At 58.8% G+C, this 42,435-nt stretch carries 31 protein-coding genes (1 of these 31 cut by a window edge); 22 read left to right on the forward strand and 9 right to left on the reverse strand.

Going from position 1 to position 42,435, the window contains the following annotated elements; translation table 11 throughout:
* The 4 genes from VB144_08520 to VB144_08535 all read right to left on the reverse strand — a co-directional run.
* Positions 1-1,313, reverse strand: the 5' portion of a protein-coding gene (locus VB144_08520) for an ASKHA domain-containing protein (GenBank protein MEA4883684.1). Its footprint begins 673 nt before the window's first position; only the first 1,313 of its 1,986 coding nucleotides appear in the window; its start codon is at positions 1,311-1,313; its stop codon lies beyond the left edge, outside the window.
* The gene (locus tag VB144_08525) at positions 1,310-2,287 is read right to left on the reverse strand and encodes a uroporphyrinogen decarboxylase family protein (GenBank protein ID MEA4883685.1); all 978 of its coding nucleotides are present in this window, start codon (positions 2,285-2,287) and stop codon (positions 1,310-1,312) included. Before VB144_08525 ends, VB144_08520 begins: the two co-directional genes overlap by 4 nt.
* Positions 2,288-2,309: 22 nt before the next feature.
* Positions 2,310-2,927, reverse strand: a complete 618-nt coding sequence (locus VB144_08530; GenBank protein ID MEA4883686.1) for a corrinoid protein — start codon at positions 2,925-2,927, stop codon at positions 2,310-2,312.
* A 127-nt stretch (positions 2,928-3,054) separates the two neighbouring features.
* Positions 3,055-4,437, reverse strand: coding sequence for a PocR ligand-binding domain-containing protein (locus VB144_08535; GenBank protein MEA4883687.1), 1,383 nt, complete (start codon positions 4,435-4,437; stop codon positions 3,055-3,057).
* Positions 4,438-4,585: 148 nt separating this feature from the next.
* Here VB144_08535 and VB144_08540 point away from each other — a divergent pair, with 148 nt between their 5' ends.
* A complete protein-coding gene (locus VB144_08540; protein MEA4883688.1) occupies positions 4,586-5,440 on the forward strand; it encodes a helix-turn-helix domain-containing protein in 855 nt (284 codons plus the stop codon).
* A gap of 283 nt (positions 5,441-5,723) precedes the next feature.
* Complete coding sequence (locus VB144_08545; GenBank protein ID MEA4883689.1) at positions 5,724-9,146, forward strand: glycosyl hydrolase family 65 protein; 3,423 nt, start codon at positions 5,724-5,726, stop codon at positions 9,144-9,146.
* On the opposite strand, the gene VB144_08550 is transcribed toward VB144_08545, so the two are convergent.
* The 4 genes from VB144_08550 to VB144_08565 all read right to left on the reverse strand — a co-directional run bounded on the left by VB144_08550 (position 9,063) and on the right by VB144_08565 (position 14,138).
* A complete protein-coding gene (locus tag VB144_08550; GenBank protein ID MEA4883690.1) occupies positions 9,063-10,448 on the reverse strand; it encodes a carbohydrate ABC transporter permease in 1,386 nt (461 codons plus the stop codon). The genes VB144_08545 and VB144_08550 overlap by 84 nt on opposite strands.
* Before the next feature lie 84 nt (positions 10,449-10,532).
* Positions 10,533-11,645 carry a sugar ABC transporter permease gene (locus VB144_08555; protein ID MEA4883691.1) on the reverse strand — a complete coding sequence of 371 codons (1,113 nt, stop codon included), beginning with the start codon at positions 11,643-11,645 and terminating at the stop codon, positions 10,533-10,535.
* A gap of 145 nt (positions 11,646-11,790) precedes the next feature.
* Positions 11,791-13,035 carry an ABC transporter substrate-binding protein gene (locus VB144_08560; protein MEA4883692.1) on the reverse strand — a complete coding sequence of 415 codons (1,245 nt, stop codon included), beginning with the start codon at positions 13,033-13,035 and terminating at the stop codon, positions 11,791-11,793.
* A gap of 68 nt (positions 13,036-13,103) precedes the next feature.
* Complete coding sequence (locus tag VB144_08565; protein MEA4883693.1) at positions 13,104-14,138, reverse strand: LacI family DNA-binding transcriptional regulator; 1,035 nt, start codon at positions 14,136-14,138, stop codon at positions 13,104-13,106.
* Between the two features lie 353 nt (positions 14,139-14,491).
* Here VB144_08565 and VB144_08570 point away from each other — a divergent pair, with 353 nt between their 5' ends.
* The 15 genes from VB144_08570 to VB144_08640 all read left to right on the forward strand — a co-directional run bounded on the left by VB144_08570 (position 14,492) and on the right by VB144_08640 (position 33,362).
* Positions 14,492-15,526 carry a LacI family DNA-binding transcriptional regulator gene (locus tag VB144_08570; protein MEA4883694.1) on the forward strand — a complete coding sequence of 345 codons (1,035 nt, stop codon included), beginning with the start codon at positions 14,492-14,494 and terminating at the stop codon, positions 15,524-15,526.
* A gap of 144 nt (positions 15,527-15,670) precedes the next feature.
* The gene (locus VB144_08575) at positions 15,671-16,858 is read left to right on the forward strand and encodes an ABC transporter substrate-binding protein (GenBank protein ID MEA4883695.1); all 1,188 of its coding nucleotides are present in this window, start codon (positions 15,671-15,673) and stop codon (positions 16,856-16,858) included.
* A gap of 107 nt (positions 16,859-16,965) precedes the next feature.
* The gene (locus VB144_08580) at positions 16,966-17,838 is read left to right on the forward strand and encodes a sugar ABC transporter permease (protein MEA4883696.1); all 873 of its coding nucleotides are present in this window, start codon (positions 16,966-16,968) and stop codon (positions 17,836-17,838) included.
* Positions 17,838-18,680, forward strand: coding sequence for a carbohydrate ABC transporter permease (locus tag VB144_08585; protein MEA4883697.1), 843 nt, complete (start codon positions 17,838-17,840; stop codon positions 18,678-18,680). The genes VB144_08580 and VB144_08585 overlap by 1 nt, the downstream gene beginning before the upstream one ends.
* Positions 18,681-18,697: 17 nt before the next feature.
* Positions 18,698-19,960, forward strand: coding sequence for a glycosyltransferase (locus tag VB144_08590; protein MEA4883698.1), 1,263 nt, complete (start codon positions 18,698-18,700; stop codon positions 19,958-19,960).
* Between the two features lie 196 nt (positions 19,961-20,156).
* Positions 20,157-21,044: a glycosidase gene (locus VB144_08595; GenBank protein MEA4883699.1), complete on the forward strand. Its 888-nt coding sequence runs from the start codon at positions 20,157-20,159 to the stop codon at positions 21,042-21,044.
* A gap of 51 nt (positions 21,045-21,095) precedes the next feature.
* On the forward strand, positions 21,096-22,142 hold the full coding sequence (locus VB144_08600; GenBank protein MEA4883700.1) for a LacI family DNA-binding transcriptional regulator: 1,047 nt from the start codon (positions 21,096-21,098) through the stop codon (positions 22,140-22,142).
* A gap of 25 nt (positions 22,143-22,167) precedes the next feature.
* On the forward strand, positions 22,168-23,118 hold the full coding sequence (locus VB144_08605; protein MEA4883701.1) for a sugar ABC transporter permease: 951 nt from the start codon (positions 22,168-22,170) through the stop codon (positions 23,116-23,118).
* 22 nt (positions 23,119-23,140) lie between these two features.
* Positions 23,141-23,962, forward strand: a complete 822-nt coding sequence (locus VB144_08610) for a carbohydrate ABC transporter permease (protein ID MEA4883702.1) — start codon at positions 23,141-23,143, stop codon at positions 23,960-23,962.
* A 126-nt stretch (positions 23,963-24,088) separates the two neighbouring features.
* A complete protein-coding gene (locus VB144_08615; protein MEA4883703.1) occupies positions 24,089-25,381 on the forward strand; it encodes an extracellular solute-binding protein in 1,293 nt (430 codons plus the stop codon).
* Between the two features lie 5 nt (positions 25,382-25,386).
* Positions 25,387-26,697, forward strand: coding sequence for a sugar ABC transporter substrate-binding protein (locus VB144_08620; protein ID MEA4883704.1), 1,311 nt, complete (start codon positions 25,387-25,389; stop codon positions 26,695-26,697).
* A gap of 27 nt (positions 26,698-26,724) precedes the next feature.
* Positions 26,725-28,953, forward strand: a complete 2,229-nt coding sequence (locus tag VB144_08625; GenBank protein MEA4883705.1) for a hypothetical protein — start codon at positions 26,725-26,727, stop codon at positions 28,951-28,953.
* A 38-nt stretch (positions 28,954-28,991) separates the two neighbouring features.
* Positions 28,992-30,365, forward strand: coding sequence for a hypothetical protein (locus VB144_08630; protein ID MEA4883706.1), 1,374 nt, complete (start codon positions 28,992-28,994; stop codon positions 30,363-30,365).
* An 83-nt stretch (positions 30,366-30,448) separates the two neighbouring features.
* Positions 30,449-31,327, forward strand: a complete 879-nt coding sequence (locus VB144_08635) for a hypothetical protein (protein MEA4883707.1) — start codon at positions 30,449-30,451, stop codon at positions 31,325-31,327.
* A 40-nt stretch (positions 31,328-31,367) separates the two neighbouring features.
* Entirely contained in the window at positions 31,368-33,362 is a 1,995-nt protein-coding gene (locus tag VB144_08640) for a cellulase family glycosylhydrolase (GenBank protein MEA4883708.1), read from the forward strand.
* An 833-nt stretch (positions 33,363-34,195) separates the two neighbouring features.
* Here the strand turns inward: VB144_08640 and VB144_08645 are convergent.
* Positions 34,196-34,573 (reverse strand): nucleotidyltransferase domain-containing protein, encoded by a 378-nt coding sequence (locus VB144_08645; protein MEA4883709.1) that lies wholly within the window; start codon positions 34,571-34,573, stop codon positions 34,196-34,198.
* 948 nt (positions 34,574-35,521) lie between these two features.
* Here VB144_08645 and galT point away from each other — a divergent pair.
* The 5 genes from galT to VB144_08670 form a co-directional block, all read left to right on the forward strand.
* Complete coding sequence (gene galT / locus VB144_08650; protein ID MEA4883710.1) at positions 35,522-36,610, forward strand: galactose-1-phosphate uridylyltransferase; 1,089 nt, start codon at positions 35,522-35,524, stop codon at positions 36,608-36,610.
* Entirely contained in the window at positions 36,594-37,913 is a 1,320-nt protein-coding gene (gene galK / locus VB144_08655; protein ID MEA4883711.1) for a galactokinase, read from the forward strand. The genes galT and galK overlap by 17 nt, the downstream gene beginning before the upstream one ends.
* A 283-nt stretch (positions 37,914-38,196) precedes the next feature.
* On the forward strand, positions 38,197-39,492 hold the full coding sequence (locus VB144_08660; protein MEA4883712.1) for a sugar ABC transporter substrate-binding protein: 1,296 nt from the start codon (positions 38,197-38,199) through the stop codon (positions 39,490-39,492).
* 107 nt (positions 39,493-39,599) lie between these two features.
* Positions 39,600-42,023 carry a sugar ABC transporter permease gene (locus tag VB144_08665; protein MEA4883713.1) on the forward strand — a complete coding sequence of 808 codons (2,424 nt, stop codon included), beginning with the start codon at positions 39,600-39,602 and terminating at the stop codon, positions 42,021-42,023.
* 14 nt (positions 42,024-42,037) lie between these two features.
* A partial coding sequence (locus VB144_08670) for a carbohydrate ABC transporter permease (protein MEA4883714.1) occupies positions 42,038-42,435 on the forward strand: 398 nt, incomplete at its 3' end.

The raw sequence follows: 42,435 nt of genomic DNA on the forward strand, positions 1-42,435 counted from the left end.
GCGATCATCCCGCACGAGATGCTTACCCCCTCAAAGGCCGGCCCGGCTGCAGTGGAGCAGGCAAGCACTCGTCCATTCGCCGCGAGCAGTATCTCACCATTAGTGCCGATGTCGATAAGGAGCATGGGGCGTGAGTGCTCGTGGACGCCCGCTGCTACTGCTGCGGCAAGTGCGTCGGAGCCGACGAATCCGGCTATGTTCGGGAGAAAGAAGAAACGTCCAAGGGGGTTCACCGAGTGAACACCCACATCAAGCGGTGACATGAGTCCACAGTCAATCGCCGCCGGAGCGTATGGAAGCCTTGCTAGCCTGCCGGGTGCGATGCCTAGGAACAGATGGTGCATGCAGGTGTTCCCAACGGCTCCCGTGAGGTAGATCTGCTTACTGCTCACCCCTGCTTGTGAGGCGAGCCTGGCTATGAGGCTGTCGATTGCGTCAACTGCCTCCGAACGCAACTCAGCGAGGCCGCCGGGGCTCTCGGAGTAGGCGATGCGCGAGATGAGGTCAGCGCCATGCCTGGATTGCGGATTCAGCGTTCCCGTTGCGCCCACAATGTGGCCAGAGGACAGATCGATGAGATACGCCACGAGGGTGGTAGTGCCGATATCAAGTGCGATCCCATAGGCGGAGGCGCGTACAGCGGACGTGCAGGCGGATGTGCAGGCGGCGGATGTGCAAGCGGCGCCCGCGGCTGCTGTCTCCGCCACATCGATCAGCTGGCCATCTACGGATACTCCGTGCAGCCGCAGGGCGCCCGTGCTTCCCGTGCCTGAGAAGGCCTGAGCCGCTCGCCTGATGAGGGGCAATACGCCCTGGCCGGCGTTGAACGCCGACGCGACGCGTTCCCAGTCGGAGGCGGCTGGCTTCTCCAGGTCGATCAGGACATCGCGCATCGTCACCCGAGGTTCGAATGCCGTTCGGGCGTCAGCAGACGGAGCGGCATTCGCTCCGCCCTCTGCCAGGGCCGGGTCTCCGTGCAGAAGCACGAAGGCAGAACGCTCAATATCTGGGCCGGCGGCGCCTATGATCACTTCGGAGTCGCCCGCGATTGCTGCCTGGCACGCGAGACGCACGCCGCCGGCGAGTTCAGCCTCGGTGAGCAATTCTCGCTCAGCGTCGGTCGGAGCCGAGAGTCCGCCAGTCGCTGATACCTTGCATCTACCGCACACTCCTCGACCGGCGCACGGGGCATACACGCCCACACCCGCACGCCTCAATATGTCGAGCAGCAAGGCGCCTGGTTCTGCAATTGCGCAGATCTCGGTATGTGCGCTTGGCTGCGCGGCGCGTCCTACGATTCGAACAGAGGTCAATGCCGTCCCTCCATCATGAATGCGTCGATGTTCTCGTGCGGGGTCTCATAGGGGAGGTCGCAACCGGTGCTGAGTATGAAGTTATCACGTTCCGCCATGGAGTCAAGCAATGCGCGCACTGCCCGAGCCACGTTCTCCGGGTCCTGCTGCACCATGACGCCGACTGGATCGACGTTGCCGATCAGCACGACCTCTGGGTCAACCACCCTGGCCGCTGCCGGGAAGTCCACCGGGGAATCGAGGGATAGCCCCTGTGCACCTGTTGAACACATCTCGCGCAGGAGGTGCGTGGTGTCGCCGCATATGTGTAAGACCATAATGTCGGCCATTCCGGGAGAGGCGATGAGTTCCTTGACGTACGTTCCACAGAATTCATGGAAAGATCTGGGGGATAGGAACGTGGCTGTGGGTTCGAGGATTGCGACCATGTCGGCTCCGGCGTCAGCCAGGGCCCGGGCATACCTGATGCACAGGTTCTGGCAGAATCTCACTGTACCATGAACGAGCTCGGGATCGGTGATGGTGGCGACCGCAAGCTCCGAGGCGCCCATGAGCAGACCGGCCAGGGTGAACGGTCCAGTTATGTATCCGGCTTTCGGGATCGAGATGCTGCGGCTCATCAGTTCCATCGTCTTGACATATGCTGCTATCCTGGCATCGTCCATAGGATCGAGAGCATTCAGAAGGGCAAGATCGGTCACCTGGGTCACTGGGTGCTCTTCCACCGTTGGCGATTCGAACGGAGGGTATCTCACAGGAAGGCCGAGGGCCCCCGCTTCTAGGGAAAGATCCATCATAAAGAAGATCGCATCGGGAGAGAACCGCTCTGCAGCCCGGGCCACGGTCCTGGCGTGCAGACCGGGGTTGAACTCGTTCTGCTTGAGAGAGGAGCCGGTGAGGCGTGCCCCAGGGTAGCCCAGCAGGGGCACGACAAGTCGCCGCTCTGATGATCGCACCAGATCAATGAGCCTCATTGAGCTGCCTCCTTTCCGCGCGTCACGCGTGAACGAGCAGTCGCGCCAGGTCAACTGCCGAGCTTGCATCTGGAGAGTAGCCGTCCGCACCGATCTCCTTGGAGTAGCGGTCTGTAACTGGTGCGCCGCCTATGATCACCTTGACCTGGTCCCTCAGGCCTGCAACCTTCAGGGATTCAATGGTAGCTTTCATGGCGGGCATTGTCGTTGTGAGAAGGGCGGACATCCCCAGAATGTCGGGCCTCTCGTTCTTCACGGCATCAACGAACTTGCCAGGCGGCACATCAGTGCCCAGGTCAATCACTTCGAACCCAGCGCCTTCGAACATCATCTTAACAAGGTTCTTGCCGATGTCGTGAAGATCGCCCTTGACAGTGCCGATTACGAGCTTGCCGGCAAATGAAGCTCCCGTCTTCGCCAGGATCGGCCTGATTAGGTTCAGCCCCGCATACATCGCCCGTGCGGCCACCATCACCTCAGGGACGTAGATCTCGTTCCTCTTGAACTTGGCGCCAACGACCAACATCGGAGCAATCAGGCCTTCATTCAGAATCTCCTGAACATCAACGCCATCTGCGAGCGCCTTCTCGGTGATCTCCTTCACCTTCGGCGCGTTTCCCGCATCAAGCGCCGCGCACATTTCGCTGTAGTCGAACAACAGAACAACCTCCCGTCAATGGTCAGTGATCTTTGCCAACTCGAGTGTCCAATGCTAGCTTAGAGCATTACAGTGACTGTTTCCATGGACACATCTGTGGTTTCATGCACTATCCTGCTGAAATCATCCGTTTGCGGTAGTCTCGCGGAGACAGCCCTTCCGCCCGTTTGAAACACCTGCTGAAGTGGGCAGGGTCCTGAAAGCCAGTCCTCTCCGCTACTTCTGCAATTCCACATCCTGCCACGGTCAGCAGATGCTTCGCCTCTTCAATGCGCATCGCTGTGAGGTAATCCATGACGGATGTGCCCGTTTCCTGCTTGAACAGGTGGCTGAGATGGGATGGGCTGAGGCAGACGTAGGAGGCTACGTCGGCCACCGAGAGTTTGTTGGAGAAGTTGCGGCGCATGAAGGCGGCACACTCTCGGATTACACCCTTGCTTACGTGTGCGCACCCGGCGTCAGTATTGTTGTGGCGGTTGTGTCCTGTTCCAACCGCCGCCCTCGTTTCCGATTCGCGCCCGCCACGGGTGCTGTCGGCTGCATCTGGGACTGCAGTGAGGAACTCGTCGAGCACGCGAACGATCCAGGCACACAATTCCTCGAACACCGCACAGCGCGAAAGCAGTCCTACTGACTCGTAGTTGAGCCCTAGGATGCGCTCTGGGTCTGCTCCTGCCTCCACAGCCGCTCTGGCCAGGAATACGGCGAGTTCCAAGAGTCGTGCTTTGATGATATCGATTCGGGTGGGCTCAGTGAGGAAGATGTCGGCGAGCATGGTATTGAGGATTCGCTTCGCTTCTGAACGCTGCCTTGCGCGGACTGCGCGCATCAGATCGCGCTCTCTGCGAGGGGAGTACATTCCCCAGGTGCAGCAGGCCTTCTCAAGCCGTTTGCGCTCCTGTATCTCCTCTCCCAGCAGCCGTTGCTGCCTGTAGATCTCGTTTCTCTGACGCAGTGCGAGGTCGTTCGACTGAACAACGTGGGAAGCTGCCGCGAACAGCAGTTCCGCAGCTGCCTGCACTCTTACAGTGGAAACGTGCTCGATTTCGCCTACTGCTTCCGCTAGGCGGATTCTGTCGATGCAGAGGTCGGCCGTGCGGGCGGACACGTCCTGAACGAAGTAGTCGTCAGGCTCCCACATGATGACCTGTCCGCATACGATGGACCCAAGCAGGCCGCCGCCAAGGGCGGTTTCGTCTGCCACGAGAGGCGCCGCCCAACACACCAGCCCAGCATGGCATTGGAACACGTAGAGGTCTCCGAGGTTCTCGGCCTCCCGGCCCGCGCGAGCATACGAACGGGAGCATCTGTCCCGGCCCTCCTGCGAGGATCGCACTAGTCTGCAGAGGGAACAATGCTCCCAGTCGCGCGGCGCCATCACCGGTTCGCCTGAAGCGCCGATTACCCTGGCGACCATCCCCGTCGCCTCAGTGAAGGAACGGAGGATGCGCTCCAGAGTCGGCTCTTCCAGAACATCGCTCAGATTCGTCAGACCTCTCCACCTCCCTTGGCTGCCTCATCGAAGCTGCCTTTCCGAGTGTGGTGTCGCGCGTGCCGTTGACACCGGCACGACAGTACCAATAGAATAGTAGTGATCAATATTACTACTACCCTATTTGGGGTTCGGAGGCAAGAGCCACGTGATTGGATTGGTCGATGCTCTACAGGGAATGGGCCTTTCGCTGAATGAGGCCAAGGCATACTACGCCCTTGTACGCGAAGGGCCAGCGAACGGCTATGAGATAAGCAAGAGGTCTGGGATTACCAGATCGGTGGTGTATGGTGTCCTCGACAGGCTCGTGGAAAAGGGATACCTCCTCCCGGTCGATTCCGACCCGGTGATGTATGCCCCGCTGCCTCCGTCGCAGCTTGTAAAGGGATTTCGTGAGACTTACGAATCGAATCTAGGCAATCTGGAACGCGGCCTCAGCAAGCTCGCCGCCGGAGTGAACGAGGAGGCGTACATTCTGGGAGTGTCGGGCTATGATGACACGATCCGGAAGGCGCGGGATCTTATCCGCAACGCAATGGTGGAAGTTGTGGTGTCCGCCTGGGGAAGCGACTGTGCGCCTATTCGGCAGGATCTGGAGGATGCGCACCGAGCCGGCAAGCATGTAATCATCTTCTGCCATACCAAGGTGCCTTTCAACGTGGGGAGCATCCACGAGTATGGGCTCGACGAGAGTATCATAAGGCACAAGTGGCCCAACAGGCGGATTGTCGTTGCGGCCGATTGCCGAACGGTGCTCTTGGGCGACATCAGAAATGGCTCCGATTTGGGGATAGTGACATCCAATCCGATCATCGTTCAGATGACTGTTGAGCATGTCATACTCGACATACTGCATCTTGCGCAGTTGAAGTCGGGTATAGGCGACCTAGCGGAGCATATACACTCGGGCGACGACTATATGCGGGTAATCGAGGATCAACACAGGAAGCTATCCCTTGGACAGCTGGACCTGCCTACGCCTGTCCCCATGGATGGACGATAGTGAAGACGGGGGAACGCGCAGCAGCTTCCCTGTCGACGATTCCCAGCCTCTCGTGATCGTTCCATGTGTGCTCACGGCGGGCGCACCGCGCGTAGCTGGATATTGAGGAATGGCGGCGCCCCATTCGCCCGTACGATCGGTGGTGGGCTGCAACGCTACTTAAACGTTGCAGCGATTTACGTCGAGATGGCAGGATACGGACGGACCGGTGACGAATCCATGAGAAATGATTGCAGGCAATATGGCTCACTTTTACGATTAAGCAAAGATGAGGGGGACGCCGATGAACGCGCTCTCTAGTCTTCTGGGCCGCCGTTTCCGAATGATCGTATTCGACTGGGACGGCACGGCGGTTGCGTCAAGGCATGATCCCGTCGACCACCTGCTCTGGAGAGCGGAGGCGCTTCTGGGGCGGGGGGTGTGGCTTGTCGTCATAACAGGCACGAACTTCGACAATCTGAACCGTCAGTTCTTCTCCAAGGTCAGCCCGAGCCTGAAGACGCAGTTGCTTGGCTGTGTAAACCGGGGCTCGGAGGTGTACGGCTTCACCGAGAACGGCGCTCCCGTACGGCGCCACGCCAGAATCGCAACTGGTCTCGAGAACCGGCTGATGGACCAGGTGGGCGAGATGGTGCGCCGCCATCTCATGGAGGAATACGGCCTGGAAACGCGGATCATCGCGGACCGGATGAACAGGCGAAAGCTGGATATCATCCCGATGCCAGGGTGGCAAGATCCGAGAAAGGAGGACATCGGTGAGCTGCTTGCCGCAGTCGACACGCGCCTGCGTGATGCCGGAGTGCCCGGAATTCGCCATGTGCTCGGCCTTGTTCAGCGATACTGCTGCGATGTTGGCCTCGATGCCCGGATTACCACCGATGTGAAGCACATAGAGTACGGGCTGACCGACAAGTCGGATTCGGCGGGGTACATCCTGGATCAGATAAGGCCTGCCCAGGGAATGGTCAACGATGATGTTCTCTTCATCGGCGACGAGTTCGGACCTGTTGGGGGTTTCGAGGGAAGTGACCACAGGATGCTTGTAGGCCAGGCCAGCGGAGCATCGTTTGTGAGTGTCGGCCGCGAACCCAGCGGTGTTCCCGAGGGCGTGCGCCACATCGGCGGCGGAGTTCCGTCATTTGTCAGCATCCTCGATGAACAGAGGAGGCTCTGGAGGCCAAGGCCTATCAGGCAGTCCGCGGATGATCTTGTCTCTCCAGGCGATAAGGCCTGGTCCGCCTGGGAATGTGCATGCAATGCGCGAAACGCTGCAGCCTATGAAACCATGTTCACTGTGGCAAACGGATACATGGGGACGCGCGGCGCCCACGAAGACGGGCTGTACCGCGGGGTTCCCGTCACGTTCGTGGCTGGGCTCTTCGATCAGGCGCCGGGCGATCTGACCGAGCTGGTCGTCATCCCGGACTGGCTTCCCGTTCGCCTTCGGCTCGATGGCAGAGATGTGATCCCGCACATGGTTGGAAAGCCGCAGTCTGGGGGACCCGACCGCGAGGGGCTGGCTTCTGCAGACGGCGGCGAGGTTTTCGACTATTCCCGCGCTCTTGACGTGGCTCGCGGCGTGCTCAGGCGGACATACAAGTACAGATCCGCCGACGGGCGGGTGCTTAGGGTCGAGAGTGAGCGTTTCGCGTCCATCGCCTCGCCCCACATGATGCACATGAGCTACCAGGCAACGATGGAGAAGGGGACGGGGATGGTGACTCTGAGTTCCATCTTGGATGGCGACGTTGCCAACTCCGGCGCTGCGCACCTGGCCATCGACGTGGTTGACGCGGATTCCCATGGCGACTCCCTCATCTGCGGAACGACGCTGCAGTCAGGGATTCCAATCGTTATGGCGTGCTCTGCGCGTGCCTACGTGACTACGCCTGAGGCTGCACGGGCCGCAGCCCTAGCCACAGCGCCAGCCGCCGATCGAGCCGCCGAACACGATTTCCAGGTTCTCCTCTCTGAGGGCAGCTCGATTGTCCTGGAGAAGCATGTCGCCGTGTACACCGGCCGCGACGCCGACAGGCCTGCGCACTCCATGGCCTCGGTCGGTCCGTGTGATTCCATGCATGCCTCTGCCCCAGGCGGTTCATTTCGGGGTGATCTGATTCGAGCTGCCAGGCTGGCGTCCTCCAGTGCAGCAGAAGCCGGTTTCCACCACGTGTTGACTCAGCATGCGGCCATGTGGGCCGGTAGGTGGGCGAAATGCGATGTGCAGGTCGATGGGCCTGAGCGTGACCAATTGGGAATCAGATTCGCGATGCACCACCTCATGGCGTGTGCCTCCGACACTGATGAGACTGTGAGCATACCAGCAAAGGGTCTGCATGGTGAAGGGTATAGGGGGCACATCTTCTGGGATACGGAGATCTTCGCGTTCCCGTTCTTCGCAGCATCCTTCCCCAAGATCGCCAGGAACCTCCTGATGTACCGATATGGCACTCTTCCCGGCGCTAGGAGGAAGGCTCGGGAGAACGGGTACAGGGGCGCGATGTTCGCGTGGGAGAGCGCCGACACAGGTGACGAGACGACCCCGAAATGGTCGAAGCCGCATCCTGCCACGGGGGAGCGAACCCGCATATGGTGTGGCGATACCGAGGATCACGTGACAGCCGATGTGGCGTACGCGGTTACGCGCTACTGGCGCTGGACTGGCGACAACGTGTTCATGCGCGAGCACGGTGCGGAGATGGTCATTGAGGCTGCTCGATTCTGGGCGGCGCGCGCCAGCTGGAGCGCGGAGAAGGGACGCTATGAATACCTCAGAGTGATCGGTCCTGATGAGTACCACGAGAATGTGAACAACAACGCTTTCACCAACTACATGGCGCATTGGACGATCCGCGCAGGGCTTGCTGCATGTTCCTGGCTGCGGAGGGAATGCACTCCGCATTGGGAGGCGCTTGCGCGGCGCATCGGCCTGGAGGAAGCGGAACTAGAGGAGATGCAACAGGTTGGGAACCTCATCCACCTGCCTGAGCCGGATCCATTCACGCGCCTTATCGAGCAGTTTGAAGGGTACTGCAAATGCGACCATATCGACCTGACGAATCTGAATACAGGGGGGAGGCCTGTGGAGTCGGTGCTTGGGCATGACGCCGTGGCGAAAAGCGATCTGGTCAAGCAGGCTGATCTACTCATGCTTGCTCGCCTTCTGCCAGGTCTGTTTGACCATGAGGTGTGGCAGGCCAACTGGGATTTCTACGAACCCCGCACCGCCCACGGGTCATCGTTGAGCCCGTCGCTTCACGCTGCTCTCGCCTGCAAACTCGGCAGTTCTGAGGACGCATACAGGTATCTTCAGCACGCTATCTCCCTAGACCTTTCTGATCACATGGGCAATCTGAATGACGGAATACACTGTGCCAACCTCGGCGGGATCTGGCAGGCCGCGGTGTTTGGCTTCGCTGGAATAGAGGTAGAGGCTGCCGGCGAATGCGGACCGACAACACTTCGGATATCGCCCCGACTCCCGGATGAGTGGGATCGCATCGAGGCTTCCATTGAACTCAGAGGGCGCCAGATGAGAGTTGCAGTCACGCGAGGGCGAGTTGAACTTGCCCTCGAGGCATCGGCAGGCCATGGGCGTGGACATGTGCCAGCTCCCTTGCTGCTAACCCTTAATCCCGGTGAAGCTTATCCCCTCGACGAAATACCGCTGGAACACGATGAAGAGCACGGCGATGGGCAGCGCTGAGATTACGGTTCCGGCCAGCATGGGGCCCCAGTCGAAGGCCACTGCGTAAGTGCTTCTGAAGTTCAGTAGTCCGATGGTGAGGGGGTACTTGTCAGGTGGAGACGTAATGACCACCAGAGGCCAGAAGAACTCGTTCCAAGTTCCCTGGAAGGTCAATATCGCGAGGGCGGCAAGCGAAGGCCTCGCCAGCGGAACCATGATCCTGAGGAACGTCTGGATCGTGCTTGCGCCGTCTATCCGGGCCGACTCCTCTAGGTCGTGAGGAAGGGACTCGAAGAACTGCTTCATGATGAAGACAGCGCTTCCCGCGACCATGGTGGATGCGATGTACCCGGTCCAGGTATTCACCAGAGAGCCCCCGCCGAATAGGCGCGAAAGCCCGAAGATCCCATCGCGCAGGACAAGGTAGTTGGAGATGAAGGTTACCTGCCCCGGGATCATCATGGAGAACAGCGTGAGCAGGAAAAGACCATGCCTACCACGGAAGTTCAGGCGCGCCAGGGCGTACCCTGCCATCGAGGCGATGATCACCGTTGTAATCACGCGACAGGCACTGAGCAAGAATGAATTCCTGATCCAGGTCGCAAACAGGCTCTTCCCTGTTGTGCGGCTGTAGTTCTCGCGGAACACCCGGTTGTAGTTGTAGAACACATATGGCATCACTCCGCCGGTGATGTTGTTCCAGCTCTGAACTCGCCCCAGCCTTTCGAGGCGGTTGGGAGCGAGTGTCGCGGACACAAACTTCTGGTAGAGTGGAACCTCCACATCGAGAGGGAGCTTCTCGTAGGTCAGGGTCCCCGTGTGGGTGATCTCGAACTCGTAGGTCGCTCTCACCATTCCTGACTCAGTAGTCTCCCGTTTCGTCTCGTGCACCTCGCTGACTTGAGCGTCGTCCGAGGCAAACGGATCAAGCCGAACTGCACCGACTCCCGCCCCTGGAACTCTCCTGGGCACTTTCACTATGGGGACTGCTGGAGCGGAGTCCGGCGCTGCCTCATACGTCACGCTGAATCCCACCCGGGCGCCAGGTGAAAACGCGCCAAACCATCCCCCTCCTCCGCCCTCGCGGCCGAGCCTCCAGGCGGCGCCCCAGTTTGTGGGGGATAGCTGGGGCGCGGATAGGCGGGGAGGCCACTCCGTGGGGTTATCCTTGAGGCTTGATAGAGTCGCGAAAAGGAACGGCCCTGTAAAAAGCATTGAAAGCGCCAGCAGTATCACATAGACGGATGCCGCTCGCGCCCACCTGCGGCGCGTGGTATCGGCAGGTCTCGGTGTGCGGATGTTCAGGTTCTCATCAGCCATGGCGGCCATTCGCCTCCTCACGCTTCTCGCCTGAGGTCCTTGCCTCAGCATCAGTTTCAGCACCAGGCTCGGCGTCGGGCTTGATCATGCCTTGGTGAACTTCTTCTGCAGCAGTACCAGGAGGAGCGTGAATGCGGCAAGAAACACGGCTGCCGCGGACGCCGCTCCTATCCGGGGCACTGCCGATGGTGGGAAGGCATTGCGATAAACGAAGTATGCGAGAGTGATTACTGATTCTAACGGCGCTTGGTCCCCAACGATCGCCGCCTGGTCGAACATCTGCAGAGTTCCAATCAGGCCCATGGTCACAACGAGGAAGGTGACATGCCTGAGCCCTGGGATAGTGATATGCGCAAACGCCGCGAACCCGGTGGCCCCGTCCACTGCCGCTGCTTCGTACAGTTCCTTCGGAATGTCCTGAAGGCCGGCAAGGAACAGCAGCATCATGGTTGGCGCTGTCGTCCACGTGTTGAGCATCATGATGGTGCCCAGGGGTCGTGGAAGTCCGAACGGCCCCGCCCATTGGGGGATGGTCTGGCCAGTGTTCAGCCAGATGGTCCTCACCGGTTCGATGTTCGGGTTTGGTCCGACCAGGGAAGCAAACTGAATGACCCACACGACTGCGGCGGAAATGAGAATGGATGTTAGAAGGAGGCTTGGCTCAAGCCACGACGCGCCCCGCCTTAGCCTGCGTTCTAGGCTGACCGCAGTGACCTGCAGCAACAACGCGCAACAGATAAACGCGCCCAACGGCGCTCTGTACTGCAGCATCTTGGTTGTAAGGTAGTTGACTGCGCCGGAGCGTTGGAACAGCCACATGAAAATGAGGGTTATGACCACACTCGATGTCACGCTGGGCATGTAGTACAGTCCCCGGAAGAACCGCATTCCCCGGATTCTCATGTTCATGAAGACTGCGAGAAGAAGAGCGAACACAGTCTGCAGAGAGGTGACGACGACAGCGAACATGACGGAGTTCTTGAAGGCGCGCCCGAACTGAACATCAGTGAGAAGGTTCAGGTAGTTTCGAAACCCTACCCACTGGGGCCTCGAAAAGAGGTTGTAGTCGGTGAAGCTGAAATACACAGTCCTTGCGAAGGCGTAGCCGAAGAAGACAACGATCCAGAATGCAAACGGCGCAAGCAGTAAGTATGGCGATGCTTGCTCCCACAGTGCTGAGGATCTGCGATGCCTCATGATCTCACTTCCTCGGTGCGCAAATTGGCCTATGCAAAGAAAGGGCGCCGTGCCGCATCGGTCCGGACCGGCGCCCCGCGGGTTCGTGCTGCAGGCCTTCCGGATTCCACTCAGTCCCAGCCGGGCTGCCCGAGCTTGCCCGCGCCTACTTGGTCAGGACATCCAGACGCTTGGCAGCTTCGGAAAGCGCCTTGTCTACTGTCTGCTGTCCGCTCATCACTGACGAGAGGGCCTGGTTGATCGGGGTCATCCAGTCGCCGCCGTACGATCCGAACTCGAAAGGCTTCACGCTGCCGCTTGAAGCGCCCTCGAATACGACCTTGTTAGCTATGGCCTCCCTATCGGTCCTCTTGAAGTAAGGGTTGTTGACCAGAGCAACGCGGGACGGAAGCGCGAGTCCGCGCTCGAGAACCCACTGCTGAGCCTCAGGCGATGTGAGCAGTTCCAGGGCCTTGAAGGCCTCTTCCTTGTGCTTGGAGGCGGCATTCATCGACCAGGAAACGGTGTAGATGAAGTTTCCGCGCTGACCGGTCTTGGGATGCTTAGGAATGAGCGTGGTCCCGTAGTTGAGGTTGGGCGCCTGGTCACGCAGAAAGCCGACGATCCATGCGCCTTCCACGCATGTGGCGACCTTCTCCGTCTGGAACGCCCCGCCGCCCCAGCCCTGGCCTACGTCGGCGGGCATTATGCCGATGCCCTTCTGCGCGAGACCTGTGTAGTAGCCGAATGCATCGCGGAAAGCGGGGTCCAGTAGGTTTGTCTTGCCATTTCCGTCGAAGTTCTCAAACCCGGCAGCGTAGGCGAACGCTCCCATGCGGGCGTATTCCGGGGCGAGGGCAATGCCGTACACGTCCTTCATACCCGCTTTGACCATTGACAGCTTGTCGGCGAAGGTGTTCCAGTCGTCGTTCTCATTGGGGTAGGGCACACGGGCCACATCGAATATGTCCTTGTTGTAGAACACTGCAAGGGTGTTGAAGTCCTTGGGAATGCCGTAGATCTTGTCCTTGTACGTGAAACCAGCGAGAAGCGACGGGATGATATCCGTCTTCTTGAGCGTTGTCGACTTGGCGAGATACGCATCCAAGGGCTCTACTGCGCCCGATGAGAACAGGCCCTTGGACCAGAAGATGTCCACATAGAACAGGTCGGGCCCTGTGCCGGCCGACAGGGAGTTGAGCAGCCACCGGTCGTAGTTGTCGGCAATCGGTTCGTAAGATGCCTTGATCCCTTTCAGCTTGGGCTGAACGAACCTGGCGATCAGTTCCTCCACGATGGCCGTGTCGGTTCCGCCGAAACCGCCAACGCGGATCTGGATGTCGGCCGCGCTTGACGTGGCGGCCAGTAGGAGTCCGAGTACGACGAGGATCAACACTATCTGACGCTTCATCCTAGAGGACCTCCTTCTCATTTTGCACGGACCATGGATCTAGGCACAGGCGCTACTGCTTTCGCTTCCTAATTCACCTCCCGTGGCCTGCATGTGGATTTGCGCACTACTAGCTGCGCCTTAAGAAGAACGCGAGACGGCGGCATCTCGCCGTTGCACGCAGACACCAGGATCTCTCCTACGGTTTGGCCAAGTTCATATCTGGGCTGGCTCATCGTAGTGAGTGGCGGGGCAGTCATCGCGGACATCTCGATATTGTCGAAACCCACCACCGACAGGTCTTGCGGCACACAGAGCCCGCGTTCTGCCGCTGCCTCGAGAACACCCATGGCCATGATGTCGGAGGCGACGAAGACCGCTGTGATCTCCGGGTTCTGATTGATGAGTGACAGAAAGGCCGCTTTCGCCCCTCCTGCAGTGAAGTCGCCTTCTGCTGAGAGGGCGGGGTTGAACCTTACGCCGTAGTCGGCGAGGGCGGCCTGATAGCCCTCGGAACGCTCGAAGCTCACGGAGGCGCGCCTGTGCCCATTGATGAACCCGATGAGCCTGTGGCCAAGATCAAGCAGGTGATGCACTGCAGCGTACGCCGCGGATACGTTGTCACACCCGACGGAGAACGCCATGTCCCCCATGAGGGGCATATCGAGGACAACGACTGGCATTGGAGAGGTCTTGATCTGCGGCAGCCACGGATCGTCGAGTTTGAGCCCCATGAAAAACGCGCCCTCTACGCCACGGCGCTTGCACAGATCGATGTAGGAAGGCTCATTCGCTTCGGGTGCGTCATTCACATTGAACACCATTAGGTCGTAACTGTATTCAGTGAGTTCATCCAGCATCCCGTTGATTATCTGCCCGGAGAAGGGATGGGAGAACCCTTCTCCTTTCTCCCGGCCAAGCAGGAACAGGCCTATCACGCCGGATCTCTGTGTGACCAGGCTGCGTGCTGTGATGTTGGGCTGATAATTCATCGCGTGGGCCAATTCAAGGATGTGGTTGCGCGTGTCGTCGCCGATGTCAGGGTAGCCGTTCAATGCGCGAGACACAGCGGTGACCGATACTCCGGCTTGGGCAGCGATATCCTTCAGCGTTGGCCGTCGCATGTTGCCATTTCCCCTTTTCTGACGGTCTGAATCGATTAAGAAGCGTTTGCAGCGCATTACCATGAAACTGTGAGGGCCGACGGCCATTCAGAGCCGCTGCCTTGCCCATGCGTCACTTAAACGTTAAACATATCGCAGATAGCGTTCTACTCCGGGCGGCGAACTCCTACCGGGTGGTCGGAAATAATTCCGGGCGCCGCGAAATCGGGCGTTCCACGAAAACACAAGGAGGAATTGTCACAATTGAGTTGAATAATACAATCGGTTGCATTATGAGTTCACATGATCACTAAGTTCAGAGGTAGGCCGTATTTGCATGAAATACAACCGATTGTTACGAAAGAGGGATGTCTTTGAAACCCACACTGCAAGACATGGCAGATGTTCTTCAGTTGTCGAGGTCTACCGTCTCTCGCGCACTTGCCGGAGATCCGCGCGTGGCAGAGGCAACCAGGCGGCGTGCGGAGGGGCTTGCGAAACAGATCGGGTACCAGCCGAACCCCATGGCGAGGGGGCTTGCTACTCGAAGGACGAACGTAATTGGGCTTGCGGTTCCGTGGGCGCCTCGGTCCCTTTCCGACCCGTTCTACCTGGAATTCCTGGGCTACGCTGGCGATACAGCGATGAAGAGAGGCTACTCCTTGCTCCTTTCGGCGTCGGAAGAGGACGGGGCAGGTGCGTTTCGCTCCCATGTGGAGCTGGCCGCCTCCGCCAGAGTGGACGGGATCATCCTCACTGAACCGAAAGTCGTGGACGAGCGCATCGGCCTTCTCAGGGAATTCGATGTGCCTTTCGTGTTCCTCGGGATGTCCTCAACTCCCGATGTGTCGTGGGTGAGCGGCAATAACAGGGCTGGAGCGGAGGAGGCTGTCAGGCATCTCCTGGGGCGCGGGCACACCAGGATCGGATGTGTGACCGGTCCGCCTGATCAGACAGCATCAGTGGGGAGGTTCGATGGTTACCGGGCCGCCCTGGCTGAAGCCGGAGTAGCGTTGGATCGAAACATCGTGGCGCCAGGAGATTTCACGCAAGCCGGAGGCTACTCGGCGATGTGTGAGATCCTGGAATCAGGCCGAAGCATTACGGCAGTGTACGCGTGCAACGATGTTATGGCCCTCGGCGCCATGAAAGCGGCGAGGGAATCGGGGCGGCAGATGCCGATGGACCTGTCGATCGTGGGGTTTGACGGGATCGCCATGGGAGAGTACATGGACCCGCCGCTCACCACAGTACGCCAGCCGATCAGGGAGTTGGGGGTTGCTGCTGCCGATATCCTCATCGATCAGATAGAAGGGCGCGCACAAGGCCAGGTGCACAGGGTGATGCCCGTGGCGCTCAGGGAGGGCGGTTCCACCTGCGCCGTTGGGGAAAGCCATAGGCCTCGGTGATGGAAAGTGATTAGCGATACTCGGACATGGGGGTGATGTAGGCAGGAGCAGGTTGAAGCGAGCGTCAGATTGACGGTGGCTGGGATGAGTTTCATCGGCGCGCCGGCGACATCCGCGTAGACCAATAGAAATGGAGGGATCGGAATGCTGCGTAGAGTCATGTTGTTCGTCTTTATTGCCCTCGCAATATTCAGTCTGAATGGCCTGGCTGCTGAGAAGAGACTAACTGTGATAAGTGGATGGTCAGGGCCTGAGATGGACGCCTTCATGCCTGTGCTGAAGGCTTTCGAGCTTGAAACTGGAATCAAGGTCGACTATCAGATCTATCGCGCGGAAGACCTCGCAGTGTTGCTCCCAGCGCAATTCGCCGCGAAGACCGCCCCAGGCGATGTAATCATGATGTGGGGTTGGTTCATCAACCGAGAGGCGCAGGCTGGGCATGTTCTGGACGTGACAGGCGCTCTCAACGAGGCCGACTTCGTGCCGGGAGTTCTGGATGCAGTCAAGAGCGGCAACAAGCTGTGGGGAGGGTCGTACACCGGCAAGGTGAAGCCGGGGTTCTGGTATCGCAAGTCCTTCTTCCAGAAGAATGGCCTATCTGTCCCGAAAACATGGGATGAGTTTCAGGCACTATGCGCCAAGATCCAGAAGATCCCCGGCATCAAAGCGCCCATCGCCAGCGGCAATGGGGTAGGATGGCCTCTCTCCGATATCACGGAGCATTTCATATCTACATATGCAGGGCCTGAGGTCAGCCTCGGCCTGATGTCGGGGAAAGTGGCCTGGACTGACCCGATTGTCCGAGGGGTGTTCGAGCAGAGGCTTGTTCCGATGCTCAAGGCCCACTACTTCAGCGAGCCCATCGAGTGGACAATGGCCGCGGATCTCTGGTGGAGCGGGGATTACGGCCTGTACTTCATGGGCAGCTGGATTACGGGCATGGTGAAGGATCCTACAGACCTAGGAGTGTTCTCTCTGCCGGGTTCGAAGGGCATAGTGTTCGCGCCTGACTACGCCTTCGTGCCCGCATACTCCAAGAGCCCAGTAGAAGCCAAGAGACTCCTTGCCTTCCTGTGCACCAAGGGACAGGAGATCCAGGTTCGCCAGGGCGGGCACATCGCTACTTACGACAAGGTCGCGCTGGATGCGTATCCCCCTGTCGATCGTGGTGTGGCAGACCTCATGAAGGGCAGGGTGGCCTTGCCCGATCTCGATGACACAATAGGCGGCGAGTGGCAGCCCGCCTTTTGGGACCAACTGAAGCTTCTATGGGTGAGCCCTGCTCGAGTGGGTGAAGTCCTCGACACACTGCAGCGCAAGATGCCCAAGTAGAAGGAATCCAGGAGATCGCGGGCGGGGAGTAGTCATGTTCCAATTTGAACTAGTATCGACTATCCCCGCCCCGCCGACATGCAAGAACGGGCTCAGGAGGCGATGACATGGGCGAGTTTCGAAGGCGACTGGTTTTCTTCCTTCCAGCCCTTGTTCTCCTTGCAGTGTTCGTGGTGTATCCAGTAGTCAATACGGTGTGGTTGAGCTTTCTCAACAGGGATGGGGGATTTGCCTTTCTTGCGAACTATGCGGATGTGCTGTCGCAGCCTGAGATGTTCGATGCACGCGGATTCACCCGGGGGTTCCCCTTCGGCGCCATAATCCACAATTTCATCTGGATTGCGATCCAGCTTCCATTTACGGTGATGCTCGGTCTGGTGCTTGCCGCGATCCTCCGAGAGGTGAAAGGCGGCGCGATCATAAAGTCGATCATATTCCTTGGAATGGTTACCCCCATGGTTGTTGGAGGCATCATTCTCAGATTCCTCTTCGATGGCAATGTTGGGATAATCCCAATGCTGCTATCACTGTTCGGAATTGCCCCACGCACCCTCACGGCATATCCGGATACCGCTCTATTCTCGCTTATCGGAGGCTCGCTCTGGCTCTGGACCCCGTTCGCCATGGTGCTGTACTCCGCCGGCATCGAGACCATCCCCCACTACGTGTACGAGGCTGCAGTGATCGATGGGGCGTCCCAACTGCGCGCGTTCTTCGCGATCACCGTGCCGCTGCTCCGGCCGGTCACTGGAGTAGTGATCACAATGACGTTCTTGTGGGTTCTCAAGATATTCGATATTGTGTTCGTCGCCACCATGGGTGGACCCGGCGGGGCATCAAACGTCCTCGCCTTGCAGATGTACATGTACGCGTTCCGGGAGTTCAACCCGAACGCGGCTGCTGTGGTGGCCACATGTCTGATGCTCCTTGCCATGGTGGTGTCGATCCCCACGTTCAGATCCGCAAGAGGTGATGAATAATGAGCGTGGCCGGGCGCAAAGCTTCTTCAGCCGTGGCCATGTACGTGGTCGCTTGGGTCGTGGCCCTAATATGGCTCGTGCCATTCCTAGGCGTGCTCATGGCCTCCATCAGGCCTCTTTCGGAGATAAGCCGCGGGTGGTGGAGGTTCCGCCCGTTCACGTTCACGTTCAAGAACTTCGCCGGGGCATGGAACCACCCGGCTGCGCCTCTTTCCCGTGGGATGCTCAACTCACTGAAGGTGGCCGTCCCTTCAACGTTGTTCCCGGTGGCGGCGGCGTCGATTGCAGCCTACGGGTTCGCGCGCTTCAGGTTCCGCGGTCGTCAGGCCCTGCTGATTGCGGTCGTGGCTCTCATGACCCTTCCTCAGCAGATGATCGCTGTTCCCATCTACCGGATCATGAGGCAACTGGGCGCAGTCGACACCTACCTTGGGCTGATCTTGGTGCATGCCGCCTGGGGTATTCCATGGGTGCTCTACTTCATGAAGAACTACTTCTCCACACTTCCAGTGGAGATTGAGGAAGCGGCGAAGGTGGATGGGGCATCCGACATGAGGATCTTGCTGCAGATAGTGGCCCCCATGGCCCTGCCTGCACTGGCATCAGCTTGCGTGCTGCAGTTCATGTGGGTGTGGAGCGATTTCTTCCTTCCACTGATTCTCATCTACTCCCCGGCGAAACTCCTCGCCACCCAGAGAGTGCCCCTGCTCAGGGGGGTATACCATGTGGACTGGGGTGTTCTGTCAGCTGGATCCATCATCGTGATGTCGGTGCCTATCGTTGTGTTCGCCTTGATGCAGAGGTACTACATCAGGGGCATGGCGGGGTGGACGTCGAAGTAGCACAGGAGGTATTGCCCATGTTTTGCGAGGTGGAACTGCCGGTAAAGCACCTTGTTGATCATCAGCCTTATGCGGGAGAAGGGCCCATCGAAGAGATCAGGGCTCTCGCTCGGGATCTTGCCGGTCTGAGGGTTCTGCACGTGAATTCCACGTCCTACGGGGGCGGTGTGGCCGAACTGCTCTATACCATAGTCCCGCTCATGCGCGATGCGGGCCTTGATGCCCACTGGCAGGTGATCGAAGGAGCGCCGCCACAGTTCTTTGAGGCCACGAAGAAGATCCATAACACACTCCAGAGTGGGACTGACGCTCTAACGCCTGAGGAGTGGGCGGTTTATGATAAGATCAACGCTGATATGGCATCGGCCTTCCCTGATGGTCCCTGGGATGTGGTGGTGATCCATGACCCTCAGCCGCTCCCAGTGCTGAGCCTGATGAGGCAGACTGCCCAGAGCCGCCGTGCGCCAGCCCTTGTAGGGAGCAAGTGGATCTGGCGGTGCCATATCGATATATCTGAACCCCTGGAGTCCACCTGGAACAGGCTTTGGCCGTATGTCAACGAGTACAGCTGCGCTATCGTGACGAGCGCCGCCTACGCCCGGCCCGAGATCACGACCGCCATTGCCGAGATCACTCCATCGATCGACCCCACGAGCCCTAAGAACATGGCCCAGTCCAGTTCGGACGCAAGGGCGAGGCTGGCCCAGTTTGGGGTGGATTGCGCCAGGCCACTCATGCTGCAGGTGTCGAGGTTTGACCCGTGGAAGGATCCGTTCGGGGTGGTTGAAGCCTACAGGCGCCTCAAGCCCAGTTGGCCCCAGCTGCAGCTGGCCATGGTCGGCTCGATTGCTCTAGATGATCCAGAGGGAATTCAGATACTCTCCGGTCTTCAGGGGGCTGCCGCAGGTGATCCAGACATCCATTTGCTCTCAAATCAGGACGGGGTGAATGCGGCAGAGGTGGCCGCTTTTCAGCAATGTGCCGACGTGGTGGTTCAGAAGTCTCTTCGCGAAGGGTTCGGACTCACAGTGACAGAAGCCATGTGGAAGGCACGGCCCGTGGTGGCTGGGCGGGCGATAGGGTGTGAGATGCAGATAACCGACGGAGAGGACGGGTTCCTCGTGTCATCGACTGAGGAGTGCGCTGCCCGAGCTGATCAGATTCTGAGAGATCCGGCCCTCGGCGCTAAGCTCGGAGGGAGAGCCAGAGAGACGGTCCGACGGAGATTCCTATCAACTGGGCATGTGGCGAGCTACCTCAGGCTCTTCGCGAGGAAGTGATGGGGCCGATTAGGGCGGAAGCGATCTTGGCGGAACGAGAGTTCCGCCGATTTTCTTTTTCGGAGGCGCCTCAGGCGGAAGGGAAATCATACATGGTGACGAACAGGTACTGCGCAAGTGTACGGCAAATGTGTCGGCAAATTGCGCAGAATGCTGCAAACAATGATTGCGAAGTTCAGGAGGCAAGCGAAGGCCGATGGTTCGACTTAGACGATTGTCCGATAGGCCAGTACTCCAGCCAATCCCCGAGCACAGGTGGGAGCGTTCGGCCGTGTTCAACTGTGCAGCTGTGTACCGAGACAACGTCTTTCACCTGATATACCGGGCGTCCGACCTTCCGGGGCATGATCGCTACGGTCCATATGTATCGACAATGGGCCACGCGGTGAGCCTCGACGGCGTGAGTTTCGCACGCCTGTCGACTCCGGCGTTCGAGGGTGAAGGTCGGCAGGAGCTGCGCGGCGTGGAGGATCCCAGGATTGCTGAGATGGGCGGCGCCTACTACATGATGTATACGGCCTTCGGCGGCAGTTGCGATGAGGACTATCGAGTATCGATGGCGAGTTCCCCGGACCTTCGGCACTGGACTAGGCATGGTGTGGTGCTCGACGAACCCAACAAGGATGCGGCGCTCTTCCCTGCGCGTGTTGGCGGGCGATATGCCATGTTCCACAGGCGCTGGCCGGACATATGGATTGCGTTCTCTGATGATCTTTCCGGGTGGTGTGACCATACGGCGATCATGCATCCGATACCGGGCACTTGGGAATCGGAGAGAATCGGAATCGCCGGACCGCCGTTCCGCGTCGACGGCGGATGGGCCTTGATATATCACGGTGTGGACCCGAACAATGCATATCGCCTCGGATGGGCGCTTCTGGATCCTGAGAATCCAACGAAGGTCATCCATCGGCAGAGTGAGCCGATTCTAGAGCCGGAGCTTGAGTGGGAGCGGGAGGGCTGGGTCTCCAACGTGGTGTTCAGCTGTGGGCAGATCGTAACTGATGGCAAGGTGTACGTGTACTACGGAGCAGCGGACACTTGTATCGGGGTTGCTGTGGCGGACGTGGCGCAATTCAAGTAGCAAGGTTCTGCGCAATTGCGCAGAACCGATATGTTGTGAGGTAGTGGAAGCATGGGAGTCACAATTGAGGATGTAGCAAGGTGTGCGGGCGTGTCCGTCTCAACGGTGTCGCGCGTTCTCAACAGGAAGGGCCGGATAAGCGATGAGACGAGGGCGCGCGTTCTCGAGACTGCCAGAGAGATGCAGCATCCGCTGGCCACGGAAGGCAGCGTTGGGCGGAGGCGCACAAACAGCATCGGCGTCCTCTTTAACAGGAGGTTGAGGTCGCTCTCGGCGGATCCTTTCTACGGTCTGGTGATGGTGGGGGTAGAGGAATGCCTCAGGGATGAAGGATACCGGATCGTTTTCTCCACCCTGTCGAACCGAGAAGAGGACATGGGGATGCTCTCGGAGCTTGCGGGCGAACGGCGGGTGGACGGGTTGATCCTCGCTGGTTGTGACATCGACATCGACTACGTGAACATGGTCAGATCTCAAGGGACGCCTCTGGTGCTCGTCGACAACAACCTGGTGACCCCGAAGGTCCCGTGTGCAATGACCGACAACACATCTGGGGCGCGCGAGGCTATCGAGCACCTGATCGGCCTCGGCCACCGAGACATAGCGTTTGTGTCAGGCCCGATGAGCCACAGCTCGCTATATGAGAGGTATCAGGGGTTTCGGCAGGCCATGGAGGCGCATCGGCTAACAGTGAGGCCGGAATGGGTCATATCCAGCGATGATGTTGGGGAGTTCGGCGTGGAAGGCGGATACGCAGCAATGAAGAGGCTGGCGGGCAGGTCGCTCATGCCCAGTGCGGTGTTCGCTGCCAACGACGCGATGGCCATAGGCGTGATCAAGGCGGCTCAGGAGGTGGGTCGCGCGGTGCCGACCGACATGTCGGTGATCGGGTTCGACGATGTGGAGATGGCTGCGCACACGAGTCCACCACTATCCACCGTGCGAATTCACAAGAAGGAGCTGGGGTACCACGCAGCCAAGCTGCTCCTGGAACTGATCGAAGACGATCCTGAGCGCGTTCCATATAAGGTGGTTGTGTGCACAGAGCTTGTCGTGAGGGGCTCTACTGGACCTAGGTCTGCGAGTCCGGAATGCTGATCTTGGCGGTTTAGGAGTGATCGAAATGACGGGGTCTGTGGCGAATCAAGCGACTCCGGAACCCTCGCGAACCCCGAGCCGGGCGGGGTTCCTCGGGCGGCTGCGAGAGGAGTACCGTGCAAGCGACAAGGCTGGGTACTTGTTCTGTTTGCCGTATGTGGCGTACTTCGCGGTCTTCACCGCCTATCCGTTGATATTCGCTTTCATACTGGTTTTCAACAAGTGGGACATAGTGTCGCCCATGCAATTCGTGGGCTTCCGGAACATGCAGCGACTCGCTTCCGACGCCACGTTCTGGATGGCGTTTGCGAACACCCTGAGGTTTCTCTCACTCCACATCCCATTGGAGATAATCCTATCGATCCTCATCGCGGTAATCCTCAATGAGCAGATATCATTCAGACCGTTCTTTCGAGGGGCGTTCTTCCTGCCTTTCGTGATCTCCGGTGCGGTGGTCACCATCCTGTGGCAGCAGCTTTTCTCAACCGACTCCGGTGTGCTCAATCTGCTTCTCTACAGAATGGGCCTGCATGGACTGGGATGGCTCACTGACCCTTCTTTAGCGATATACTCGATAGCCATCATGGCCACATGGAAGAACGTGGGTTTCTACATTGTCCTATTCCTTGCCGGGCTGCAGGGGGTTCCACACGAACTGCATGAGGCTGCGAGTATCGACGGCGCCAACAAGTCGCAGCAATTCTGGAAGATCACACTCCCGCTGCTGAACCCCGTGGTGGTTCTTGTGGCGGTTCTGTCGACCATCGGAGGGTTCAGCCTGTTCATTGAGCCGTTTGTGATGACGGGCGGAGGACCTGCCGAGAGCACTCTCTCGGTCGTTCTCTACCTATACAAGCAGGCCTTCCAGTTTCTGCGCATGGGCTATGCCGCCACAATCGGGTTTGCCCTTGCTGTAATGATCTTCGTGGTGACTCTGATCCAGCGGAAGCTGATCGAGACGGAACAGCTCTACTGAATAAGGCGGGGAGGCGTGAAGAGTGGGGAAGGCAGCCAAGAAGGTCCTGATGTACGCGGCCCTAACCGTCGCCGCCTTGTCGTTCATCTATCCGTTCCTGTGGATGGCATCGGCTTCGCTCAAACCCGAGAACGAGATAGGGAGTTTGAACCTGCTATCCAGGAGTTTCTCTCTTCGCGGGTACCAGGCGGTGTTCAAGCAGATACCCATCGCACGGGCTCTATTGAATTCGGTATTCGTATCGGTCGTGAGCACCACGTCCATCCTTGTGTTCAGCTCGATGGTGGGCTACGCCCTATCCAGGCTCAGGTTCATCGGGCGTGATGTGGTCTTCAACATGGTATTGGTCACCATGATGATCCCGGGCCAGCTCACCCTGATTCCGCTTTACGTGCTCATCGTCCGTCTTGGATGGGCGGACACCTACAAGGCGCTAATTGTTCCCGCAATGATGAGCAACATGGGGATACTGGTGTTCCGACAGTTCTTCAGGTCGCTCCCACAGGATCTGGTTGACGCAGCGCGCATTGATGGCTGTTCCGACCTGCGTATCCTGTTTCAGATCTTCTGGCCCATATCGAAACCCACCATCATCACGGTTGGGCTCATCTCGTTCATCGGATCGTGGAATGAGGTTCTATGGCCTCTCATGGTTATCCGCAAGTGGAACATGATGACTATGCCCCAGATGGTGACGTTGTTCCATGTGGGAGGGCTTTCCGGTGCGCAGGTTGCAGCGGAGATGGCTGCCGCGATGATGCTGGCGCTGCCTGTGGTGCTTGCGTACCTGTTCTTCCAGAGGTACTTCATCGAGAGCCTCGCGCTTTCCGGGATCAAGGGGTGACGCGAACGAAAGTGACCGCTGCCCTCGGCAATAGACGGCCCGGCAGGAGGGCATCATGGGCCGAGGATGCCCCAGGCGATGGAACACGGCTGAGTGCACGGCGATAACGAGAACGGAGGGATGAATATGACTCGCAGGTTGCTTACGGTGGCGGTGTGCATGGCAATTCTCGCGGGTGTGACATGCGGGGCCATTGGGGCCAAGGAACCGGTGAACCTGATCTTCTGGCCGTCGTCGAATCCCCAGGAGATCGAATTCGCCAAGATTGTGGTGAGGCAGTGGAACGAGGCCCATCCTGATGTCCAGGTGAAGATGGAGCCTCTCCCGGCATCGAGGTCCACTGAGGAGGTGCTCCTCGCTGCGATTGCGGCTGGAACTACTCCCGATGTGTGCGCCAACATCTATCCAGGCGCAATATCGCAATACATCGCGGGCAAGGGCCTGTATGCCCATGACACCCTTCCAGGCTTCTACGACTTCATGTACGCGCGCACGCCCAAGGATGTTGTTGACGCGTTCACTTACAGCGACGGCCACGTGTACCAGATCCCGTGGAAGGGAAACCCGATTATGGTGGCCTACAACGTGAAACTTCTCCGCGAGAACGGCATCGATCCCAAATCCCTCGCTGCCTACAGTGGTCTACTGGCAGCGGCCGAGAAGTTCGTGAAGGATCTGAACGGCGATGGCCGTCCTGATCAATGGCTCTACTCGCCAACCACCGATGTGACATGGTGGCAGCGACTGTTCGATTTCTACACCCTATACATAGCTGCCAGCGGTGGAAAGACGCTGCTTCGGGACGGCAAGGTGGATTTCGAGAACGATGCAGCGGCCTCAGTGTTCGAACTGCTCCAGACCCTTTTCAAGAAGGGCCTCGCGCCCAAGGGAACCCAGATCGGCGACCCGTTCCTCGGCGGCAAGATCGCGATGGTCATCACCGGACCGTGGTCAGTGCCGTACTACGATCAGAACGCCCCCAAGGGATTCGAGTACGATTTTGTCCCCATTCCCGTGCCAGATGGTCACAAAGGTCCAGTGATAACCTATGGCGATCCGAAAAACATCGGGATCTTCTCCAGATCGAAGCATCCCCTGGAGTCGTGGGAGTTTGTGAAGTTCATCATGTCGAAAGACAACGACCTTCTATGGCTTGAGACGACGTCACAGCCTCCATACCGTAAGGACCTGACAACAGATCCGATGTTCGCGGGCTACTTCAAGAAGAACCCAATGATGAAGAGGTTCGTGGAGCAGGGCGTGTACACTCGGGGCGTGGATGACAGCAAGTATCTCATAGAGATCTTCGACGCCGTATCCAAGCAGTATGATCTCACCTGTGTGCAGGGCCGGAAAACGGCGAAGCAAGGTGTGAAGGATGCCGCGCGGATGGTGCGTGACATACTGGCCGGGTGGTAAGGGCGATGAGCAGGAATCTCGCGTTCAAGGCGGCTCTTGCGTTCACTGCTGCTGTTGCCATTCTTGGGGCTGGAGTGCTGGTGAGTGTGGAAGCTGCCGGTCCGGTCCAGATCGACTTCTGGTGTTCATCGAACCCGCAGGAGATAGAGTTCGCGAAGGAAGTCGTGAGCAGGTGGAATAGCTCGAACCGGGATATCAAGGTGAAGCTATCCCCGCTTCCGGCGAGCAGGTCCACTGAGGAAGTGCTCCTTGCGTCGATCGCGGCGCGCTCAACGCCTGATGTTGTGGCGAATGTGTATCCAGGCGTGGTAAGCCAGTTCGTGGCCGCGGGCGGCCTCTACAGGGTGGACAGCTTCTCCGACTTCATGCAGTTCATGCAGAAGAGGCTTCCTTCGGGGATTCTTGAGCAGTACAGGTCGGCCGATGGCCACTACTACCAGATACCGTGGAAATCCAACCCGATCATGCTGGCTTACAACGTGAACATGCTGAAGGAGGCCGGTGTTGCGCCAGCGTCTCTTCGCACATACACTGGGTTTCTCTCTGCAGCGGGCAAGCTCACTCGGGATCTGAATGCGGACGGCAGGATCGATCGGTGGATGATCTACTTGAACATCGAGCCCATATGGTGGCAGAGGTTCTTCGACTTCTGCACTCTCTACGTGGCCGCGAGCGGCGGGGGCACTCTGATTGACGGGGGGCGCGCAGCTTTCGCCAATGAGCGCGGCGTGGCCGTGATGCAGTTCTTATCGGACCTATTCAGGCAGGGGTATGCTCCGAGGTCTACGTTCCCCGGGGACGTATTCCTCCAGGCGAAGGTCGCGACGTTCATCACAGGGCCGTGGACCATTCCATACTACGAATCCATGAAGCCCAAGGGGTTCGAGTATGATTTCGTCCCGATCCCGGCGCCTGACAACTGCAGTGGCAAGGACATGTGGACCTATGGCGATCCCAAGAATATCGGGATCTTCACCACCAGCAAACACCCGGCAGAGGCCTGGGAATTCGTGAAGTTCATGTTGAGCGTAGAGAATGATGCGCTGTTCATGGAGATGACGAGCCAGATCCCGTTCAGAAAAGGATTGGATTCGATCCAAGCCTTCTCGGCTACTATCAAGAAACAGCCGCTCCTGGCCAAGTTCATTCAGCAGAGCGCATTCACCCGCGGCGCCGACAACGTGGCGCGTCTCGTGGAAGTGTACGATGCCATAGCGCAGGAATACCAGTACTGCGCGGTGCTCGGGCAGGAGCGAGCGAGGGAGGCGATCGAGACCGCGGCCGACAGGGTCAACGAGATACTGAGCGGTGACTAACCACTGGGCAGTAGGAGGCCTTGGGAGTTGAGAAGACCAATGAGCGCTGTGACAGAACCGTGCATAGCCAGGGCGCCCATAGCCGCGTCGCCGAGGGGGGCGATGAGGGTGGTGACGATGGCGACGACGAGGGCGGTCACAAGGGCGGTCACGAGGGCGGCGCTGGGACTGGCGTTGGGACTGGCGCTTTTGCTGGTGGTTGGCCTTGTGCTGCCTGGAGCGGCGGCTGTCGCCACGGCGGAAACCGGAGCTGGCGCGAATCCTGATCCCGCGCTGAGCGTGGCTGAGCATGTTCGCGATGAGGCTATTCCCGACGCTGGCATCGCGGTGAACAAGATGATCAGCCTCGCCCACCTCGACTATCTTCGCGACGAGATCAAGCTGACTGATGGCAGGGTCATTCCCATCTGGTGGGTGTACTGCGAGCCCACAGCGAGCGGCGACAGAAACTCGAAGTACAAATACGTCGAGGCAGCAAGCGAGGGTGTGAGCTGCGTAGATGACGTGGCTCGCGCTGCTTTGGCTTACCTTGCCGACTATGAGCGGACTGGAATCGCTCATGACCTCGACATGGCGCGGGATGCCTTCAAGTTCATCGAGTACATGCGCACACCGGAAGGGCACTTCTACAACTTCATCCTTGAGAGCGGCGCCAGAAACCTTAAGGGCGCTACTAGCGAGAAAGGCGTCAACTGGTGGACGGCGCGGGCAATGTGGGCGCTGGCGCGGGGCATTCGAGTGTTCTCTGCAGCGGATCCAGGCTATGCGGCTCACCTTGAGGAACTCATCGGGCCGTCTCTTTCGGCAGTCCGCCAGCTCCTTACGGGCAACGAGTTGTCGATGTACGGGCAGCATAAGACCCTCCACGGCGCCAGGATCCCCGCCTGGTTTGTAGGCGATGGGTCTGATGCGTCGTCGGTAGTGGTGATGGCCCTGTGCGAGCTCTACCAGGCCAGGCCAACCCCGGAGATCGCTGAGATGGTGCAGATGTTCGCAGACGGCATCGCGGAGTATCAGGCTGGATCGCCGGATGAACCGCCATTTGGTGCACATCTTCCGTGGGGAGGGTCGATTTCCTACTGGCACGGCTGGGGCAGCAATCAGATGCGTGCGCTGGCCATGGCCGGCCAGGTGTTCGGCAATAGAGCCTGGATCGAATCGGCCGAGCGTGAGGCCAACTGGCTCGTAACCCACATGCAGGCATCTCTCGGAGTGTTCGCCCATTTGGGTCCTACGCCCCTCGAATACGTGCAGCTTGCGTATGGGTGCCAGGCAATCACAACAGGTCTGCTCGAGCTGTATCGTGCGACCGGGAAAAACGTCTATGCGGTGTTGGCCGGGGTATCGGCTTCCTGGCTCAACGGGAACAATGTCGCCAATTATCCCATGTATGACCCGTCAACAGGCCGCGGTTGGGATGGCATCGATCCGCCTGGGGCTGAGCGGGGAATAGGGGTGAGCTTCAACTCGGGAGCGGAGTCGACGATCGAGGCGGCAACTACCTTGATCGAGCTTGCCCGTGTGCCGCTTGCATGGGAATACGCAGGTTTGCGCACTCGAGCCAGGCATCCATTTCGAGTAGTTGAGGCCGAGTCGTTCGATAAGGCGGCAACGGGAAAACCGAGGAAGATGTGGGCAAGCTGGACTGGAGAAGGCATCCCCAGCGGCGAGTTCTACGTTTCAGCACGTTCCGGCGACAGCTTCAAGCTCACGTTCTCAATCCCAGAGGATGACGTGTTCATCCCCTACGTGACATACGAACGCCAGCCGGCCTTGGCTGGGCAGGTTGGGATGTCGTTCTCGCTGGACGGAGCGGAGCCGATTGTCTGCGACATGGGAGGCTCGCCGGATTCCAAATACTTCGTGATGGAGAAGCTCTCTTCACCAGTCACCCTTGCCGCAGGCAAGCATACGATCACGGTCAAGTTCACTGGCGCAAGCAGAACGGCGTCCGCATCGATTGACGCCATCATCCTTCAGCCAACAGTGGAATGGAGGCAGATGAGCGGTTCGGGCTCGCGGAATCTGCTCATCGCACGCAGTTTCCGTGAAGAAGCATCAGCTAGAGATATTGATGTCGACATAAGGTCGAGCTCTCCTGGTCCGGAGATCAGCTTCCTCGTGAGAAGGTACAACTCCAATGGGGAACTCGCGGGGGAGGAGCGGATCGCGCGTCAAGTTCCTCCGGGATCGGAAAGCCTGAAGCTAGGCGTCCCGGTGGAGCCGTACGGATACACCCTGGCAGAGTGGCGCTAGTGGGCGCCATCACATCATCGCAAGGAGGAATAGCGTAGATGAGTACCAGAGCAAAGCTTACCATGATAGTGTTGCTGACTGTGTGCATGCTCGCCCTGGTGAGCATGGGCGCCTCGGCGGCGACCAAGACCGCGACGGTCAATGTGAAGTGCACGACTGGAAAGCCAGTGCCTGTGTCGCTCACTATGGACGAAGTCCGGAATGTAATCGGCGTCGACTTCGCGGCCAACTGGGACTCCCTGAAGGTAGTGGATGAAAGCGGCGAACCTGTGCCTTTTCAGCTTGATGATGTGGACCTATCCGGGTCGGTTTCTCGCAGGGATGAGATCGCATTCCTGGCGACTGGGCCGGTGAAGATCACAGTATCGGATGGCGCCGCCGATAAGGCTTCGTTCCCTGCGGCCTTCGGAACCAAGACCGACGATGATGGAAACACCATCATCTTCAGCTTCGATGGAACTATCGAGGCAAAGATAGGCAAGTACGGCACTGTTGACATCAACAGGTACAAGGGCGAGGAGCACAAGTACGCGAAGGACCTTGGGATGATACGCTATGCCGGGTTCCCCTACAGCACGTATTGGTTCGACAAGAACCTGGACCGCCATGAAGAGAAGACCACTTTCGAGGAGCCGGTGCGCATAGTGAAGGCAGCGGTTCTGGCTTCTGGGCCGGCTCGCATCACAGCCGTGGCGCAGACGGCCTCCGACCTGTTCCCCGGACTGAGGCAGAATCTGACTGTGTCGATCTACAAGACTGGGGAGATCCGCGTTGCCAACAGCATCGTAACCGCTGGATACTCCGATCTCTCGAAGCTCTTCACCATGTGCGGCGGAGTCATGGCTGATGTGGAAGATGCTCAGCACATCCTGCCCGTGTTCCGCTGGATCGATTGGGCGGAGGAGCTGAACATGTCTCCTGAGGAGTATTGGGGGCAGCTGGGCATGATCGCGAAGGTGGACGGTGCGCCTTACATAGCCTTTGCCGATTCCCGCGGCCCGAAGCCTGCCTGGTGGGGTGCTTCGTATCTCTTCTGCAGCGCAGAGAGATGGCGCACCAACTACTCGCCCAAGCTCGGCGTGGGGCTCGCTGAGGCCCTGATGGAGCTGCCTGAGGTTCCGACGGACCTTGCCGACAAGATCAGAGCAGAGGGATGGCACCTAGAGGGCGAGTGGCGGACTGGATACTTCCGTTGGGTGCCCACGGAGATGGTGGACGTTCGTCAGAAGAACGGGATCGCGGTGAACATCACCCCCGACATGGCCGAGGGAGACTGGCCACTGCACGCGATCCCAGGATACAGCATGGAGCATCTCAACTACTATCTGCTGTATGAAGCGACCGACCGGGCCGCCGCAATCAGATACCTTGAGGCCAGATACCAGGAGCTTGGAAGTGTGGCGGTACAGTAGAAATGTGCTCAACCTGTTTGAGCAGCGGAATGAACGGGGGCGCGGCGCGAGTCGCGCCCCTCTCGCGAACACGGGGCCGGCAGTTGGGGAGCAGCCATAGGCGTGGCAGGCGCCGTGCGGTTTTCACGGCAGTTGCTGCGGCAGTTGCTGCGGCAGTTTCCGCGGCAGTGTGTGTTCTGGTGGCGCTAGCAGCACTAAGCTTGCTGCCGACAGCGCTAGCTCGCGCCCAGGAGTATACAGAGCCTTACTATGAGTATGTTGGCGACACATACGCCGTCGGCATTTCGCTTGATCCAGTGTTCATTGACTATCTGGGAGTTGACCTGGACCGAACCGGCGAGTCGCATGAACTCCTCGCCTACGTTGGAAAGCCCTCCACTCTCTGGTTGGGCGTCGGGGGATGGGGAACACATCAGCCTACTAAGCCGATGAAGGTCGAGCTTGTACAGGAGGATGGCCGCACCGTTCTAACCATGCACGGAATACGGTTCGCTGGATTTTTGCCAACCACCATGGGGCAGGTTGCGCCTGTGGAGGCTGACTGGGAATTCACATTCTACAACGATTGTTTCGATATGAGCCTCACATGGCGGATGCTGCAGGATGTGTATGGTCTTCAGGAGGCCGGATGGGCTCTGAACATTGACCTTCCTTGGTATGGGGATTCCCAGGAGAATAGGAGGATCAGTGGGGATGTGCAGGGTTTTCCACGCTGGATAGCGTGGTATGGCTCCAAGATCGGGATCGCTGCGGCGTTCCGAGACGGCTCAAGTCGCTGCCAGGCGAATCGGTGGTACGGGAACCTCAAGTCGAGCTATGTAATAGTGCATACTTGGTGGAAACCGGGCGGACATGGGGTGGAATGGGGAGAATACCCCGCCGGCACGTGGCGCGTCAGGTTCTTCCGCGGTGCAGCTGACATCGACGCAGCCTCGCGGCTGGACGAGGAACTCAACCACTGATCGCTTCGACCATCACGGCGGAACGAGGAGGCATAAGCGGATGAGGTTCATCACGGGAGTCAACTACTGGCCAGCCGCACACGGGGTGCAGATGTGGCCTGAGTTCGATGCTGCGGAGATCACACGAGACATGCACGCCATCCGTTCCATGGGAATGGGAGCGGTTCGGGTTTTCCTCAGGTGGGCCGACTTCCAGCCCGCGTCCGATCGGGTGGAAATGGTAGTGGTGGAACGGTTCGACCAGGTGTTGACCGCAGCGCGTGATGCCGGGGTGGGGCTCATTCCTACGTTCTTCTGCGGGCACATGAGCGGTGAGAACTGGGATGCGCCATGGCGGGCAGGCAGAGATCCTTACTCCGATCCGGGGATGCTCCGCGCCCAGACGAGCCTCGTCGGGCTGTTTGCAGAGAGATACCGTGACGAGGAGACCATCATCTGCTGGGATCTCGCAAATGAGCAGGATATCTTCGTCCGCCCCAGGGATCACCATTCCGGTTGGAGATGGGTGCACATTCTAGCATCCGAAATCCGTAAGCATGACAGGAGCCATCCGATCACGGCGGGGATTCACATTTCGAGCCTATGGGAGGACTGCGGCTTCCGGCCTGAGGACCTCGCGGAGTCCCTGGACTTCCTGTGCATGCACGCCTATCCCTCCTACTCAGAAGCGTGTCCGGAACGGCTGGACGGGGTGAGGAGCACCTACTTCGTCCCATTCTGCGCAGCGCTTACTCGTGCCCTTGGGGGCGGCGCGGACGTCCTCCTTGAGGAGTTCGGCGCCACTTCTCAGATGAACGCGGATGACGTTATTGAGCGGTACTACTGCACGACCCTTCACTCACTCCTCGCCGAAGGCGCGATGGGGGCGATGGGATGGTGCTACTCCGATTTCCGCGTGGGGGAGCGGAGGCCTTACGATACCACCCCATACGAAGTGGGATTCGGAATTGTAGACTGCCAACGCAGGCCCAAAGGAGCGGGGCGGGCCATGGCCAGGTTCAACCGGACTATCCATGAGTACGGATGCGATGCTCGCTGCATTTCCGGGCAGCCATACAAGCCCAGAGTGCGGCGTTGCGCGATCGCCGTCCCGCGGCGATACTACGATAACTACGATGCCGATATCACCCCCTCGAGGAATTTCACAGCGCTGTTCAACTCATACGTGCTCGCGAGGCGCGCAGGCCTCGATCCCGACATGATCACTCTGGATGCTGACCTGGCGCCATATCGCCTGCTTTTCCTGCCGTCGGTCTCGCGGCGCGGTTCGGTGAACAATAGCGACTGGAACCGGCTGACGCGGTACGTTGATGCCGGCGGCGCCCTCTACATGTCCTACGACGGAGTTGCTCTTGAGGGGATGGGAGAGCTGTTCGGAATGGAGGTCCGGTACGCTGTCAACGAAGGGCCGGGCGCCCGCGTTGAGATGGCTCGCTGCGGTGGCAGCAGTGGCAGTGGCAGTGGCAACGGGAGTGGCGGCGGCGATGGCAGCAGAAGTGGAAGTGGCGATGGCGGATGCTGTGGTGCGCTTGCGGTGGCAAGCTTTACGGGACGACGGATGGTCGTCTGCCCGACCGCAGGGAGCGGGCTATGGAAGGGGAGCGATGACGCCTCCCGGGTTGTGGCAGCCAAGCACGGCGCGGGGGCCACAGTGTTCTGCGATTTCCCGTTGGAGCTGAGTGTCGCGCATGTCTCCGGCGTCTATGAATTCGCTGCATTCCAGGAGGTATACAGGGCGGCGGCCCGCCATGCGGGGTACTTGGAACCGGCCTCGACCGATTGCTCCGATGTGTCGGCCACAATTCTCGATGGCGGGGGCGAGGGCGAGCGGACGGGAAGGATACTCGTCCTGGTCAACTACGCCCCCAACCCATTGCAGGCAAGGCTGACATGCCCTGAGGCACGAGCCCTTGCCGACCGCGAGAGTGGTGAGGAGATGCTGCCAGGCCCTGACGGATTGTTTCATATGGATATGGATGCCAACGGCGGGCGCGTGATGGAGATTGTGTATGCTAACGCAATAGTTGACCACTAGTGCGCACCGTGGGCGTCGAAGAGCTGACCACCCCAAGAATCCAACCCTGTATGCTGATGGATTGGGAAGCTCATCGGCAACAGGAGGAAAGGAATTGCCCAAAATGGTCACTGTTGATGCTCTAAGGAGGCGAAGGCCTGCGGTTGCTTGCGCTGCGGGGCAAGGAGACTCCGGGGGCCCGAGATATGCGGGGTTGATGCCCGAAGACAGCCCTCTTGCACGGGGGCTGTAGCCGGCAGCCGCATATGAGGCTCCCCGGCTGCGCCGGAGCTGGCTGATGTGGCGCGACCGAGTCATGGGGCGATAACGTCGACGAAACCAGCGCTGAGACGAGCTCAATGTCGATGGAATCGACATGGAGACGCCCGCGATGTCGATGAAACCAGCATTGAGGGCTTCCGAACGCGCGCCTCGGCGGGATCCGCGACGAGGGGCTTTTGCGGCAAGACGTATGGCATAATGTGCCACAGGCCAGTCCGTGCTAGACGCGTTTTGGCGGACGGGCCTGGCGCGCCATGAAGTCCGCGTGAACCTCGACTGCTGGAGCCGGACTGTCAATGTCGACGAAATGGACACTGACCCCGCGGTCAATGTCCATTTGAGTCGCATTGAGCGCGCGACACTGCCGGTTTGATCGACATTGAGCGCCTGCGAGACCTCTAACTCGAGCCACTGATTGTAGCGATTAGTATCTCATGGCGGTCAGCTTCTCGATTGTCGTTCACACAGATCGAGTGAGGGCAGCAAGCGAAGCCCTCAGTGCTTCCCGACTCTGCCCGACTGCTTTGTCCCAGAGTTTATGGCCGCTCCTAAGCGTGATTCGAAGCTTCTGTTCACTCTGAGATGCAACTGGCGTTGCTCGCACCATGCGGGGCCTTGGCACGGCGGGAGTATACGAGTATGCCTTTGTCGAGGACTTCTGTCTTGATCCAGCCCGAGGTGCGCTGAAGGTCGGCTGGCGTTAGCGGATGCGGCTCTATCCGGGAGTCCAGGCGCTCCCGAAACACGGCGCCAAAAAGGATTTGCCGATCATCCCATGGGTTCTGTCCGAAGGCTGGGGATACAATTGCTAAGTCGATGTCACTGTCGGCCCCGGCGGCGCCCATTGCATACGACCCAAATAGTATCACTCGGTCAACAGGAATCATCGCGCTCACCGCCCGAACGAATGAGCTGATGGAGTCGGCTATTGCAGGCGCAGGCTGAGCCATGACAAGACCTCCTTCGTCGTGCAATACAGCTCTTGGAACTTCTCCGGCGGATTTGCCAACAGGACGGCGTTGCGGTCCGTAGGGCGCCGTCCTTCGATCTGGAACACCGAGAGATTCGCGAGGAATGCTGTCTGATCGTTGCTCAGGTCGTCGAGTATGCCGTCCTCCAGTACTCCGCCTCGCCATTCACTCCCGCAATCGCCTCCAGACTCGCAACTGGTGCGGATGAATCTTCAGCGGCCAATCCGCGCGTCGGTTATGCACTTACATAGTATCATGCAGTTGCTGTGTTTCCAACACGTCGATCATGGGCGCCACTTGACGATTCCATGTGGCTGCCTCAGCCATTCTGCGCATCGATGAGAGCAGAAGCCCATCGAGCGGTTTCACTACCGTGATCGTGCCAGACGAAATGAGTAGTTCATCTCCCCACTGGAACAGGCTGAAGTTGGGCTGAGGTGCGATGGGTCTACGCTTCGCCCACGCACGAGTTTGTTTACGTCTTGTGGTTATTATCGACCTGCGTGGAAACTGCAGAAGTCCACCGGGTACAGCAGCTTCGCGTGGACCAAGGGAATATTCCAATGCGATGCAGGAACTTGTGGATGCACACAGAATAAGCACTTAAATGGGATCGCACATGTGGGCCTAGGGAAAGCGGGATCAGCAACGATTTCTGTATAAACTTTGTTTATGTATTAAAGTATGTGACCGTTCACAGGCGGTGTTGGCGGGGTGTGTTCAGGTGCGCAAGACGAGAATCACGAAGGATGACGGACGCTACTTGGTCTACTACACTTTCGACTGTGCGCCGTCCCATGTTGATTTGGAGGGTCCTTCGGCTCTTGCTGCGGCTTCCGTAGGGAGCGAAGGCGAAAAGAGCGCGAGCGGACGCGAAGGTCGAGGTCAGACCCTGCGGCGGGGCGAGAACAAGGGGGGTGAGGGGCAATGTCGGAGTTGAGATGGAACCCGATTCTCGAGGAATGGGTCGTGACCGCGACTCACAGGCAGGATAGGACATACAGGCCTCCTGAGGGTTTCTGCCCGCTTTGCCCCACACACGATGCTGAGTCTCCAACCGAGGTGCCCTTGCCTGGCTATGAGATCGTCGTGTTCGAGAACAAGTTTCCGTCATTCCGGCGCGCCCCAGGCCAACCTGCGGTTCAGGGAACGGATCTGCAGCCGGTGGCGCCCCCTGTGGGAGTGTGCGAGGTGGTTCTGTACACCGATGATCATCATGCCACGTTCGCTGACCTTCCGGTGGAGCGCATTACGAACCTAGTGGACGTCTGGACCGACAGGTATGAGGAGTTGGGAGCGCTTGAGTGCGTGGACTACGTACTCATATTCGAGAATAAGGGCGATGCTGTGGGGGTGACTCTGAGCCATCCACACGGGCAGATATACGGGTTTCCGTTTGTTCCTCCCCGTGCTGCGAAGGAGCTGGAGTCTGCGGAAAGGCACTTGGCCGATACGGGTCGCTGCCTGTTCTGCGATCTTCTGAGCGATGAGTTGACCGACGGTCGACGGATGGTTGCAGAGAACGCGCACTTTGCGGCATTTATCCCGTTCTTTGCAAGATACCCATACGAGGTGCATGTCATGCCCAAGCAGCACAGGACGTGCCTGCCGGAGCTTGACGCAAGTGAGCGGCGGGGGTTCGCCGAGATCCTTAAGGCAGTAACCTCAGGGTACGATTCGCTCTTCGGTTTCTCGCTCCCGTACATTATGGTTATTCACCAGGCCCCGACAGACAGAGGGGAGCATAGCTCCTCAGGGACCGAGTGCGACTCAGACGGCGTGTGCGTGACCGGTTCGCACTATGGCCACTATCACATGCATGTGGAATTCTACCCACCGCATCGTACGGCAAACAAGGTCAAGTATCTTGCAGGGTGCGAATCCGGCGCAGGCACGTTCATCAACGACACCCTTCCCGAGGAGAAAGCGGTGGAATTGCGAGAGGCGGTCGCACGGGCAGCAGCCCAGGCACGGTCGGGATCGGGTGGGGGTGGGATCAATGGCCATAGAGCATGATCAGGCCATTGCCCAATTCGACATGGCCTTCTCCAAACTGACGGTGGAGGGCGCCGATGTGTGTGCACCGATCAGGGTTGCCACGGCGCCCGGAAGAGTGAACCTCATCGGGGAGCACACTGATTACTCTGAGGGGCTGGTCCTGCCGGTCGCCATCGACCGCAACATCGCAATAGCATTCCGGCCCCGCACCGATGGTCTGGTGCGGCTGTATTCTGTTGGTTGCCACGAATACTCGGAGTTCCGTCTTGACCCCTCGGCCCCCATTGAACGTGATCCTATGCATCCGTGGAGCAACTACTTCCGAGGAGTTGCGAAGGCACTCGTGGGGCGCGAGTGCGGAATCAGTTCGGCGATGGGCGACGCTTACGAATCCAGTTCATCAGCGGATGCCTGCGGAGGAGAGGGGGCTCGCGGATGGCTGTTTCGCGGGCTTGAAGCTGCAATTATGGGCGACATTCCGCAGGGCGCGGGGCTTAGCTCTTCGGCCGCCCTGGAGGTGGCATCAGCGTTTGCGCTGCTTTCTGTGGCGGGGATGCCTGAGGAGCGCCTGGATCAGGAGCAAACCGATATTCGCCGCCGTATCGCAGTCGCATGCCAGGAGGCTGAGAACAACTTCGTAGGGGTGAAGTGCGGGATCATGGACCAGCTGATCTCGGTCATGGGCCGGGCGTCCCACGCGGTCTTTCTGGACTGCCGCACACTCAGCTACGAACTCGCGCCTTTGCCATTGGAGGAGGCAGGTCTGGTTCTTGTTGTATGCGATACTGGGGTGAGGCGGGGGCTCGTAACGTCGGAGTACAACCGAAGGCGTGCGGAAGTGGAGGAAGGGGCGAAGCTCATTGCGGGCGCCCTGGGCAGCCTCGAAATCCGCACGCTACGCGATGTGTCGCGAGTTCAGTTCGAGCAGGTGCGTGCGGTGTTGCCTTCGGTGATTGCGCGTCGGTGTGAGCACGTGATCTCAGAGAATGAGCGAGTCCGCAGAGGAGTAGAGGCGCTTCATGCACGCAACTCCGCGGCGTTTGGAGCGCTCATGTATGAGTCTCATGAGAGCCTTCGTGACCTATACGGGGTGAGCTGCCGCCAGCTTGATGCAGCAGTGGAGATTGCCCGGGCTACCCCGGGGGTTATAGGATCGCGCATGACCGGGGGAGGGTTTGGAGGATGCACTGTCAACCTTGTGAGGCGGGAGGCAGCCGAAACACTAAGGTCCAGGCTTGAAGGCATTGGCCCCGGCGTCGACCTGTGTGCGCCCAAGGTATTCCCCGTTGCAGTTACGGATGGGGCCCGGATCAGCGGATAGCGAGCGTACGGTCACGCCAGCGCAACGGGGAGAAGAGAGGAGTCTATCCTCGCACAAAGAATTGGACAGCATACTTCGTTCATGAGGTGAAGTTACGGTCGGCTCATGCGCACCTCATTCTGGCAAGTAGGCTGCGGCCCATCTTAGGAGGTGATAGGTGGCGGCATATTGGCATCTGGGGCGCTGTTGGGCGCCTATCCTGTCCGGCACTGGGAATTCGACGGCGAATTGGTCGCACTGTGGAGTATAGCAACCCCATTTCGAATTCGAGGAGGCGCGTTCCATGCGAAAGAGAGTCCTACTCGCAGCACTGGTGTTAACTGTGATGGCGTCACTCGTGTCTGGCACTGCCGCGGCCAAGAAGACCCAGATGAGGGTGGTGTCGTGGGCCGGCGCAGAAGAGCTTGCAATGGATAGTCAGGTCCTAGCCGAGTTCATGAAGAACAATCCGGACGTAGAGGTAAGCCTCGAGGCTGTCTCCGAAAACTACTTTCAGAAGGTGCTGACGGACATCGCAGCAGGCGACCCGCCAGATGTCATGCTGCTGGATGCTGAGGATGTTCCGTTCTTGACATCGGAGGGAGCGCTCCTTAACCTGACGCCGGTGGCCGCAAGGATGAAGGACGTGCCAGGCGCTGATCTGAATGTGTATTTCCCCAATGTCCTCAAGGTGTTCACCGTTGACAAGGCGGTATACGCGTTCCCGAAGGACTTCACCCCGATAGTCATGTACTACAACAAGGGTCTATTCGACTCGATGGGTGTGGCGTATCCTCCTAAGGACGGATGGGATTGGAACCAGTTCATCGACACCGCGAAGAAGCTGTCGCGCGACACTAATGGCGACGGAAAGACAGACGTATGGGGCTACAGGTTCCTCGCCTGGGTGGGCGTTGTTAAGCCATGGATCTGGGCAGCCGGTGGGGATATCATGAACCCCGAAAGAACAAAGACGGCCGGATATATCAATGGCGATGCCGCAGTGAAGACTGTTACATTCATGACGGGCATAGAGAAGGCGGGATACTCGCCGTCATCCGTGGTCCAAGAGGCTTTCGGGGGCGGCGGGGCGATGTTCTACACAGGCAAGATCGCCATGGCGAACAGTGGTCACTGGTGGTTGCCTTCCATCAAAGACCAAATCGCCAAGGGCGCGAAACTGAACATCGGCATCACCAGAATCCCACATGCGCCTGGAGCAAAGAACGCTACGGTCCTGTACGCGTCTGGATGGGCCGTCCCTAAGAACGTCAAGAATCAGAGGCTCGCTGTGGAGCTGGCGTCCTGGCTTTCCAGTCCGTATGCGCAGAAGGTTCGTTGTGCTCAGGGATTGGCTATCTCCGCCAACAAGCAGGTTGCCGAGGAGGTTGCCAAGACAGACCCCGTAGAGGCGATGTTCTTTGATATCGTCCCGGATGGGCGTCCTTCGCTGGGCGCCGAAACGAGGCATTACAGGCCTCTCATCGAAGACACGATGGACGAGGCCCTCCAGAAGATCATCTTGGGGGGAACAAGCGTTAAGGACGCTCTCAACTGGGCGGCGAAAACAATCGACGACGAGATTGCCAAGAGGAAATAGTCTTCCCAGGGTCGTGCATGGAGGTCGCTGCCTCTGCGAAGAGGCAGCGACCGTGCAATACGACGCAGGCACGGCGACTAGTCGGGCTGCGTATGAGGGCGATGATAATGCATAAACGGCTCACCATCACCGCCGCTGCGGTAGCGCTCGCTCTTACTCTCATCTGTTTCATCGTGGTGGACTTGTACACATCACGGACAGTCCTTGGCGCCTACAAGAGCGCTGCCATAGGTATGGCCGATGTAGCGAAGGGATACTATCTCAATTGGAAGCGTGAACTGGAGGCGGAGACGGCGCGGTTTGCCGCTATTCTGGAGGGAGCAGATGCCGAGCAACTCCGGAACCGCGCTGGCCTGATCGAGGCGCCGTCTGACATGCGGAGGCTGGCCTTAGTGTCGGAGCACGGGGAGACCATCTGGTTGCAGGGTGTCGCCACGGCGTCAGGCAACGATCTGTGCGACAGTCTGATGCTGGAGGCGGCGCTTTCCGGTAGGTGCGTTTCGGACCCGGAGTTGGCAGAAGGCGAGGTTCTGATGGTTTCAGCATCGCCGTTCTCCACGGCGGATGGGCAGACATGGGCTGTAGTCGTGTCAAGCGCGTTTGGAAATCGGTACGTTGACACGCTGGCCTCAATTGCGCACAAGGACGTTCTGTTCATGCTGGACGACAAGGTTGCAGCATGCTCGAGGAAAGATCTCACTGAGGGTGATTTCGCTCTTCCTGCTAGCTTTCTCGACAGCATAACTCACAAGCTTGATGCTGATGTCACCGAGATCAGGCATAACGGAGAGGCTTGCTTGGTTAGCGCCGTCCCAGTTCTTGACTTCGACGAATGGAGCATCAAGGGTTACATAGGAGTGTCGACAGCCAAGGCAAGCGCTGGAGCGCATCTCGACAGAGCAAGGCTCTGGTTCTGGCTCGGAGCGTCAGTGGCGCTTGCACTTCTGGCTGCGGGAATGTGGTCGGCCGTCTGCCGGATAGATAAGCGCTTGAGTGACAGAGGCAGAGCGGCGGCCGGTGCTTCCGGAGAGCCAGCACTTGCCCAGGGGAACATGCGCAGGAAGGTGCTTGCGCTGCTGGCCTGTTCACTTCTGCCTTCGGTGTTTGTTACCCTCTGGCTCTCGAATGTCCAAGTTCCAAAGGTCGTCCGGGAGATCAACTGCGAAACATCCGCCGCAGTTGGCGCGATAGTGAGAACGGAGGCATCCGAAGACTACGAGCTGATAGCCCGGGCAGCTGATGAGGGCATCGTCGATGGGAGGTCAGGTGCGGAAGAGGTTGACCTTGATGAGATACTGGCGTGTCTCTGCAAGCTCAGTTCCTCGGAGGTCACTGTGCTTCGCTCTGATTCAGCCGTTATTGCGTCTACGCTCTCCGAGGGCGACCGCGCCAACATCAAAATGCCTTCGAAGTTGGCGCACGATCTTGCGAGCGAAGACGTGGCGGCATTTCGTGCGAGCGTCAAGGGAGTGCCAAAGGAGACTGCTGCAGTTGCTCTGAGGCGTGACTCCAGGCTGGTTGGGTGGCTGACCATGACCAGGGACTGCAGCGCCTGCGACAACCGTGTTGTGGGCTACAAGTTCGGCGTTCTCGGCATCCTCGCTGGTGTCGTGCTGGCGTGCGGGGTCTGCTTCTTTACGGTGGCCAATGCTGATAGACCAAGCGTGCTCAAAAGATCGTTCGTAGGTTACGGTTTCGTCGCTCCTTCGTTGATCCACCTCGTGTGGTGGGGACTGCTGCCACTGGTGTTCGCACTATACTTAGCGTTCCACAGCTGGAGCATTGTGACGCCGGCAAGGCCATTCGTTGGACTAGACAACTTTCGGGAAGTCTTCCACGATCGGATCTACTGGAACGCCATGAAGAACACCGTGATATTCCTGTTGCACATACCCTTTGGAATGGCGCTGTCTCTTGCCATTGCGCTCGCTCTAAAGCGTCAGGTGAGAGGCATTACTGTGTGGAGGGCCGTGTACTATCTCCCGGCTGTCACATCGAGCGTAGTGACATCGATCATGTGGAAATGGATGTACAACCCCGAGTTTGGGCTCTTCAACTATCTTCTTGGATGGATAGGGCTGGGTCCGTATCCGTGGTTGACGAGGCCGGGCTGGGCGATGCTGTCACTCCTGATCATGACTATATGGCAGAACATGGGGCAGGACATGCTGATATTCCTATCGGGGTTGCAGAGCATTCCATCCGAGTACTACGAAGCGGCTAGCCTAGACGGCGCCGACGGGTTCAGGAAATTCTGGCACATTACGCTGCCTTTGCTGAGGCCCACGACCTTCTTCATACTCGTTACCTCGGTCATTGGTTCGTTTCAGGTCTTCACGCCCGTGTACGTTCTCACAGGCGGTGGCCCGTTGCGCAGCACCGATGTCGTGGTATACCGCATCTATCAGACTGCATGGGTGGACATGAGAATGGGTTACGCGTCAGCACAGTCCTGGGTGCTGTTTGCCATTATCTTGGTATTCACTATGATCCAGTTCAAACTGATGGGCAAGGAAGTCAGGTATGTGTAGGTGGGCAAGAGAGGGTGACGAGTGTGGCCCATAGCTTAAAGAGGAAACTTGTGCAGCGCACAGGCAGTGGAATAGCCCTGATCCTGATGGTGATCTTGGCGGTGAGTTGCCTCATTCCATTCCTGTGGATGATAGCTGTATCTTTGATGACGCAGTTTGAGGCGTTCCATTATCCGCCGAGCCTGATTCCGTCATCTCCACAGTGGGACAACTACTCAAATGCCATGACGGCCCTTCCTTTCGGTAGGTTCTTTCTCAATTCTGCGATCATGACCGTATTCACAATGGTGGGGCAGCTGTTTGTCATATCTACAGGCGCATACGCGTTCTCACGGCTCAAGTTCCCCGGGCGGGATGGCCTTTTCAAGTTCTACCTGCTGTTCATGATGCTTCCCGGCGTAGTCACGTTGAT

Source organism: Clostridia bacterium (genome assembly GCA_034926675.1).
Taxonomy (GTDB): Bacteria; Bacillota; DTU025; order DTU025; family DTU025; genus JAYFQW01.

Bases quoted from the DNA above. Each gene is read 5' to 3' on its own strand.
- VB144_08525 (MEA4883685.1), bottom strand. From the start codon at position 2,287: ATGAGGCTCATTGATCTGGTGCGATCATCAGAGCGGCGACTTGTCGTG.
- VB144_08605 (MEA4883701.1), top strand. From the start codon at position 22,168: ATGACGGGGTCTGTGGCGAATCAAGCGACTCCGGAACCCTCGCGAACC.
- VB144_08530 (MEA4883686.1), bottom strand. From the start codon at position 2,927: ATGTGCGCGGCGCTTGATGCGGGAAACGCGCCGAAGGTGAAGGAGATC.
- VB144_08630 (MEA4883706.1), top strand. From the start codon at position 28,992: ATGAGTACCAGAGCAAAGCTTACCATGATAGTGTTGCTGACTGTGTGC.
- VB144_08555 (MEA4883691.1), bottom strand. From the start codon at position 11,645: ATGAGGCATCGCAGATCCTCAGCACTGTGGGAGCAAGCATCGCCATAC.
- galT (MEA4883710.1), top strand. From the start codon at position 35,522: ATGTCGGAGTTGAGATGGAACCCGATTCTCGAGGAATGGGTCGTGACC.
- VB144_08565 (MEA4883693.1), bottom strand. From the start codon at position 14,138: ATGCGACGGCCAACGCTGAAGGATATCGCTGCCCAAGCCGGAGTATCG.
- galK (MEA4883711.1), top strand. From the start codon at position 36,594: ATGGCCATAGAGCATGATCAGGCCATTGCCCAATTCGACATGGCCTTC.
- VB144_08640 (MEA4883708.1), top strand. From the start codon at position 31,368: ATGAGGTTCATCACGGGAGTCAACTACTGGCCAGCCGCACACGGGGTG.
- VB144_08550 (MEA4883690.1), bottom strand. From the start codon at position 10,448: ATGGCTGATGAGAACCTGAACATCCGCACACCGAGACCTGCCGATACC.
- VB144_08660 (MEA4883712.1), top strand. From the start codon at position 38,197: ATGCGAAAGAGAGTCCTACTCGCAGCACTGGTGTTAACTGTGATGGCG.
- VB144_08615 (MEA4883703.1), top strand. From the start codon at position 24,089: ATGACTCGCAGGTTGCTTACGGTGGCGGTGTGCATGGCAATTCTCGCG.
- VB144_08545 (MEA4883689.1), top strand. From the start codon at position 5,724: ATGAACGCGCTCTCTAGTCTTCTGGGCCGCCGTTTCCGAATGATCGTA.
- VB144_08585 (MEA4883697.1), top strand. From the start codon at position 17,838: ATGAGCGTGGCCGGGCGCAAAGCTTCTTCAGCCGTGGCCATGTACGTG.
- VB144_08580 (MEA4883696.1), top strand. From the start codon at position 16,966: ATGGGCGAGTTTCGAAGGCGACTGGTTTTCTTCCTTCCAGCCCTTGTT.
- VB144_08575 (MEA4883695.1), top strand. From the start codon at position 15,671: ATGCTGCGTAGAGTCATGTTGTTCGTCTTTATTGCCCTCGCAATATTC.
- VB144_08560 (MEA4883692.1), bottom strand. From the start codon at position 13,035: ATGAAGCGTCAGATAGTGTTGATCCTCGTCGTACTCGGACTCCTACTG.
- VB144_08595 (MEA4883699.1), top strand. From the start codon at position 20,157: ATGGTTCGACTTAGACGATTGTCCGATAGGCCAGTACTCCAGCCAATC.
- VB144_08620 (MEA4883704.1), top strand. From the start codon at position 25,387: ATGAGCAGGAATCTCGCGTTCAAGGCGGCTCTTGCGTTCACTGCTGCT.
- VB144_08645 (MEA4883709.1), bottom strand. From the start codon at position 34,573: ATGGCTCAGCCTGCGCCTGCAATAGCCGACTCCATCAGCTCATTCGTT.
- VB144_08665 (MEA4883713.1), top strand. From the start codon at position 39,600: ATGCATAAACGGCTCACCATCACCGCCGCTGCGGTAGCGCTCGCTCTT.
- VB144_08590 (MEA4883698.1), top strand. From the start codon at position 18,698: ATGTTTTGCGAGGTGGAACTGCCGGTAAAGCACCTTGTTGATCATCAG.
- VB144_08600 (MEA4883700.1), top strand. From the start codon at position 21,096: ATGGGAGTCACAATTGAGGATGTAGCAAGGTGTGCGGGCGTGTCCGTC.